The organism is Streptomyces sp. NPDC048254 (genome assembly GCF_043201895.1).
Lineage (GTDB): Bacteria > Actinomycetota > Actinomycetes > Streptomycetales > Streptomycetaceae > Streptomyces.
Window position 1 is genome coordinate 1 of the sequence record NZ_JBICZJ010000005.1, and the last position, 55,147, is coordinate 55,147.

Sequence of the window (55,147 nt, forward strand, 5' to 3'; positions counted from 1 at the left end):
AACTCACCCCGGAGCCGTTCCACTTCCCCCAGCCTCATACCAAGACGATGCCCACTACCAGGCGAGATCACCCGACGTAACGAAGCACTACTAGGGCCTGTCCGGCGGATCATGCCGCAGACGCGGGGCTCACCTGGGTTGATGAGGCGCCGTTGCCTTCCTGCGACTTGATCCGCCGGACAGGCCCTAACCGAGCTTCCGCAGCACCTCGGCGACGGTGGCCCGGTAGGTCCGCAGCGCCTGCAGCCCGGCGGCGTAGCGGTCGCGGTGTCGGGTGATGTCCACGGCCTGCTGCTGCGCCCGTACGGCGTGCCAGAGCTCGGCCGTATGGTGGCGGCGCTTGCAGGTGACGTCCGCGACGGCGGTGGCCCGCTCCCGCTCCGTATGCCGGGTGTTGCCGTCACTGCTCCGGCGTTGCCAGGCGGTGTCCGCGTACGCCGCGACGGGGTCGGGATAGCGCGTGAATCCTTGTTCCGCCACGCAGCGGGACCACACGTCCCAGGCCGCGCGGAGGCGCGGGTCGCGCTTGACCGCCTTGTCGACCTCAGCCGCCCGTGTACTCGCGTAGAGCCAGTCCCGCTTCACGTCGATGCCGCGCAGCAGCCGCCGGCTCGCCTCGGCGTTGCAGGCGGGGAAGTCCGCGAACTCGGCGTTGGTCATCCGACGGCCCTTCGGCCGGAGGTCCGGGGACTTGGCCGGGTCCCAGCCGTAGCCCCAGCGGCGGGCGGTGGCGAGATCCAGGGCACCGTAGTCGGTGCTGACCGCGGTGGCGACGATGGGGTCGGTGGGATAGCGGGGGTCGAGCGGGAAGTCCCGGTGACCGCGCTCCGCCATGCACTGCCGGACCAGCAACGCCGATGCCCGCTGCGATCGTTGGTGGTCCTGCGACGTGTAGTCGTAGCGGTCGTCCGGCAGGGGGCCGAGGTCCGACGCCGTGCTGATGACCTCCGGACGCCCGGGACCGGAGACGCAGATCGCCGCCAGCACCGCCACGACACCCAGTCGCCACCCCCGCCTCGTCATGCGAAGGGATGCTAGCGGGCGACGCGCAGCGGTCGGCCACGGCCCCCAGCACCCGTCCACGCACGCCAGGACTTCAAGTGACAGGACTTCAAGTGACAGAAGGCGCCTGCGGCGGCACGTCTGAGCTGCGGTCTATCAGGGACGTAAGGCTGTCCCTGATCTCACGGATGCCGAGCGCGGCTTCTCCGGGTGCGGTCCGGCTGAACCTCCGGAGCGGGCGTTGCGTATGAGTTCCGAGGGACAGCCCTGGTCTCTGCCACGGGACGGAAGGAGAGCACCGTGCCCACACCGCCCGCGCCCGAAGCGCCGGACGACGGCACCGCGCTGGAGCCCATCCGCGTGCTGCGCATGCGCAACACCGACGCGCTGGCCCAGCTGCTCGACGACATACGCCAGGACAAGGACTACCGCGGCCACCCGACCGTGGCCACACCCGTCCCACACACCCCGACCGACGGCGAGACGGAGGAACTCCCGCCCGTCCCCGGCGGCAAGACGCGGGAACTACCCGCACCCGACGGCGACACCCGCCCGCGGCGTCCCGTAGACCGCCCGCGCCTGGGGCCAGGACAGCGCCGGGCGGCCGCGGCGATCGGGGTCGCCGCGGCGGCCGTCGCCGGCCTCGGCTGCTCCCTCCTGATCCCCAGCCCTACGGCGGCCACCCCGACCGCGCCTCCGGCGAGCGCGTCGGCCGCCCCGACGTCAGCCGCCCCGACATCGGCCGCCCCGAGCGCGGCCGAGGCTGCCGACGCCCTGACCAACCCTGGCTTCGAGTCGGGCGGCCTCTCCCCGTGGAGCTGCGCCGGCCACCCGGGCTCGATCGTCTCCTCACCCGTCCACACGGGCTCCAAAGCCCTCCAGGGGAGGGTGAGTTCGAGCGACACCGCGCAGTGCAACCAGACCGTCGCGGTACGGCCGGACACCACCTACTCACTCAGCGGCTGGGTCCGCGGCTCCAACGTCTACCTGGGCGTGAACGGCGGCGCATCCACCTGGACCACGTCCCCGGCCGGATACAGCCCGCTGACCGTCTCCTTCACCACAGGCGCCTCCCAGACCAGCGCGACGATCTACGTGCACGGCTGGTACGCACAGGGCAGCTACTACGCCGACGACATCACCCTGAACGCGACCGATGGCGGCGGTCACACCTAGAGCCTGTCATCAAGTGATCCTGCGTGTTGGATCACGGACGGGTGATACTGCGCCATGAACTGTCCTGCGCCGACGGGTCGGTCGGGCAACCGACACCGCGTTCGATATCGGGGCCCCGGTCACGTGGTCACGTACGCTGAGTGACGACGGCGCCGGGGCCGACGAACCGGCGGGCCGGATACAGGAAGCCCGGTCAGCCTCCCGGAACCAGGGGGCGACGCGGTCGCCGGTCGACAGGAGGGCAGTACGCTGAGCGGCCGGATCGACCCGCGCATCACCCGGACCACCCAGGCCTTCGAGCAGGCCATCGTGGAACTCGCCTCGGAGCGGCCGGTCTCCCAGATCAGCGTCGCCGAGCTGGCCGACCGCGCCGGGGTCACCCGCGCGACCTTCTACAACCGCTACAGCACTCCGCTGGAACTGCTCATCCAGGTCCTCGACGCCGACCTGGACCGTGGTCACCGCCTGGAGGACGAGCGGGCGGAGGACGGGCACTCGGCTGCCGAGCTGCTGCGCCTGACCACAGCGGAAGTGGGCAACCACGTCGAACGGTTCCGGGCGATCTACCGGCTCTCCCTCGACGATCCGGCGGACAGCGGAGTCTACGAGGCGCTCGTACGCCACTTCAGCGAGTACGCCCTGGCGTTCCTGGCACGCGGTGACCGCTCGGCGCGTCCCGACGCCAACCCCCAGGTGATCGCCCAGTTCATGGCTCACGGCTTCGCCGGTGCCATCAAGGCGTGGCTCCGCGACCCTTCGGTCACCAAGGACGACATGGTCGACGCGGCCGTCGCGTGCGCTCCCGCGTGGTGGGCGCCCGGGTATCTCCCGCGTTCGTCCTGACCCGGGCGCGGGCCCCCTTCCCGTGATCGTGGTGCAGTGTCACCACACGGCGGCCGGATCCACCGCTGCGGCCGGCCGGCTCGTCGCCGCACCCGAGGTGTACGCCGTGATCGGCGCCGGCACGAACACGGCCGTGCCCGCCGCCGTCCCGGTGTGCACCGAGGCCGGGGTGTGCCTGCTGATCACCCGCGCCGACACCGACGCGATCGACGTCACCAACACGACCAGCTCCCTGATCCTGCGCTCCACCCGCACCCCTGGCCCCGGCTCCCTGGTGAAGTACCTCAACCGGGTCGTCAAGCCCGCCCGGACCGTCGTCGTCCACGATCTCACCGACGCCGAGGAGGGCGAGGCCACCCTCCGTGCCATCACCGTGTACCGGACGCTGGAGGTCGGCACCGTCCACGCCACCGAGGTGGCCAAGGGCGACGGCTTCACCGATGTCGCCCATGACCTCGCCGCCCACCCGGACACGGCGGTGATCTTCGCGGGCGGCATCCCCGACCGCGCCGCCGCCTGCGCCAAGGCCCTCACGGCGGCCGGGCACCGGGGAGTACGCGGGGGCGACGAGCACATCCTCGGTACCTCCTTCCTCAAGGCGGGCACGGGCTGGTGGATCAGCACGGGCTACTGCGACGCGGCCACCGATCCGAGAACCCGCGCCTTCGCCGCCGCCTACCGGAGCCGCTACCGCACCGCTCCCCCGCCCTGGGCGGCCGAGGCGTACGACGCCGTCCGCTATGCCGCCCACGGGATCGCCGCGCCCGGCGGCGACCAACGCGTGTCGCTGCGCGCGGAGTTGCTGCGCGAGCCGTGGCAGGGGATCACCCGCCGGTACAGCTACGAGAGCCAGACCCAGTACCTGGAGACCGGCCAGGACGGCGGCTGGTTCCTCTACCGGGTGGACGGTGCCAAGGCCCGGTTCGTGGCCCGGCACGACGACATCGGCAAGAACCTTCAGAGGTCCTCCGGCGCCCCCAGTCCCGTGAGCGCGCCCACCGGGTCCAGGTCGGGGGTGCCTCTGGGCCACCAGTCGTCCTGGCCCGGTTCGGACTCGTAGGCGTACCACAGGCCGTCGCGGCCCAGCCGGAGCTGGACATGGGCGCCGGGGTGGGTCAGGTGGTTGCGCCAGGGCCGGAAGGCCGGGAGGTCGGCGGCCAGGAGCAGGGGTCTGGCCCGGTCGAAACGGCCGGCCGGTGGATCCCAGGGCTCCTCCAGCACGGCCAGTCCCTCCGGGCCGCCCTGCCGCCAGGCGGCGACCGCGCGGGCCAGGTCGCCCGGGGTACGGCCGACGGCGTCCGCGAGGGAGGCGTAGAGGGCGCGGGTGGACGCGGTCAGGCCGGAACCGGGGCGGGCCGCGGCGAGGCGCACCGCGTCCTGCCAGAGGGTCAGTTCACCGACCGGGTCACGGCCGGTGGCGAGCAGGGTGTGGGCTCGGGCGGCGGCGTCCGTGGCGAGCTGGTCCAGCGTGAAAGGGTCGGGTCCCCCGGGCACGCCCGGGTACACCGGAGGCTGCTCGGGATGCGGCGGAACCTGCAACGGGGGCGGCAGCGGCGGGAGTTGACGCGGCACCAGGGCCTCGGTGGCACGGACGCCGGGCAGGGCGGCCGGCTGCCGCTCCCGGGCCGCGCGGGCGGCGTTGCGCCGGGACAGCGCGTCGAGGACCTCGCGCTCCCCCTGGCCGCGCAGCAGAAGCAGCACGAACGGATCGGCGTCCAGCAGCCGCGCGGTCTGGTAGCAGAGGGCGGCCGCGTGCTTGCAGGGATGACCGAAGTCCGGGCAACTGCAACGGGGTTCGAGCTCGCCCGGCCCCGGCAGCAAGGGCACCCCGCTCTCGGCGAGGGCCTGCGGCAGCTCCTTGTCGAGCAACGCGGCGATGTCCCCGGGCCGGTCGGCGGCGGCCTCCAGGAACCGCTCCCACTCGTCCGCGCCGAAGGTACGCAACCGCACCTGCACGCGATACGGCCGTGGCCGGCTCCCCTGCACATACGCCAGGACCAGCCCCGGCGTCACGGTGATCGCGTCCACATGCCCCTGCTCGGCATAACTCCGCCCCCGCGCGAGCCGCTTCACGTCCAGCGCCCCCTCCTCCAACGCCCGAACCCAGGCGTTCCCCCACCAGGTCTCGGCGAAGTCCGCCCCGGCGCCACCGGCCTGGGAGGCGAGGGCGGGGAAGGAAGGAAACGTCCGGCGGAGTTCGGTGTCGCGGTGGGGGGTGCCCATGGTGCGGGGCAGGCGGGACGTGGCGGGAAGGGCCGCCGCCTCCGGTCGGCCGGAAGCCGTGGTGGGCACGGGGGTGTGCGGGTCCGGGTCGCCGGGGGGCTCGGCAGGTGCGAAGCCGGCCGGCCATGGCCGTCCGGAAGCCACGGCAGACGCAGCGGCCGTCGACTCCGGGTGCTCGGAAACTGCGGCAGACGCAGAGGTCGCCGGCCGCGGACGGCCGGAAGCCTCGGCAGACACCGACACCGTCGGCTCCCCGCGGTCGGAAGGCGTGTCAGGTGTGGAGGCGGTCGGCTGTGGACGGCCGGAGGCCGCGGCGGGAGTCGGGTGCGGGTGGCCCGGGGGTGTGGCGGGCGTGGAGGGGGTGGGGTCCGTTTCGTAGTGCTGCGGTGGGGTGCGGTACGCCTCGTCTTCGTCGAGGTGTTCCGTCGGGGTTCCCTGATCCGCCAGGGCGTCGGGCCGCACCGGCTCAGGCTCCTCCTTCGGCATCCTGAACGCGGTCGCCAGGTACTGCTTCAGGTCACGGGCGGTGCGACCGCGACCCGTCTCCGCCGCGGCCGGCGACGCTAGCCGGCGCGCTCCGCGAGCCGGGGACCCTTCCGAGGCCTCCGCCGCGGCCGCCTCGGCCCGCCGTGCCTCCGCGCGGGCCGCGCGCAGCGCCTCGCGCGCGACGTCGGCGGGGCGGCCACCCGGACGAACGGCACCGGCGTCCGCCGGGCCCGCGTCGGCCTCGGCCTCGGGATCCCGTGGCTCCGCCTCCTTCGCCGCCGAAGCCGCCCGCAGCGCCAGCCGCGCCGCGTCACCCGGCCTCGTCACCCGCTCCTCGGCCGCGTCCGCCCCCGGCGAGGCGGATCCTTCGGACCGCGCCTCGGCCGGCACCCCCTCGTCGCCCCCGGTCTCCGCACCGCGCCCCCGCGCCGCCCGCAGCGCTTGGCGGGCCGCATCGCCCGGCCGCTGCTCGTCCCCGCTCATGACGTCCTCCGCAGCGACACCAGGTCGGACAGCTCACGGTCCGTCAGTTCGGTCAGGGCGGACTCGCCGGAGCCCAGGATCGCGTCGGCGAGGGCACGCTTGGCCTCCAGCATCTCGGCGATGCGGTCCTCCACCGTGCCCTCGGTGACCAGGCGGTGGACCTGGACGGGCTGGGTCTGGCCGATGCGGTAGGCGCGGTCGGTGGCCTGTTCCTCCACCGCCGGGTTCCACCAGCGGTCGAAGTGGACGACATGGCCCGCGCGGGTGAGGTTGAGGCCGGTGCCCGCGGCCTTCAGGGAGAGGACGAGGACCGGGGTCGCGCCGGCCTGGAAGCGGTCCACCATGCGCTCGCGCTCCGGTACCGGTGTGCCGCCGTGGAGAAGGTCGACGGGAACCGCGCGGGCCTGGAGGTGCGCGGTGATCATGCGGGCCATGCCGACGTACTGCGTGAAGACGAGCGCCGAGCCGTCCTCGGTGAGCACGGTGTCCAACAGCTCGTCGAGCAGGGCGAGTTTGCCGGAGCGGGCGGCCAGGCCCTCGATACGGGACTCCTCCTTGAGATACAGCCCGGGGTGGTCGCAGATCTGCTTCAGGGCGCCGAGGAGCTTGAGCACCAGCCCGCGGCGCGCGATGCCGTCCGCCGTCTCGATGGCGAGCAGCGACTCGCGCACCACCGCCTCGTACAGCGCGGCCTGCTCGCGGGTGAGCGGGACGGGGTGGTCGGTCTCCGTCTTCGGCGGGAGTTCGGGGACGATGCCGGGGTCGGACTTCTTGCGGCGCAGCAGGAACGGACGGACCAGGCGGGCAAGGCGGGTCACCGCCTCCCGGTCCTCGCCGTTCTCGACGGCGCGCGCGTGCCGGGCGCGGAAGGATTTCAGCGGGCCGAGGAGTCCGGGGGTGGTCCAGTCGAGCAGGGCCCAGAGTTCGGAGAGGTTGTTCTCCACGGGGGTGCCGGTGAGGGCCACGCGTGCGGGGGTCGGGATGGTGCGCAGCGCCTTGGCGGTGGCCGAGTAGGGGTTCTTGACGTGCTGTGCCTCGTCGGCGACGACCATGCCCCAGGGCTGGTCGGCGAGCCTGGCCGCGGTGGCGCGCAGGGTGCCGTACGTGGTGAGGACGAAGCCGCCGTCCAGGCCGTCCAGGGTGCGGTCGGGACCGTGGAAGCGGCGGACCGGGACGCCGGGCGCGAACCGGGCGATCTCCCGCTGCCAGTTGCCCAGCAGCGAGGCGGGGCAGACCACCAGGGTCGGTTCGGTGCGGGCCCGCTTGAGGTGCAGGGCGATGACGGTGATCGTCTTGCCGAGGCCCATGTCGTCGGCGAGGCAGCCGCCGAGGCCGAGGGAGGTCATGAGGTCGAGCCAGGCCAGGCCACGCAGCTGGTAGTCGCGCAGGGTGGCCCGCAGGGCGGCGGGCGGCTCGGCGGGCTGGATGCCGGCCGTGAGGCGGTCGCGCAGGGCCGCGAGGAGGCCGACGGGGACCGCCTCGACGCTCTCGCCGTCCACCTCGGCCTCGCCGGTGAGCGCCACGGAGAGCGCGTCGACCGGGTCGAGCAGGCCCAGTTCGCGCTTGCGGGCCTTGCGGACCAGGGCCGGGTCGACGAGCACCCAGCGGTCCCGCAGCCGTACGACCGGGCGGTGGGCCTCGGCGAGCGCGTCCATCTCGGCGTCGCTGAGCGGGTCCCCGCCGAGCGCCAGCTGCCAGCGGAACTGGAGCAGTTCCTCGCCCTCGAAGAAGCCCGTGCCGTCGGTCGCCGAACCGGGGGCGGAGCGGATCACGGCGGCCGCGGTGAGGTCCTGGGCCAGGTCCCGGGGCCAGTGCACGGCGACCCCGGCCGCCGCCAGCCGGGTCGCGGCCACCCCGAGCAGATCGCCCAGCTCCTCCTCGGAGAGGGCGAGCACGTCCGGCACGTCCTGCTCGGCCAGCCGGTCCAGCGGCGGCCACACCCGCGCGGCCCGGCGTACGGCCAGCGCCGCGTCCACGCGCGCGCGGGGACCGAAGGCGGCATCGGACTGCCCCGCCCACAGCGCCGCCGCGTCGGTCACCAGGGTGGGGTCGGCCAGGCTGTGCACCTGGACGATCGCCGCTCCGGCGCGGTGCGCTCCCTCGCCGTCGTCGAAGAGGTCGTAGGCCGACAGGTCGAGGCGGAGCGAGATCCGCACGCCCGCGTCCATGCCGGCGGCGACCTCGGCGGCCCACTCCTGGGCGTCGGGCAGCCGCCGGCCCTCGTGGGCGGCGAACGGCCTGCCCGAGGTGTGCGGGGCGGCCGGGGTGCGGGGCAGGGTGTCGGCGACCGCGTCCAGGAAGGAGCGGATCAGCGCCTCCGGCTGGGGCAGCCGGAGCGGACCGGGGCCGGGCAGCGGGACGGCGTGGCCCTCGGCGGGCAGGGCGGCGGCCACCGCGCGCAGGTGGGCGATGTCGGCGGCCTCCAGGGGGCCGGCCCGCCAGGCGTCGTACCCGGCCGCGGTCAGGCCGGGCAGCAGGCGGCCCCGGGCGGCGAGCCGCAGCGCGTGCTGGGCGGCGGCGCCCCAGCAGGCGGTGGCGGGGTGGGCGGCCGGGTCGCGGCGGGCCCGGACGAGCAGCGGGAGGGCCTCGCCGAGCGGCAGGGTCAGCGCGGGCACCTGCCGGCGGCGGACACCGGCGCCGTGCCGTCGTACGACCGTCAGGTCCTCGGTCGCGGCGGTGGGCAGCGGGTCGCCGTCCGGGTCCCAGAAGGCGATGCGGCCCTGGCGCGGGAGGTCGGCGGGCAGGTAGACCGCCGCCAGGCGCAGGGGGACGCCGTCAGGTGTCTCGGTCACCGTGCCGCTCATACGTTCTGCCACCTCCCGCCCACATGTCGGATCAGACGTCTTCGACTGTACGGGCGGGGTCTGACAATCGGCCCCGGCGACCGGCCGGGGGCCGTCCCTACGGCACTGTGCGGGAGACGACGTAGATCATCGGGTAGTTCGGGTCGGCCGTGTTCACGACCACGTCCTGGGTGGGCGCCGGGTTCTTCTGCTTGTGCGTCAGGCCCGACCAGGGGCCGGGGCCGGTGAACTTCCAGCCGGTGATCTTCTGGTCGCGGGAGCTGATGCTGATGTCGTTCTTCTTGAGTGCGTCCCGGTTGACGCCCATGCCCTCCAGGAAGCTGTCCAGTCCGGCGCTGTTGGTGCGGAACTGGACGTAGAGACGGCTGGTCTTCCAGTTGTTCGTCTCGTAGTACGCGATCCGGTCGGCCGGGTGCGGGACCGGCACCTGGTAGAGGCGCCGCTGCACCTTCGACGGCCAGCCCTCGGTGAGGCCGGTCGCCGAGTACTTCGACTCCTTGTCCTTGCCGCTGTTGCGGCTCTGGGCGGCGGAGATCACCAGGTAGCCGGCCGGTACGCCGATGAGCAGCCCGATGATCAGCAACGTGAGCGCCCGGCGGCGGGCCTTGTGCCCGGGGGTCTCGGGCGGGCGGCGCGGTTCCTCCGGGGACGCGGCCTGGCGGGGCAGCGAAGCGGTCATGCGGTGTCCCGGGTACGGCGGGCCTCCGCGTACCGCTCGTAACGCTCGTACCGCTCGACCCGGCGCCGATTGGCACGCCGGAACCGGCGGGCGACGAGGCGGGCGAGGTCGGCGGCGCCGACCATGCCGGCCTCGGGGCCCAGCTGGGCGCGGGCGATCCGGGCCTCGGGGCGGTAGCCGCGGCCGGTCAGCTGGCGTTTGAACGCGTCCCGGGCGGGGCCGATCAGCAGGTCGTCGGCGGCGCTCACGCCCCCGCCGATGACGAAGCAGGACGGGTCGAGAGCGGCGGCGAGGTTGGCGATGCCGACGCCGAGCCACTGGCCGATGTCCTGGAGCAGCTCGATGCACATCGCGTCGCCCTCGCGGGCCAGCTCGGTGATCATCGGGCCGGAGATCTCGTCGATGTTGCCCTTGACGTGCTCGATGATCCCGTAGGCCACCGGGGAGTCGGCGGCGGCCAGCTCCTTGGCCTCGCGGACCAGCGCGTTGCCGGAGCTGTACTGCTCCCAGCAGCCGCGGTTGCCGCACGGGCAGCGGTGGCCGCCGGGCACGACCTGCATGTGGCCGAACTCGCCGGCGACGCCGTACTTGCCGCGCTTGACCTGGCCGTCCTCCAGGATCGCGCCGCCGATGCCGGTGCCGAGCGTGATCATGACCAGGTGGTCCTCGCCGCGGCCGGCGCCGAACCGCCACTCGGCCCAGGCGGCGGCGTTGGCGTCGTTGTCGACCAGGACGGGCACGGCGAGCCGGCCGGCGAGGCGGTCGCGCAGCGGTTCGTTCCGCCAGGAGAGGTGGGGGGCGAACAGCACGCGGTTGCGGTCGGCGTCGACCCAGCCGGCCGCGCCGATGCCGACGGCATGCACGTCGTGCCGGTCGGACAGGTCCAGGACCAGCTCGACGATCGTGTCCTCGACGACCTTGGGGCTCTTGGACTTGTCCGGGGTCTCCGTGCGGAGCTTCTCCAGGATGTTGCCGTCGGCGTCCACGACGCCCGCCATGACCTTGGTGCCGCCGATGTCGATGCCGACGGTGGGGACACGGGGGGCGGTCAGGTGGGACCGGCGCTCCCGTGTGCCGACCGTTCGCAGGACGGGGGCTCGGCGGGAGCCTATGGGGGCGGTGAGGTCGCGGTAGGTGCTCATCGGGCTTGATTCTGCCGTACGCGTGCGTGTAGTGCCGTTCGGGGGAGATAAGCACCGTTGCCAGGTGCGGCCGCGTGGGGCTGGGCGCGCCCACGCGGCGGAGCCGCATATCGATACAGCCCCGCGCCCCTTACCGGCGCCGCAGCTCGTGGCGTAGAGCGTCCAGGTCGCTTCCGCCTGCCATCTGGCCGGTCAGTTCTTCGAGTGTCATCTCGTCACGTGAGTAGCTCCCCACCATCGTGCCCCTCCTCAACAGCACGAACCGGTCCCCCACCAAGTACGCGTGATGCGGATTGTGGGTGATCAACACGACACCGAGGCCCTGGTCGCGTGCCGCTGCCACGTATTTCAGGACCACACCGGACTGCTTCACTCCCAGTGCCGCCGTCGGCTCGTCCAGGACCAGGACCTTCGCGCCGAAGTGGACGGCCCTCGCGATCGCCACGCACTGGCGTTCGCCGCCCGACAGGGTGCCGATGGGCTGGTCGACGTCCCGGAGGTCGATGCCCATGCGGAGGAGTTCGGCGCGGGTGGTGCGGCGCATGAAGTCGACGTCCAGCCGCTTGAGCACACGGCCCTTGCGGGGTTCCGAGCCAAGGAAGAAGTTGCGCCACACCGGCATCAGCGGCACGACCGCCAGGTCCTGGTAGACCGTGGCGATGCCCCGGTCCAGGGCCTCGCGCGGAGAGGTGAGCGTCGTCTCCTCGCCGTCGACGACGAGCGTGCCGCCGTCGTGCCGGTGCAGGCCCGCGACGATCTTGATCAGGGTGGACTTGCCGGCCCCGTTGTCGCCGAGGACGCAGGTGATCTCGCCCGCGTGGACCTCCAGGGAGACCCCTTCCAGGGCGCGGACGGTGCCGTACTGCTTGCTGACGTCGGTCAGCCGGACGAGGGTCATGCGGTGGCCTCCGCGCGCTTGCGGACCCAGGTGTTGAGCAGGGTCGCGAGGAGCAGCATCGCTCCGAGGAAGAACTTGAACCAGTCGGGGTTCCACTCGGCGAAGACGATGCCCTTGCTGGTCATGCCGAAGATGAGCGCCCCGACCGCCGAGCCGACCGCGCTGCCGTAGCCGCCGGTGATCAGGCAGCCGCCGATGACGGCCGCGATGATGTAGATCAGCTCGTTGCCGACGCCCTCGCCGGACTGGACGGCGTCGTACGAGAAGAGCAGGTGCTGGCCGGAGATCCAGGCGCCGAGCGCCACGCCCATGTAGAGGCCGATCTTGGTCTTGGCTACGGGGACGCCGACCGCGCGGGCCGCGTCCTGGTTGCCGCCCACGGCGAAGATCCAGTTGCCGGCGCGGGTGCGCAGCAGGATCCAGGAGGCGATCGCGACCAGGACGAGCCACCAGAGGATCGTGATCTTGAAGTCCACGCCGCCGACGGTGAGCGTTGAGGCGAAGACCGCGCGGGCGGACGAAAAGCCCTCCATGTCGGCGATCGTCTTGGTGGAGACCGTGCCGTCGATCAGTTTGGTGAGGCCCAGGTTCATGCCGGTGAGCATCAGGAAGGTGCCCAGGGTGACGATGAAGCTGGGCAGCCTGGTGCGGGTGAGCACGAAGCCGTTGAAGGCGCCGATGGCCAGGCTCACGAGGAGCGAGACCCCTACGCCCACCCAGGTGTTCGCCGTCATCTGGTAGCTGAACATCGAGGAGATCAGCGCGGAGGACGTCACCAGGACGCCCGCGGAGAGGTCGAACTCGCCGCCGATCATCAGCAGCGCCACCGGTACGGCCATGATGCCGATCGTCGAGGAGGCGTAGAGGACCGTGCTGATGCTGGACGCGCGCAGGAAGCCGTCCGCGGCCAAGGCGAAGAAGAGGAGGACGGCGACCGCGCCGACGACCGAGCCCAGCTCCGGACAGGAGAGGAGTTTCCGCAGCGGAGAGGTCTGCAGAATCCTTTCGTCAAGTGTGGGTTCCAAGGTGGCGCTCATCGGGTGCCCCGCTCGGTGTACTTCGCCAGCGCGGGCGCCTGGTCCTTGGTGATGATCTGCGGGCCGGTGAGCACCGGCTGCCCGCCGCCGAGGACGTCGCCGTTGTACTTGTAGAGCCACAGCAGGTCGACCGCCTGGTAGCCCTGGAGGTACGGCTGCTGGTCCACGGCGAAGCCGAGGGTGCCGTCCTTGAGCTCGGCGGCGACCTTGGCGTTGAGGTCGAAGGTGTCGACCTCGGCCGTGCTGCCCGCGTCCGTCCTGGCCTTCACGGCGGTGTCGGCGTACGGCGCCCCGAGCGTGACGACCGCGTCGATCGACCGGTCGGCCTGGAGCTTCGCCTCGATCGAGGACTGCACGTCGGGCATGTTGGTGCCGTTGACGTAGAGGTTCTCGACCTCGCCGTCGAAGTTCTCGGCGACGCCCGCGCAGCGCTGCTCGTGGCCGACGTTGCCCTGCTCGTGCAGGATGCACAGAGCCTTCTTCCTGCCGCGCTTGTTCAGCTCGTCGCCGACCGCCCGGCCGGCGATGGTCTCGTCCTGGCCGATGTGCGCGAGGGCGCCGAAGGCCTTGGACTCCGCGGAGCCGGAGTTCACGGTGATCACCGGGATGCCGGCCTTCTCGGCGCGGGCCACGGCCGCCTTGAGGGCGTCGGGCTTGGCAAGGGTGACGATGATGCCGTCGACCTTCTTGTCGACCGCCGCGTCCACGAGCTGCGCCTGCTGCTGTGCCTCGTCGTCGTGCGAGTACAGGAAGTTGATGTTGTCCTTGCGGGCGGCCTGCTTCGCACCGCTCTGCACGATGTCCCAGAAGGTGTCGCCGTCACCCGAGTGAGTGATCATCGCGAAGGTCCAGCGGGGGGTGTTCACCGCCGCTGTCCCCTGGGCCGCCGCGGCGTTCCGGGCGTCCTCCGCCCGCTTGCCGCCGGTACTGCTGCATCCGGCGAGGGTGACGCTGAGCGCCCCCGCCACCGCGATGCCCACCCAGGTCCGAAACCGTGCCACGAGGCCGTGCCCTTCTTGCCGTGCTCATACGTGCGAGAGGGGCGGGCGAAGCTCACCGTGGGTGACCACCGACGGCGACCTCGCCTGCCCCAAAAGCCTCAGTATCGAACATGGGGTACACCCCTGACGGCGGGGGGCGGCACTCTGTGCTCGCATTGTCCGGACATTGCGACTAACGGAACGTCGGATTCCGGGTGGCGATCAGGACCGTACGAGCAGCTGGAACTCGAAGGAGTAGCGGGTCGGCCGGTAGATGTGGTCGCCGAACTCGACGGCGCGGCCGGTGTCGTCGTACGTGGTGCGCCGCATGGTGAGCAGCGGGGCGCCTTCCGGCTCGGCGAGCCGCTCCGCCTCGGCGGCCGTGGCGCCGCGGGCGCCGATGGACTGGCGGGCGCTGTGCAGGGTGATCCCGGCGGCCCGCATCAGGCGGTAGAGGCCGGTGGCCTCCAACTGCCCGGTGTCCAGGTCGAGCAGGCCGGGCGGCAGGTAGTTGGTCAGGTACGCCATCGGCTCGCCGTGCGCCAGCCGGAGCCGCTCGATGCGGTGTACCTCGGTGTCCTCGGCTACCGCGAGCGCGGCGGCGATCTCGGCGGACGCCGGGACGACGGTGTTGACCAGCACCTTCGTCGCGGGGCGCTGGCCGGCCGACTCCAGGTCGTCGTAGAGGCTGCTGAGCTCCAGGGGGCGTTTGACCTGGCTGTGCACGACCTGGGTGCCGACACCCCGGCGACGGACAAGCAGGCCCTTGTCGACGAGGGACTGGATGGCCTGACGCACGGTCGGGCGGGACAGGCCGAGCCGTGCGGCGAGCTCGATCTCGTTGCCCAGCAGGCTGCCGGGGGTGAGCGAGCCGTGCTCGATGGCCGCTTCCAGCTGCTGCGCGAGCTGGAAGTACAACGGCACCGGCGAGCTCCGGTCCACACTCAGTTCGAGCGGCACGGTCGGGTCCACATCTGGTTTCGGCACGGGCCCGAGCGTATCCCCGTGACGGGTTGACGGGAAGTTGTGTAGTTCGATTGTCCGGACATACGGATTGACAGCGCACGGGGTGCACCCGCACCTTGTTCCCATGCGCATCGGGGTCATCGGGACGGGCCGCATCGGAACCATTCATGCGAACACGCTCAGCCGTCATCGGGAGGTCGGATCACTGATCCTCTCGGATGTCGATCCGGCGCGGGCCCAGGATCTGGCCTACCGGCTCGGGGAGACGGCGGCGCCCGGGGTGGACGAGATCTTCAGGTGGGGCGTGGACGCGGTGGTGATCACCGCGGCGACCTCGGCGCACGCCGACCTGATCGGCCGCGCGGCGCGCTCCGGGCTCCCGGTGTTCTGCGAGAAGCCGATCGCCCTGGACCTGCCGGGCACGCTGCACGCCCTGGCCGAGGTGGAGAAGGCCGGGACGGTGCTGCAGATGGGCTTCCAGCGGCGCTTCGACAAGGGGTACGCGGGCGCCCGGGAGGCCGTGCGCTCGGGGAGGCTCGGGCGGCTGCACACCGTGCGGGCGCTGACCTCCGACCAGTCCCCGCCCCCGCCGGAGTGGCTGCCGCTGTCCGGCGGGCTGTTCCGGGACACACTGATCCACGACTTCGACGTGCTGCGCTGGGTGACCGGCCGCGAGGTCGTCGACGTGTACGCGACCGGCTCGGACGCCGGGCCCGCCATGTTCCGCGAGGCCGGTGACGTGGACACCGGCGCGGCCCTGCTCACCCTGGACGACGGCATGCTGGCCACCGCCACCGCGACCCGGCTGAACGGCGCCGGGTACGACGTGCGGATGGAGCTGGCCGGGGAGCGGGACACCGTGGTGGTCGGCCTGGACGACCGTACGCCGGTGGCCTCCACCGAGCCGACCGGGCCGCCGCCCGCGGACAAGCCGTGGCCCGGCTTCCTGGAGCGGTTCGGACCCGCCTACGAGGCCGAGCTGTGTGCCTTCGTCGACGTGGTGCGCGGCGGGCTCGCCAACCCCTGCGACGGGCGCGAGGCGCTCCAGGCGCTGCGGATCGCGGAGGCCTGCGAGGTGTCCCGGCACGAGCGAAGACTGGTGGCACTCGCGGAGATCCCGGACCGGCTGGGCTGACCGCGGCTGCCGCCGACCGACGGCCGGCGGCGCACCGGCTACCGGCGCATCCCGGCTACCAGCGCACCGGAAGGTTCCGCACCCCCCTCATCAGCGTGCCCGGCAGCCAGTCCCCGTGCGGGCCGTCCAGGGCCAGGTCCGGGGCGCGCTCCAGGAGGGAGCGCAGGGCCGTGCGGCTCTCCAGGCGGGCCAGGGGTGCGCCCAGGCAGTAGTGGATGCCGTGGCCGAAGGCGAGGTGGCCGCGGTTGTCGCGGCGGATGTCGAAGCGGCCGGGCTCGGGATAGCGGGCGCCGTCGCGGTCGGCGGCGGTGAGCCCGATCATCACCGGGTCGCCCCGTTCGATGGCGGTGCCGGCGATCTCCAGGGGCTCGGCGGCGTACCGGTACGTCGCGTTCTCCACCGGGCCCTCCCAGCGCAGGATCTCCTCGACCGCGCCGTCCAGGAGGCTCATGTCGGCGCGCAGGGCGGCGAGTTGGGCAGGGTGGGTGAGCAGGGCGAGGACGCCGTTGCCGATCAGGTTGACGGTGGTCTCGTGGCCGGCGATCAGCAGGACGTAGGCCATGCCGCGCAGTTCCTCGACGGAGAGCCGGTCGCCGTCCTCGGCGGTGGTGCGGATCAGGTCGCTGAGCAGGTCGTCGCTCGGGCCCGCGCACCGCTTGTCCTCGATCAGCTCCTTCAGATAGTCGGCGAGCTCGGCGAACGCGTCGTACTCGTTGCTCGGACGGGCGGAGCCGACCACCTCGTTGGAGAGCTTCCGGAACCGCGCGCGGTCCAGCTCGGGTACGCCGAGCAGTTCGCTGATCACCGTGATCGGCAGCGGGTAGGCGAGGGCGTCGATGAGGTCGGCGCGACCACGCGGGAGCATCTCGTCGAGCAGCCGGTCGGTGATCTCCTGGATTCTCGGCTCCAGACCGGCCACCCGGCGCGCGGTGAACGCGCGCGTGATGAGCCCGCGCAGCCGGGTGTGCTGGGGCGGGTCGGCGAGCAGCAGGTACTTGCCGATCATCTCCTCGTCGAGGAACTTGAAGCCGGCCTTCTCGGTGTCCTTGGCCAGCCTGGGGTCGGCGAGCGCCGCGCGGGCCTCCTCGTACCCGACGACCAGCCAGGTCTCGTGGTACGCGTCGGGCAGCGGCCACCGCACCCGGTGCACCGGGCCGCGCTCGCGCAGCCGGGCGTAGACCGTGTGCGGATCCGTGCGCAGACCGTCGCCGTACTCGCCGAGGTCGGTCACCTGCATGCTGTACTCCCCCTTCAGGAGGTCCCGAGGCCGTCCCTTACCCGGAGAACGCTCGGGGTGCCCGACTGGTGCCCCTACTCCTCCAGCAGCCCCGCGTCGTACGCCAGCAGCGCGATCTGGACGCGGTTGTTCATGCCGAGCTTGGCCAGGATGCGCGAGACATGCGTCTTGACGGTGGCGACGCTCATGTAGAGGCCGGTGGCGATCTCGGCGTTGGCGAGGCCCCGGCCGACCGCGACGGCGACCTCGCGTTCGCGGTCGTTGAGGGCGGCGAGCCGGTCACGCGCGCGTGCCTGCCGGGTGTCCGCCTGGGTGCCCGCCGCGTGCCGCATCAGCTGGCGGGTGACGGCGGGCGACAGGACGGGGTCACCGGCCGCGACCCGGCGCACCGCGTCCACGATCTCGGCGGGCGGGGTGTCCTTGAGGACGAACCCGGCGGCCCCCGCGCGCAGGGCGTGCAACACCTGTTCGTCGGCGTGGAAGGTGGTCAGGACGACGACCTGCGGGGCGTCCGCACGCGCGCGCAGCCGCTCGGTGGCGGTGAGCCCGTCCACGGACGGCATCCGGATGTCCATCAGGACGACGTCCGGGTGGGTGCGGTCGACGAGCGCCTCGACCTCGTCGCCGTCGGCGCCCTCCCCGACGATCTCGATGTCCCCGGCCCCGCCCATCATCAGGGACAGCCCCGCCCGCACCAGGGGGTCGTCGTCGACGAGCAGCAGTCTGATCGCGGTCATGGCTCCTACGTAATCACGCGGCTACGACATCACGTGGTCGTTCGGACGGCGGACGTGGTCGTTCAGGGGGCGGACAGAGTTGTCCGGACTGCGGACGCGGTGGTTCAGGCGGCGGCCCAGGGCAGCCAGGCCCGCACCTCGAAGCCGCCGTCGCCGGTGGCCCGGTGCTCCAGCCGGCCCCCGGCCAGCGTCGCGCGTTCGGTCAGGCCGATGAGGCCCTGGCCCGAGCCGGGGACGTGCGGGGCCTCGGCCTCCGGGGCGGGGTTGTGCACGGTGATGTCCAGGCCGTCGCCGGGGGCTCCGGTGACGCGGACGGTGACCTCGGCGCCGGGGGCGTGTTTACGGGCGTTGGTGAGGCCCTCCTGGGCGATGCGGTAGGCGGTGCGGCCGACGGAGGCGGGAACGGCCGCCGGGTCGCCGACATGGTTGTCCAGCACCACCTTCATGCCGGCTCCCCGTGATTCGGCGACCAGGGACTCCAGCGCGGCCAGGGTGGGCTGCGGCCGGCCGCCCGCCTCGTCGCCGTCGGCGGCGCGCAGGACGCCGATGATCTCGCGCAGGTCCTGGAGGGCCTCGTGGGCGCTCTCCCGGATCACCCCGGCCGCCCGGGCGATCTCCGCCTGGGGCGCGTCGGGACGGAACTCCAGGGCCCCGGCGTGCACGCTGAGCAGGGTCAGCCGGTGGGCGAGGACGTCGTGCATCTCCCGGGCGATGGCCTCCCGGGCCAGCCGCTGGGCCCGCTCGGCGCGCAGCCCCGCCTCGGTCTCGGCCCGCTGGGCGCGGTCGCGCAGGCTGACCAACAGCTGCCGCTTGGAGCGCACGAACATGCCGACGCTGATGACCAGGAGGCCGAACAGCACGACCAGGATGACGACGGCCAGATAGGGCAGGTCGGGGTCGGGACGCAGCCAGTAGAAGAGTGGGACCAGCGCGAGGTTGACGCCGCCGATCCAGGCGACGTACCGGAACGGGCGGTGCACGGCGAGCGTGAACAGGGCGACCATGGCGGCGCCGCCCGCGGTGTCGGAGACGAAGCCGACCGGGACCATGGCGATCGCCAGGCCCATCGGCCAGCGGCGGCGCAGCCAGACCGCGGCGCAGGCCAGACCGCCGATCAGCTGGTCGGCGACCGCGAGGCCGTGGGAGACGTTCGGGTCCTGCCGCATGGTGTTCGCGGCGGCCACGCCCAGTACGACGGCGAGGAGGAAGCAGCTGAAGTCGACGAGCCAGTCGCGCGCGGTGCGCCTGGGCGGGCGGCCGGCCGGGCCGGCGCCGGGATCGAGTTCATGGATCACGGCGGACGGGAAGAGCCACCGTCGCCGCTCGAACGTCCGTATCGAGATGTCACCGCTCACGGTCGACAAATCTATGCAGGACCGGCCGGTACCACCTCCCCCGCGCACGGGGTCGTCGACCAAAGTTGGGCTCGCGTGGACTTTCGGCACGGCACGCGCGCGTGCGGAGCGACTTCCGGCGGGCACGACTCGCCCCGCGGCCGATGGCATGGGGGGAGGCCGCGGGGCGAGAGTCGTGCTGTGAAACAGCTGCTGGAACTGCTCGGATTCATCGCTCTGGTGCAGGGTGCGCTGGGCCTGCTGCACGAGTTCACCCACTGGCACGTGGGTCTCGTGCAACGGCTCGGCTTCCTCGACGGCTACGGCGTCTACGCCGGCGTCGCACTGATCGTGCTGGCGATCGCGCTGTTCGCCCTCGCGGGGAGCCGGAGGTCCGGCTGAACGCCTACCGGACCTCCGACTGGTCGCGCCGTTCCTGGCGGCCGGCCGGTCGACTCGGCCAGGGACTCAGCAGCCGAAGTTGACCAGGTCGAACGTCACGTAGTGGTCCGCCGTGTAGTAGTCCTCCTGGGTCTTCTTGCCGGTCACGATGCGACGTGCTCCGCGCGTAGAAGAACCAGGCGTCTTCACGGTGTACTCGTGGTAGTAGCCGCTGGCCTGGCTGGGCAGCACGCCCTCCTGGTTGCGGAAGACGACGCCGTCCTGCGAGTACGGGAACGGACCGCCCGACGCGATCAGGTCCAGCGTGTCGTACGCCTGCGACGGCAGGTCGCTGTAGCAGATGCTGCCGACCGAGGCGGCCGCGGCGTCCGCCGTACCGGCGGTGACCGTACCGCCGACGAGGAGGGCGGACAGGACGACGCCGGCGGCGCCGATGCGGGTGATTCGTGGGGGGAATCTCATGGCTCCATGATGACGCGCGTAGACAGTGGCATGTCAATGACAAGCCTGAAGAATTTCCCGTCAAGTCCCGTTCGTTTTCAGGGAATTAACCTGGGGCCCGCAGCCTTCACGGGGCGGGCCCCGACCGGGTCAGGCGTTCGCGTCGGCGATGTAGGAACCGTAGTCGGGCCGGCCCGCGAGGTCGTACGACTGGATGGAGACGCCGGCCGCGGTGACCCGGCCGCCGGTGTGCCGGAACTTCGTCGGCACGGTGACCTCCTCGAAGAAGCGGCGGCCGCTGCCCAGCACGACCGGGAACGTCAGCAGGTGGAGGGTGTCGACCAGGCCCAGGTCCAGCAGGGAGCGGACCAGCGCGCCGCTGCCGTGCGCCTGGAGCTCGCCGTCGGTGCGCTCCTTGAGGGCCGTGACCTCCTTGGCGAGGTCGCCGCCGAGGACCGTGGTGCCAGACCACCCGGGGTCGGTGAGGGTCGCGGACGGGACGTACTTCGGGAGCGCGTTGAGCTTCGCCGCGATCGGGTCGGCGGGGTCGGTGACGTGCGGCCAGAACGAGGCGAAGATGTCGTACGTACGGCGGCCGAGCAGGAAGGCGCCGACCCGATCGAAGACCTCGGTGACGAACCCGCCGAAGTCCGCGTCGCCGTAGGGGTGGCTCCAGCCGCCGTGGGTGAAGCCGCCGCTGGGGTCCTCCTCGGGACCGCCTGGTGCCTGGTACACGCCGTCCAGGGTGACGAACATGGTGGAGACGAGCTTGCCCATGAGGGGTGCCTGCTTCCTGGGGTGCGGTCTGTTGTCGTCAGTTCAGACCCCGCGGGCGCCCGCGACTCATCGGTCGTGATCGTCCGTACGGCGCGTCACCCCGCGTGCGTCGAGAACAGTCCGCCGGTCGGGCCCTGCTTGTCGCCGCCCTGGGCCTTCTTCAGGGCGTTGGCGAGGCTCTCGATGGTGAGGGACTGCAGGATCACCCGGCCGTTGCCCTCCAGGGTGGCCAGGGAGAGGCCCTCGCCGCCGAAGACGGCGTTCATGAGGCCCTGACGGTTGAGGCCGCCGACGCGCTGGACGCCGTACTGGATGCCCTCCTCGAAGGCGACGACACAGCCCGTGTCGACCTCGATACGGCCGCCGAAGTCGGCGGGGTTGAGGTCGATGAAGTTGCCCGCGCCGGCGATGATCACGGTGCCGTGGCCGGTGAACTTCTCCAGGATGAAGCCCTCGCCGCCGCTCATGCCGGTGCGGCCGCCCTGGAAGGCGATGCCGAACTCGACGGTGGACTCGGCCGCGACGAAGGCGTCCTTCTCGGCGAACCACGCGCGCGTGCCGTTGAGCTCCAGGGCGCGCATCTCGCCGGGCAGCACGCCCGCGAAGCCGACGGTGCCTTCACCGCCCTGCGCGCTGAAGTACTGGAACGCCAGTGACTCGCCGGCGAGCATGCGCTGGCCCACCTGCATGGCGGTGCCCATGGCCTGGCGCAGCATGCCGCCCATGCCGCCGCCACCGCCCTGCGACTGGCCGCCGCCGTTCGGGCCGCTGAGCCGGGTCTCCATGGTCACGTTCGTGGTCTTGAACAGGAACTTCCCGGCTTCGCAGTAGACGGTCTGGCCGGGGTGCAGGTTGACGACCGCCATCTGCATGGCGTTGCCGACGATTTCTTGCTGAAGGGTCACGGGGAAAGAACGTAGCCGACGCTTCAGCGGTTCCCTCGACCGCCCACCCACACGTCTCGGTCGCCAGAGCGGCGGGCTCGAAAAGCAACCGAGTCGGGTGGGCGGGAAAGGCGGGTCAGGACAGTTCGCGGTGCCTGGCCGTCAGCTCTGCCGATCCCGCCTCTGTCGGCGTTCCGAACAGCCGCAGGCGGGAGATCCCGCCGTCCGGGAAGATGTCCACGCGCGCGTGCGTGCCCACGGCCGGGGAAGCCAGGACGAAGCGGTGGTTCGTGTCCGGCTGGAGGCGGGTGCGCGGGAGGATCTCCCGCCAGTCGCCGGCCGCGCCGTCCGCGCCGTCTTCGCCGTCCCGCACCGACACGGACGCCCAGCCCGCGCTGTTGCCCTTCAGATACGCCGTGTCGATCTCGATCGCCCGGATCTGGGACTGCGCCACCAGCCGGTAGCGGATCCAGTCGTTGCCCTGGTCGCGGCGGCGGCGCGTCTCCCAGCCGTCGTCCATCTTGCGGGAGCGGCCCGGCTGGATGGTGTTGGTGGCCGGTGAGTAGAAGAGGTTGGAGGCGTCCTCGACCTGGCCGCCGTTCTCCAGGGCGAGCACGTCGAAGGTGCCGAGCGCGGCGAGCCACCCGGGGTCCGGGACGACCTCGCCGTACACGCGCAGGCGGGCGATGCCGCCGTCGGGGTGCTGGTTGACGCGGAGGTGGGTGAAGCGCTGTTCGACGGTGACGGCGAAGCCGTTGGCCGCGTGGCCGCCCACCGGCGTGCGCGGGACGAGGGTCGTCCACTTCACGTCGTCGCCGAGGAGTTCCGCGGGCGACGGGGAGCCGGGGACCGACGTGCCCTCGACCGACACCGCCTGCGGGTAGTTGCCGCGGAAGTGGGCCGTGTCGACGACGATCCCGCGGACGACGCCGGGGGCGCCGAGGCGGACCAGCGCCCAGTCGTGGTCCTCGGCCGTGGGCCAGGGGTGCCCGGCCGAGACCCCGCGGCGGCGGCGCGTCTCCCAGCCGTCCATGATCTTGCCCTTGTGCCCGAAGTGCTCGGGGTCGAACTCGGGCCGCCCGGGCACCAGCAGGTTCTCCCGCTGCGCGAAGAACTCGTCGTTGGCGGCGATGACCCCGGCGCCGAGCTGCCGGTCGGCGAGGTCGGCGTACTGGGTGAAGGGGAAGTCGCCGGTGCGGTAGTCGGCGTACGGGTCGCCGCCGGAGTAGGGGTTCGCGTCGCCGGTGAAGGTCGGGATCGCCGTCAAAGAAGGTCTTCCTCTCGGGTGTCGGCCGCTGCGGGTGCGGAAGCGAGCGGTGGTCAGGGGGTGCGGGTCAGCAGGCGTCCCTTCGGGGCCGTGAACGCGCCGTCCGCGACGATGCGTTCGCCGCGCAGCCAGGTGGACTTCACGACGCCGTACAGGGCCTTGCCCGCGTACGCGGTGACCCGGTTGCGGTGCTGGAGGCCCGCCGGGTCGACGGTGAACGTCTCGTCGGGCGCGAGGACGGCGAAGTCGGCGTCCCGGCCGGCCGCGATGGCGCCCTTGCGGTCGTCGAGGCCGACGAGCGCGGCTGTGCGGGCCGACATCCAGCGGACCACGTCCTCAAGACCGTGGCCGCGCTTACGAGCCTCCGTCCACACGGCGGGGAGGCTGAGCTGGAGGCCGGAGATGCCGCCCCACGCGGTCGCGAAGTCGGCGGTCTTCAGATCGGCGGTCGAGGGCGAGTGGTCGGTGACCACGCAGTCGATGGTGCCGTCGGCCAGCGCCTGCCAGAGCAGGTCCTGGTTGGCCGACTCACGGATCGGCGGGCAGCACTTGAACTCGCTGGCGCCGTCCGGGACTTCCTCGGCGGTGAGGGTGAGGTAGTGCGGGCAGGTCTCGACGGTGATCCGGACGCCGTCCCGCTTGGCCTCGGCGATCAGCGGCAGGGCGTCCGACGAGGACAGGTGCAGGACGTGCACGCGCGCGTGGAGGCGTTTCGCCTGCGCGATCAGCTGCGCGATCGCCGTGTCCTCCGCGTCGCGCGGACGCGAGGCCAGGAAGTCGGCGTACTTGGGGCCGCCGTGCTGCGGGGCGGCGGCCAGGTGGTGCGGGTCCTCGGCGTGCACGATCAGCAGGCCGCCGAAGGAGGTGATCTCCGCCAGGGACCGCGCGAGCCGTTCCTGGTCGAGATGCGGGAACTCGTCCACGCCGGACGGCGACAGGAACGCCTTGAAACCGAAGACGCCGGCGTCGTACAGGGGGCGCAGATCCTTGACGTTGTCCGGCAGCGCGCCACCCCAGAAGCCGACGTCCATGTGCGCCTTGTCGGCGGCGACCTCCTGCTTGACGCGGAGGTTGTCGACCGAGGTGGTCGGCGGGAGGGAGTTGAGCGGCATGTCGACGAGGGTGGTGATGCCGCCGGCCGCCGCCGCGCGCGTGGCGGTCCAGAACCCCTCCCACTCGGTGCGGCCCGGGTCGTTCACATGCACATGGGTGTCGACCAGGCCGGGCAGCAGCACGTCGTCGCCGAAGTCCTCCAGACGGGCGCCCGCCGGGACGGGTGCGTCGTACGGCAGTACGGCCGTGATCGTCCCGGCGGACACGGCGACCGAGGCGGCCCGCGTCCCCTCCGGGGTGATGACGCGCGTCGAGCGCAGCACCAGTTCAGCGTCGGACACCCGGACCCCTCTCTCTGCCGCCGTTTTACTTCCGGGAAACGGGATTTACACCCACGTAACGGAATTCAACGTTCTGTTGAAGGAGTCTTCACTCCCGCTCCCGCGCCGTCAAGGGCACACTGCCTCTCAAGGCCGCACGGGCTCACACTCTGGACGTTTCCACAAAGTGGAATTACAATTCCGTCAAGCAGAACGTAGCTACGCACAGCAGGGCGTCAACCGGCTGCCGGGTAGGCTTCTGCTCTTCTGCCCGGCCCGAAAGGCAGCCCCGAAAGGAACGCGCCGTGCCGACGTCCAGCGCCAGCACCACCGACTCCGCCAAGTCCAACGCCGGCGGGGTCCAGTCCCTCGAGCGCGCCTTCGATCTGCTGGAGCGGATGGCGGACGCGGGCGGCGAGGTCGGCCTGAGCGAGCTGGCCGCGAGCAGCGGGCTGCCGTTGCCGACGATCCACCGGCTGATGCGCACGCTGGTCGCCTGCGGCTACGTACGCCAGCAGCCCAACCGGCGGTACGCGCTCGGCCCCCGGCTGATCCGGCTCGGCGAGTCGGCGTCCCGGCTGCTGGGCACCTGGGCACGGCCGTACCTCGCGCGGCTGGTCGAGGAGACCGGCGAGACGGCGAACATGGCGCTGCTCGACGGGGACGAGATCGTGTACGTGGCGCAGGTGCCGTCGAAGCACTCGATGAGGATGTTCACCGAGGTGGGCCGGCGGGTGCTGCCGCACTCCACGGGGGTGGGCAAGGCGCTGCTGGCGGGCGTGCCGGACGCCGAGGTGCGGGCGCTGCTGGCGCGGACCGGGATGCCGGCGGCCACGGAGAGGACGATCACCACTCCGGAGGGGTTCCTCACCGCCCTGGCGGAGGTACGGCAGCTGGGGTACGCCGTGGACGACAACGAGCAGGAGGTCGGGGTGCGGTGCCTGGCGGTGTCCGTGCCGGACTCGCCCACCGCGGCGGCGATCTCGATCTCCGGGCCGGCGGGGCGGGTCACCGAGGCGGCGACGGAGAAGATCGTGCCGGTGCTGCGGCAGGTGGCCGTCGAGTTGTCCGAGGCGCTGGCGAGTTCGGGAGCCTGAGCGACAGGAGCGGGCGCGCCATCGGCGGGAGCGGGTCGCGTTGCGGCCGGCCGCGCCCACGCGGCGGAGCCGCATACCGACGCGGCCCCGCGCCCCTCGCGGGGCGCTCAACGCCCCGGCGCCTCCCCGAACAGATCCACCGCCTGACGTACGTCCGACAGGCCCCGGGACAGCGCGCTCACCGAACCGATGGCTCCCGCGATCAGTAACAGGGAGCGGCGCAGCCGCGGGATCTCCGGCATGCCGCCGACGGCCATCGCCGCCAGGGCCGCCAGCTCGTCCTCGGCTATCGCGCGGTCGGTGAACTCGGCCGGATGCGCGGCCAGTTCGCGGCGCAGTCGGGAGACCGCCGTCCGTAGTTCCGTCACCCTCGGATCCTCGTCACTGCCGGTCACTGGTCTCTGTCCCAAGCTCCGCAACACAGCTCTCCCCCCTCGCCCGTCGCCCATGACGGTGGTAGGGCGCCCGGCGACGCGGGTCAGTAAACGCCCTCCCGTGCGCGACGCGCTACAGCGCGGACCGAAATTCAGCCCTGCGGAACCGGCCGCCCGCCCCGGCGTCGGGTATGCAGGACGCATGACGGACACGCATGACCAGATCGCCGGGCTGCTGCTGGCCGCCGGCGGTGGCAGACGGCTCGGCGGGCGGCCCAAGGCGCTGCTCGCGCATCGCGGGCGGTCCTTGGTGGAGTACGCGGTCGGGGTGTTGCGGGCGGGCGGCTGCGGGCCGGTGCACGTGGTCCTGGGCGCCGGTGCGGACGACGTGCGGGAGCGGGCCGAGCTGGGCGGCTGCGTGGTCGTGGAGAACCCGGACTGGGCCGAGGGCATGGGGTCCTCGCTGCGGGTGGGGCTGGCGTCGCTCGCCGGGACGGGGGTGCGGGCCGCGCTGCTGTCGCTGGTGGATCAGCCGGGGATCGGGGGCGAGGCGGTGGCGCGGGTGCTCGGCGGGTACCGGGACGAGGACTCGCTGGTGGCGGCCGCCTACGACGGAGTGCGCGGCCATCCGGTGCTGTTCGGTGCCCGGCACTGGCCGGGGATCGCCGCGAGCGCGACCGGGGACCGGGGTGCCCGCGCCTATCTCAAGGCCCATGAGGCGAGCATCGCGCTGGTCGAGTGCGGGGATGTGGCCGAGCCGTTCGACATCGACACCGAAGCGGATCTGGGCCACCTTGAGTGAACGGGATGGCACTGAGCGCCACCTTGCCTCGACCCAGAGAATCTCGACATCAACAAACCATTGAACTTCCACAATGAGGAAACTAGTATCCACTGTTCAGAAGGGCCCGACCCCTGATCGGGTGTGCTTCGCTCTACCCGGAACGACTGGCACCCGGTGCCACCGCTGAAGGAAGTGACCGCTCATGTCCGCACCAGCGCCGTCTCCGCCGGCCATCGTCGACGCCGAGCCCCTGCCCCGGCAGGAGGAGGTCCTCACCGACGCGGCACTCGCTTTCGTCGCCGAGCTGCACCGGCGGTTCTCGCCGCGCCGCGCCGAACTCCTCGCCCGCCGCGCCGAGCGCCGCGCCGAGATCGCCCGCACCTCCACCCTCGACTTCCTCCCGGAGACCGCCGCGATCCGTGCGGACGACTCCTGGCGGGTGGCTCCCTCCCCCGAGGCGCTCAACGACCGGCGGGTCGAGATCACCGGTCCCACCGACCGCAAGATGACCATCAACGCCCTCAACTCGGGCGCCCGGGTCTGGCTCGCGGACTTCGAGGACGCCTCCGCGCCGACCTGGGAGAACGTCGTCCTGGGCCAGCTGAACCTGATCGACGCCTACACGCGGAACATCGACTTCACGGACTCCGGCTCGGGGAAGTCGTACGCCCTGCGCCCGAACGAGGAGCTGGCGACGGTCGTGATGCGGCCGCGCGGCTGGCATCTGAACGAGCGGCACATCGAGGTCGACGGCGAGCAGGTGCCGGGCGCCTTCGTCGACTTCGGGCTCTACTTCTTCCACAACGCGCAGCGGCTGCTCGACCTCGGCAAGGGGCCCTACTTCTACCTGCCGAAGACCGAGTCGCACCTCGAAGCCCGGCTCTGGAACGACGTGTTCGTCTTCGCACAGGACTACGTCGGCATCCCGCAGGGCACCGTCCGCGCCACCGTGCTGATCGAGACGATCACGGCCGCGTACGAGATGGAGGAGATCCTCTACGAACTCCGCGACCACGCCTCGGGGCTGAACGCCGGCCGCTGGGACTACCTGTTCTCCATCGTCAAGAACTTCCGTGACGGCGGCCCCAGGTTCGTCCTGCCGGACCGCAACGCCGTCACGATGACCGCCCCGTTCATGCGGGCGTACACCGAACTCCTCGTCCGCACCTGCCACAAGCGCGGTGCGCACGCGATCGGCGGCATGGCGGCCTTCATCCCGTCCCGGCGGGACCCCGAGGTCAACAAGGTGGCCTTCGAGAAGGTCCGCGCCGACAAGGACCGGGAGGCGAACGACGGTTTCGACGGCTCCTGGGTCGCCCACCCCGACCTGGTCCCGATCGCCATGGAGTCCTTCGACCGGGTCCTCGGCGACAGGCCGAACCAGAAGGACCGGCAGCGCGAGGACGTCCACGTCGAGGCCGCCGACCTGATCGCGGTCGACTCGCTGGACGCCAGGCCGACCTATCCCGGTCTGGTCAACGCCGTCCAGGTCGGCATCCGTTACATCGAGGCGTGGCTGCGCGGCCTCGGCGCGGTGGCCATCTTCAACCTCATGGAGGACGCGGCCACCGCGGAGATCTCCCGCTCGCAGATCTGGCAGTGGATCAACGCGGGCGTCGAGTTCGAGAACGGCGAGAAGGCCACGCCGGAGCTGGCCCGCAAGATCGCCGCCGAGGAACTCGACAGCATCCGCCAGGAGACCGGCGAGCAGGCGTTCGCGGCCGGCCACTGGCAGCAGGCCCACGACCTGCTGCTCACCGTCGCCCTCGACGACGACTACGCGGACTTCCTGACGCTGCCCGCGTACCAGCAGCTGCGCGGCTGATCTTCAGAGGCTCACTTGTCCGAGTGGCCCAGGGACTTCCCCGGGGCCACTCGGTCGCGTACGGCCTGCTTCACGGCCGTGGGCTCGGGGAAGCCCTGTTCCCTGCGGTCCCAGACCACCTCGCCGTTCACCCGGACGACGAAGATGCCGCCCTTGCCGGGCTTCAGGGCCAGTTCGGTCAGCTCGGCCTCGAAGGTGGTCAGCAGCTCCTGCGCCAGCCAGGCAGCGCGGGGCAGCCAGCGGCACTGGGTGCAGTATTCGATCTCGACGCGCTGGCTGTCACTCATCCGAGGTGTACCGACCAATCCTGTTGAGCCGCGGGCTTGCCGTGCAGGTCGGGAACCTGCTTCAGCCAGGCCGGGCGTCCTTGCTGTGCTCTGGCCGCGCGGGCGGCCTCCTCGGCCGCGAGCTGGTCGCGGTCCGGGAAATCGGTGGGGAGCCACTGCGCGGAGGCCCGGACCCGGGCCAGCAGATAGCCGACGTAGGCCTGGCGCATCTCCTCGGGCGTGCCGAAGTCGGTGAGCCAGGCGTCCGGGACCTCGGCGAGGGTGTCCCGGAGCAGCTCCTCGGTGACCCGGGGCGCGAGTTCGGCGTCGGCGGCCCGGGTGTCGGGGCCGTACCGGCCGAGGGCGTGGTGGCGGAAGTCGTAGGCCTTCTCGGGTGCCGAGGTGTCCCAGCGGTGGTGGAAGACGAGGGCGGCGCCGTGGTCGATGAGCCACAGGTGCGGGGGTGCGGTGCCGAACGTGGGCCAGACCATGAGGTTGGAGCTGTGCACGGTGCGGTCGACGTTGACGGTGAGCGCGTCCAGCCAGATGATCCGGCCGGCCTCCAGCGGGTCCACCGGGAAGACCTCGGCGATCTCCGGGGTGAAGTCCTTCGCGCCGGGCAGGAAGTCCATCCCGAGGTTCACCCCGGCGCTGGCCGCGTGCAGCTCGCGCACCTCCTGGTGCGGCTCGTCCTCGGCGATCGCCGGGTCGAAGTGCACGAGCACCAGCTCGGGGAAGCGCAGTCCGAGCGCCCGCGCCAGCTCCCCCACGATCACCTCGGCGACCAGCGCCTTGCGGCCCTGCGCGGAGCCGGTGAACTTGACGACATAGGTGCCCAGGTCGTCGGCCTCGACGATGCCGGGTACGGAGCCACCCGAGTGCAGGGGGGCGATGTACCGGGTGGCGGTAACCTCTCTCAGCATCTTCCAAGGCCCCATCGCTCGTTTGCCTTACATTCCACGGACGGCTCCACCGTGCTGCGATCCGGGCACGAAACGAGCATAGTAACCGGGCGTGACAGCCGGGCCGGAGTGCCCGAGCCGTCGCGACGGCATCACCCCGGACTCGGCTGCTGTCGCCGGCGGTTGAGTACGCCGACGAGAGTGACCAGGTCCGCGGCGCCGGCCGGGTCGTCCGCGTAGCGGGTGGTCTGGAGAGGACCGACCTCGGGCAGGACGATGTCCTCGCGGGCCAGGATGTGGACCAGGGTCAGCAGGGCCGCGCGGGCGTTGCCGTCGGTGAAGGGGTGGAAGAACGCGACGTCGAGGTACGCGCGGGCCGCGCGGACCGCCGGCGGGAGCTCCGCGTCGGTCGCCTCGCGCAGGCAGGCGGCGAAGTCGGCCCAGGTGTGCGAGGTCAGGGCGTAGCGTTCGCGGCCGGCCTTCGCGTAGGCGTCGTTCGCGCGGAACGGCGTCTCCGATGCGCCGAGGACTTCGCGCTGCCAGGCGGACAGCAGCGTGAAGTCCAGTGGGGCGCGGCGGGCGGCATCGGCGCGGGCCAGGGCATGGGCGGTGAGCAGACGCTGCGCACGGACGGGGTCCCGTCGGCGGACCGGCCCTTCGCACCACGCCCGGAATCCGTCACGCGCATGCGGAACCCGCTGCAGGGCGGGTGCTCGGTGCCAGGCGGTCTCACGGCGGACGCGCAGCCAGGCCGCAAGGCTGTCAGGGACGGTCATGGAGGTTCTCCAGCCCCTCCCGTTCGCGGTGGTCCTGGTAGGGGGCATGACCGGTGAGGCCGACGGCGAGGTCTTCACCGACCGATTCGATCAGCAGGTGGCCAGGGGCGACCCAGCTCTTGAACCGGCCGCCGATCGCGCTAAGCGCCCTCCGCACCTGAGTCCAGCGTGAGGGTCACCAAGCGGACGCAGGCCCGCTCCAGATACCAGCTGCGGTTCTCGGGAGAGACTTCCGGCGGCGGGGCCAGCTCCGCGAACCGCTGGGCCGTCCTCTCCAGCCACTGGCGCCACTCCAGCAGCGCGGCCACGACGCGGGTCGCGGTCTCCTCAGGGGTCGTCACCGAGCTCGGCCCGGTCACCCAGCTCCCGATGGGCCCGCCGTAGCGGTAGCACCAGTTCCACCCCTGAGCCCAGTTCCCGTAGCGGTCCCGGACGATCGCGTCCAGCTGGTTTTCGCACCAGCGTTCGACCTGCCACCAGCCCTCCATGCCGGAGAGCACGGGTGGCACCCAGGCGCGGACCAGCGCGCGGAGGCGGGCCTCCTCGTCCTCGTCCCAGTCGAAGGGGTGGCGGGCCGGGTCGATGTCCTCCCAGTTCCGCATGTCTGTGGCGGGCGGCACGAGGTTCTCGGGGAAGGGCAGGGTGTCTCGGTTGTACGTCAGCGCCGTCCCGCTTTCTCTGTCCACTGTGGGGGCTCATCAGTCTCGGCCCGGGAACCTCGGGATGGCGAACGGTTATCCGAACCCTACGCATCGCGCTGGACGACGACCAGGGCCATGTCGTCGTGCAGCCGGCCGCCCGTGTACGCCCGGACGTCCGCGGCGAGCCGCTCGACGAGCGGACCGGGCGCCTTGTCCGCCCAGGCCGTGGCACGCTCGGCTAGCGGATAGAAGTCGCCGTCGGCGTTCCGGGCCTCGCTGACGCCGTCGGTGTACAGGACCAGCCTGTCGCCGTGCCGGAACGGGAAGGTCGCCGGTACGTAGCCGGCGCCCGTGCCGTCCGTGCTGTCCGCGGGCCAGAGGCCGAGGCCGAGCGGGGGCGACGGCTCGGGAACCGCCAGCGCCAGCGCCGTCCTGGTGCGGCCGCGCAGCAGGAGGGGCGGCGGGTGCCCGCAGCTGATCAGATGCACCACGGGCTCGTCGTCCGGGATGTCCATGACGGCGGCGGTCACGAAGCGCTCGGCGGCGTCCTCCTTGGGCTCCGAGAACTCCGCGAGTCCCCACCGGACGGCGTCCTCGATGTAGGCGACCAGCTCCGGCAGCGGGATCCGGCGGTGTGCGGCGGCACGGAAGGCGCCCAGCACGATCGCCGTGTCGCTGATGGAGGGGAGTCCCTTGCCCCGGACGTCACCGATGAGCAGCCGCGTGGAGCCGGGGATCCGGGCGGCGGCGTACAGGTCGCCGCCGATGGTCGCGTCCGCTTCGGCGCTGCGGTACTGCGAGGCGAGGGTGACGGGTCCGGCCCGCTGCGGCAGCGGCCGCAGGACGACGCGCTGTGCCGCGTCGGAAACCGAGCGTACCCGGGCGAGTTCGCGTTCGCGCCGGTCCCGTAGACCAGTGAAGAGGACGAGGAAGGCACAGACCGCGAGCAGGGCGGAGAGTTCGACGAGGACGCTCTCGGTGGTCAGCGACCGCCGTTCCAGACCGGCGCAGACCAGTGCGAGGACCGCCAGAGCCCCGATCAGCGCGGTGGCGCGCGGCCCCGCGCCGACCGCGGTGACCGCCACGGCGACGACGAGGAGGTGGGCGAGATGGATGTCGGGCGGCAGGAACCCGTCGGCCACCGGGATCGCGACGATCATCAGAAGAGGTCCGACCAGCCACAGAGGTCGCGTCGAACGGCGCCATGCTCGCAGGGTCTCGACCACGGATGCGGTGATCATCACAGCGCTCACGTCTGCTCCGGTGCTTGTCGTCCTCCCCCGGCAACACATGCGGACATGTCTCCCATTCCCGGGCACGTCCTCCGCCTCGACGGCGACGCCGCTACCCGATCCGCTCGGCCGCCTTTCCGGTTCCCATGGCACAGGTGCCCACCGGGTGATACGCCGTGGCACTCCATGTGCGGACGTTCCATCCGGGGATACGCCCACACGTCGATCAGTGCGGTACGCCGCCACGCCGGGCTGAAGGACAGGTACTTCACGGAGAGCTTCTCCTCGCTCGACGATCTCATGGCGGCGATCATCAGAGACATCTACGAGGAGCAGGTCACCCGGTGCGCCGAGGCGATCGGCACGGACCAGCCGCTGCGCGACCGGGCCCGGGCCCGGGACATGATCGACGTCATCGTCGGGCTTCCTCTGGAGGACCCGAGAAAAGGGCGCGTCAAACTCGCGGAATCCCTGGGTGCCGGTCCCCTCACAGCACACGGACGACGGCTGGGCCTCCAGCGCATGAGCGGCCTCGTGGACTCACTCGTGAGGGAAGAGCTGCACGATCCCCGGATCGACACCGCCCCCTGTCCGTGGGCGTCGTGGACGCGGTCAGCGAGATGCTGCTGAGCTGGTTCGGCGGAGTTCTGGACATCTCGCGGGAGGAGCTGGTGGATCAGGGCCTTCTCCTCTTCGAGGCCATCACCGAACACACCTCGGCAACGTCCCGAGAATGACAGCACGGCCTGCGGGGCGGCCCCTCCGGCCGCGCCCTGCCCTGTCGCTCGGTTCACTCGGCGGGAAATCGGTCGCCGAACATCGGCCATCCGCCCGCGGATTCCGATCGGGTCGCCTCGTCCTCCCAGACATCCCAGTGCTCGGCGAGCTTGCCGTCCTCGACACGGACCACGTCGGCGACCACCGAGGCGGCGGGAGCGCCACTGCCGGCATAGCGGCCGTACAGCATGACGTAGTCGCCTTCGGCGAACACGAACTGGTTCTCGTAGCGGAGGGTGTCGGGGAGAGCCCGAACGAGACCGAAAAGACCCTCACGACCCGGCGGAATATGCGCGCTGTGCTGGACATAATCCTCGGACCAAAACTCTTCGGCCGCCTCGTAATCGCGCTTTCCGAACAGGGTGTCGAAAGCATTCAATGCCAGCTCTTTGTTCTGTGCGGGCGATGTCATGCGAGCCTCCGGTGGGAGCGGGCGGCCCCGGGTGAGTTCGTCGGTGCGGTCCAGCTGGCGAGCAGTCGGAGTGCCTCCGCGGAGGGGGAACCGGGTTCGGTGGTGTAGAGGCAGATGCTCTGGTCGGGGTCGGCGGGAAGGGCCAGCATTTCGTAGGAGACCGTGAGTTCGCCGACCACGGGATGGGCTAGGCGCTGGGTGCCGTAGGAGCACTGGTCCACGCGGTGACTGGCCCACCAGGTGTGGAACTCGGGGACCTTGATGGACAGTTCCCCCACCAGCTCGTTCAGCTGGGGGTCGTCGGGGTGGCGTCCGGCCGCCAGGCGCAGGCCGGCGACGAAGGTCTCGGCGACCTTGTCCCAGTCCCGGTACAGGTCACGGGCGGCCGGCTGGAGCAGGACGAAGCGGGCGAGGTTGCGGTCGCGGTACGGCAGCGCGTCGAAGTCGGTGAACAGCGCGTCGGCGAGGTGGTTGGCGGCCAGGACGTCGATGCGGTGGTTGATGACCAGGGCCGGTGAGACGTCGTTGAGCACGTCCAGCATGCGGTGGACCGCCGGCCGGGTGCGCGGTGCGCGGGCCGGACCGCGCCGGCCCGGGCCGGGCGTCCTGGGACGGGCGAGTTCGAAAAGGTAGTCGCGCTCGGTGTCGTCCAGGCGCAGGGCGCGTGCCACGGCTTCCAGCACCGTCTCCGACACATGGGGGTGCCGGCCCTGTTCGAGGCGGGCGTAGTAGTCCGTGCTCACCCCGGCCAGATGTGCGACCTCTTCGCGGCGCAGTCCCGGCACCCGGCGCGCTCCGCCGGTGAAGGCCGCCCCGGCGTCTTCGGGACGCAGACGGGCACGCCGCGAACGCAGAAAGTCACCCAGTTCGCCGTTGTGCTTCATATGGCCAGTATGGCTCCCGCGGTGCGGTGCGGGCGCGGTGAAGGTGGACCAGTCGGACCTAGGTTCAGGAAGGCGCACATGAAGGGCCCGCACACGCATATCCAACGCAATACTGGTGGCCAGGGAATGTGCCTCTCCCGCGCTGGGACCGAGTCCGTTCTTATTCCCCCTCCCGAATGGATCGTATAAAGGAGATCACCATGACCGAGTTCGCGCCTGTACCCGCCTTCGCCCTGGGTCCGGACATTCCCGAGTCCGGGTTTGTCGTCCAGGAACTGGGCGGTGGTGCCTACTTCGTGACCCAGGGGATGATCAACACGATGTTCGTGGTGACGAAGAAGGGTGTCGTCGTGGTCGACGCCTCGCCGTTCCTCGGGGAGAAGCTGCTGGCCGCGGTGGAGGAGGTCACCTCGAAACCGGTCACCCACCTCATCTACAGCCACGCGCATGCCGACCACATCGGGGCCGCTCACCTGCTGAACCGGGACGGCCTGCAGATCATCTCCCATGAGATCACCGGTGACTTCATCAAGGAGGCGAAGGACGACCGGCGGCCGCTGCCCACCGAGACCTTCAGCGGCCGGCGCAAGGAGATGGACATCGACGGGGTGCGGTTCGTCCTCGACTACTCAGGGGACTGGCACCAGGCCGGCAACCTGTTCATCCACCTGCCCGAGCAGCGGCTCATGGGGGCGATGGACAGCTTCAGCCCGAAGAACGCGCCGTTCTTCCGCCTGTACTTCTCCGCGCACGTGCCCGCGTACTTCGACGCCATGGACCAGATGCTGGAGTACGACTTCGAGACCGTCGTGACCGGCCATATGGCTCTGCCCGGCACGCCCGAGGACGTCGCCACGAACCGGGAGTACATCCACGACCTGCGTACGGCCGCCGGCGAGGCGCTGCGGACGGTCGACCTGAGGGAAGCCGCGGCCGCCGCCAAGGTGCCGGCCGACAACAAGCAGGCGGAACTCAAGGTCTGGATGGACGCGGTCGTCGCCCGCGCGGCCGAGCTGATGCCGTCCTGGGAGAAGCGCCTTGGGGGGACCGACATCTTCCTCGCCGACAACCTCAACGCCACCGCGTGGAGCGTCTTCATCGACTGAGGGAGGCCTCGACGAGGTCGGCGGCCTGGGGCTTGCGGGCCGGCCGCACCGGTTCACCGTACGGAGAAGGAGGGCTGTCGCATGGAGTCACCGCCGAGGGCGGAGTTGCTGGCACGGAGTATCGAGCTGGTCGTGGGCGCTGTCCGTGGCGCATCCGTCGACAAGTACGGCGGTCCTACGCCGTGTTCGGGGTGGACGGTGAGGGACCTGGTCGATCACGTCGCCATGATGCTCCTGCTGACGAGGGACGCGGGCACCCGCACGGCATCGGATCCGAGCCTGCTGACCACTCATCCGGTGCCGTTCCTCGCCGGGCGGCCGGAGTCCGAGTGGTCCCTGCTCCTGGCCGGCCAGGCCGAACCGGCGGCCAGGGCCTGGTCCGAGCCGGCGGCGTGGGAGGGAGAGGCGAGCCTCGGCGGTCCGCCCATGCCCGCCACGGCGCTCGGCGAGATCCTCATCGCCGAATTCACCGTCCACGCCTGGGACACGGCAGTGGCCACCGGACAACCGCTCGCCGTACCCGCGCCCTTGGCCCGCGCCACGTTCGAGACGTACGCGCGCGAGGCACCCCGCATGCGCGGCCTCGGCCTCCTGGGCGGCGAGGTGCCCCAGGACGAGGACGCGCCCCTGCTCGACCGCGCCCTGGCCCTCAGCGGCAGAGACCCCCGTCCGTACAGCACGGGAAGACGACTCCGCCCGGACGAACGCCGGGACGGAGCCGTCGGGCCGCGCTAGGGGTGCTCAGTGGCCTGCGTCCCCGCCCCGGCTCTCGACGCGGAAGCCGAACGGGATCGTTCCCGGGTCGAGGGCGGTGATCCCGCCGTCCACCGTGAGGGTCGCGCCGTTGACGAAGGAGGCCGCGGGCGACAGCAGCCAGCCGATCGCCTCGGCGACCTCGGCCGGGTCGCCCGGGCGGGCGCTCGGCACCAGCCGCGTGGCCTGCGCGTACGCCTCCTCGACCCCGCCGGCCATGCCCTCCTCCGCCGCGAACCGGGCCATCCGCCCGTCGGCCATCTCGGTGCGCACCCAGGTGGGGCACACGGTGTTGGCCCGCACCCCCTGGCTGCCGTAGTCGACGGCCACCGAGCGGCACAGCTGGAGGAGCGCGGCCTTCGAGGTGGCGTACGCGGCGTTGCCCCACCCGTTGCGCAGTGCCGCGACCGAGGCGACCGCGACCACCGCGCCGCGGGCCTCGATCAGGTGCGGGAGGGCCGCGCGGAGGGTCAGGAAGGGGCCGGTCAGGTTGGTGCGCAGCACCTCGTCCCAGGTCTCGTCCGAGAGGTCCCCGACCGCGCCGCTGCGGCCGATGCCGGCGTTGAGGACCAGTCCGTCGAGCCTGCCGTAGCGGGCGACCGCGGTGTCGATCAGGTCCTGGACCGCCGCCGGGTCCGAGAGGTCGCCGGGGTGCGCCAGGGCGCCGGTCTCGTCGGCCAGTCGCCGCAGCGGCTCGGGGCGCCGCCCGCCGATGACGACCTGGTGCCCGGCGGCCCGCAGCAACCGGGCGGTGGCGGCACCGATGCCGGTACCGCCACCCGTGATGACGACAACATGCGCGTCGGCCATGGCCGTTGGGGCTCCTCACCAGCCGGGGATCGGGCGCCATGATCCTAAGCGGATCCGCCGGGCCGCCCCGTCGTCCGCCACGGCCTCAGGCCGATTCAGGCCAAGGGGTTCGGCAACGGCAGATAGCGCGCGTCGGCGCCGTCCGCCCCGGTCCAGCGCAGCAGCAGGTTCGTCTTGCCCGGCAGGGTCGGCGCCGCCAGCAGTTCGGCCACCTCCAAAAGCGGATGCCGGGCCAGCTCCCGGCGGGCCGCGGGCCACGGATCGAACCCGGGGTGGCGCTCGGCGAGCGCGGCGGCGACCTCGATCAGATGGTTGACGACCAGGCAGTACACCAGCCGCTCCCACCCGGCGGCCCGCTCCACGTCGGCCAGCAGCTTGACGCCCTCGGCGTCCCGGTACAGCGCCTGCACCGGCGTGCCGTCCGCGTCGACGGCGACCAGGGTGTTCTGCAGATGCGCTTCGAGGACGACGCCGTGGTCGGCGAAGGCCGTGAGCGCCGGGGGTACGACCGCGCGCAGGTACGCCCGCCACCAGGCTCCCGGATCCGCCGTCGCGGCCAGGGGGCTGCCGTCGAAGCCCTCCACCAGGCCGGCCGCGAGCAGCGGGGTCGCCCCGGGCGGCAGCGCCCCGCGCAGCCCGTCCCGGACGACGACCGCGAGTTCCTCGAAGGCGAAGCGGGCGGTGCGGTAGCCGCGGTCGCCGAGCCAGGCCGCGGGACCGTCCATCGCCGCGAAGGCGGCGGTCGCTGCCGAGTCCGTGCGGCGCAGTTTCCGCAGGTCGTGCGCCCACAGCCGGCGGATGTCGTTGGTGATCCGGACGTCCAGGCTGAACTTCAGGAAGAGATCGCGCACCGGCTCGTACACCGTGCGGATCGCGGCCGTCGGCCAGACCGCGAAGTCGGTCTCCCGCAGTCGTACCAGCCGTCCGTCGGCGAAGGCCGGGGCCAGGTCACGGGCGGCCAGGTCGAGCTGCCAGGGGTGGGCCGGCAGCAGCCGGTAGCCCGGCGGTACGACGGCCGGCGCGGCCAGCGCGTCCAGCCCCGACGTGTCGCCCTCCTCGGCCACCTGGTCCGCGCGCACCCCGAGCAGCACCAGCGGGAACCGGGCGTACGCCTCGGGCGCGTACGGCAGCCAGGCGGTGACCGGGCCGCCGCCGCGCGCCTTCGGGGCAGGGTGGTAGGGATGGCCGGTGATGAGGGACTGCTCCGAGCGCAGATACGGGTCGTCGGGCGCCGTCGCCCGGGCGCGTGCCGTGAGCAGCGCGGCGACCACGTCCCGGCTGTCGATCATCTCGGCCGGCAGATCGCCGTTGGACAGCCCGGTGTGCGCGCGCAGCTCCTCGGCGACGAGTTTCACCAGCTCGGTGTGGCCGACGCGGTGCCAGCGGCCGGCCGCGTACACCTCGGGCGCGGCGGGCCGGCGCGCGCCGCGCACCCGCAGCAGCCGCCCGCCGCCGGGCAGCCGGTAGACCCGCGGTTTCCCCTGCCCGGCGTCCGGGAGCGGCTCGGCCACCTCCCGCAGCAGGCAGTTGAGCAGGGGCGCGGCAGCGTACGCGTCGGCGCGCTCGCCGACGCTGTCGCTGGGGGGCATGAGATCCACGCGTTCCATTCGTTCGCTACGTCCACACAGTCCGATCACGATCAGTATGTCTGCCGTCATCAGCCATCATGACCGTCGACCCCGTCCTCGAGGAGCCCTCCCGTGCACCGTCCCTCCCCCATCGAGACACAGCTCGCCACGGAGCTGGCCGAGGCGCGGCCGGACCTGGTGTCCGGGTACACGGCCGAGCTGCCCGGTGCGCGGGCGGCCGTGCTGACCCGGCTGTGGCGGGCGCTGGCCCACGAGCCGCTGCCGTGGGTGGCGCGCCGGGTGCGTGGAGCGCACAGCGTGGCCCTGTGGCTGGCCGACGGGCGCGCGCTGCACGGCCCGCGCGCGGATCCGTACGCCACCGACGCGTATGTGACCGCCGTACGTCTGGACGGGGTGTCGTACGACGATCCGGCGCGGTTGATGACCGATCTGGGGTGGCCTCACTCGACGGGGTTCGCGGCCGAACTCGGGCACAGTGCCGCCTCGTTGGCGCTCTCGCGGGCGGACCGGGAGTTTCCTCAAAAAGAGTGGCCCGGACTGGACTGGGAGTGGGAGCAGCGGGTGGTCGACGGGCATCCCTTCCACCCCAACTGCCGTTCCCGGCCCGGTTTCTCGGCGGCCGAGCAGCTCGCGTACGGGCCGGAACACCGGCCGGAGGTGCGGCTGGAGACGGTCCCGGTGGCGGCCGGGGACTGTCTGCTGACGGGCGAGTGGCCGGACGAACTCCGGGACGCCGGGCGGCTGTTGATCCCGGTGCATCCGTGGCAGACCGCCCATGTCCTCAAGGGCGGCCCGGGCGAGCCCTGGCGGACCGCGCACCCCCTGATGTCCCTGCGCACCCTCGCCCTGCCCGGCGGACCGCATGTGAAGACCGCGCTCAGCGCCCGGCTGACCTCGTCCGTCCGGGACATCTCGACGTACTCGATCGACGCGGCCATGACCCTGTCGTCGTTCGCCACGGATCTGGCGTCCCGCACGGACGGGCTCCTGCACGTGACCCGCACCCTGGGCGCGGCGACCGCCGACTCCCCCGATCTGGCGGCCGTGCTGCGCGAGTCGCCCGAGGTGTACGCGGCGCCGGGCGAGCGGGTTCTGCCGGTGGCCGCGCTGGCCACCACCGGCCTGCCCGCATCGCCGTCCTGGCTGGCCGGGTTCGCCCGGCTCGCCCTGACGGTGGGGCTGCGGCTGCTGGACCTGGGCGTGGCCCTGGAGGCGCACGGCCAGAACCTCCTCGTGGTGCTGTCCGGGACCGGCGCGCCGCTGCGGCTGGTCTACCGCGACCTGGCCGACATCCGCCTCAGCCCGGTCCGTCTGACCCGGCACGGCATCACCCCGCCCGAGCTGACGGGGCGCCTGGTCACGGACGACGAAACGACTCTGCGCCGCAAGCTGTTCGGCTCCCTGGTCGCGGGCGCCCTGGCGGGTACGGCGGGTTCGGGACCGGTCCTGGCGACGGCTCTGGAGACGGCCGTACGGGACCTTCCCGCCACCCCGGACCTGGCGGCCCTCCTCGAAGGCCCGCTGCCGGCGAAGGCGTTGACGCTGATGCGGCTGTCGCCCGAGGTGCCCGGGGACCAGTGGGCGGCACTGCCGAATCCGCTCGCCGACAGGTGGTGAACGCTCACCTGCCCGCCCGCCATCCTCCGTTGTCCTGCCGGCCGCTCGCGTTTTGGCGTCCGGACCTCGTTTTGGAGCCCGGCGCCTCTGATCAATAGGATCCGCCGATGATCAGAACACAACGGACGGCGGCAGGAGTCTGCGCTCTGCTCGCCGCCCTGGCGGCCGGGATCGCGTTCCCCGGCGGAGCGGTCGCCGACGAGACGGACGAGACGGGCCAGGCCGCTCCCAAGGTGGAGCTCGTGCTGGACGTCAGCGGTTCCATGCGGGCTGCGGACATCGACGGCGGCACGCGGATGGCCGCGGCCAAGCAGGCGTTCAACGAGGTGCTGGACGCGACGCCCGAGGGGGTCCAGCTCGGCATCCGCACGCTGGGCGCCAACTACGCCGGAAACGACAAGAAGACCGGCTGCAAGGACACCGCGCAGCTCTACCCGGTCAGCACCCTGGACCGCACCGAGGCGAAGACCGCCGTCGCCACGCTCACGCCGACCGGGTGGACCCCGATCGGCCCCGCGCTGCTCAAGGCGGCCGACGATCTCGAAGGCGGTACCGGGACCCGCCGTATCGTCCTGATCAGCGACGGCGAGGACACCTGCCAGCCGCTGGACCCGTGCGAGGTGGCCCGCGAGATCGCCGCCAAGGGCGTCGGACTGACCATCGACACGCTCGGCCTGGTGCCGGACGCCAAGACCCGGGACCAGCTGAGCTGCATCGCGGACGCGACCGGCGGCACCTACACCTCCGTCCAGCACAAGGAGGAACTGACCGACCGGGTCGGGCAGTTGGTTCACCGGGCCGCCGATCCGGTGGTGACGCCGGTGGCCACGGACGGCACCGGCCAGTGCTCCTCGGCGCCCGCGCTGAAGTCGGGGCTGTACACCGACCGCGAGGAGTTCGGGCAGCAGCGCTGGTACAAGGTCGACGTCAAGCCCGGCCAGGAGCTGCGGGCTTCGGTCAGCGTCGCCGCCGACCGGGCCGTCAACCCGGACTACGGGGTGCTGCTGCGCGCGGTGACCGTGCCCGGACGCGAGATCGTGCGCGGCGAGGCGTCGGGCACGGGTCGTACGGACGTCATCTCGACCGGCCTGCGGTACCCGAAGGCCGAGAGCGACGACGAGGACACCACCCCGGAGACCGTCTGTCTCCAGGTGACCAACTCCTTCTCGGCCACGTCCGGCGTGAAGACCAGCCCGGGCCTGCCCGTCGAGCTGACGGTGGACGTGGTGGACGGGCCGTCGCAGGCGTCCGACGTCGCCTCCTTCGGTCTCGGCCGCGGCTGGTGGCTGCTCGGGGCGCTGGTGCTGACCGGCTTCCTCGCGGGTCTGCTGTGGGGCTGGGTGTCGCGCTGGCGGGTAGCGGTCTGGAGGACCAACTGATGTCGATCACACGTGTGTTGAGCGCCGCTCTGCTGGCGGTGGGCCTGGCCGCGGGTCCGGCGGTCGCCGACGACGCCTCGCCCTCCCCCAGCGCCTCGGAGGACAGCGGCGCGCCCACCCAGGCGGGCACGTCCTTCCGTACGGCGACGGAACTCGAACAGGGACAGCAGGCCACCGCCAGCGGATCGACCGGCGACTACCTGTACTGGTCGTTCCCCGCCGACGCCGGCCAGCGCCCCGACGTCAAGGCGACGGTGAAACTGCCCGACTCGCACGCGGCACAGACCTGGGGGATCGACGTGTACGACGGCCTGCGGCGCCGCCAGGCCTGCCAGTACGGCGCGGCGACCCGCACGGCCGCGCAGGGCACCGCGTCGGTGCAGCTGGCCTGTGTGATGCGCACCGTCAGGGGCTGGTCGGAGCCGTGGGCCAACGACCCGCTGCCCGGCACGTACTACGTCCGGCTGACGGTGGTGGACCTCGGCAACGCGGACCTCGGCCAGCCGGTGAGCGCCGAGGTCCGGGTGGACTCGAAGGACATCGGCGGTTCTGCCGCGGTGGACGGTTCGCTGGCGAAGCCGCTGGTCCCCGGGATCGCGGTCAGCTCCGAGAAGAGCGACGACGACAGCAAGGCGGCGGTGCTCTCCAGCTTCGGCTCGGACGACGGCTGGTCCTCCGGCTGGTGGACCGACCGTTGGGTGTGGACCGGGATCGGCGGGGTGCTGGCCGCGCTGGCCGGCATCGGCGGATACGCCCTGACGCGCGGGTCGGGCCGGCCGTACCGGGTGCCGCCGGGCGCCTGACCTGACGTGTCCCGGTGACCGGGCCCGCCGTTCGCGGCGGGCCCGGTCACCGTTTCAGGCGTCCCGCAGCCCCTTGGCCAGCGCGCCGTCTCCGGTCACCGTCACCCGCCCGGCGCGTACCGCGTCCGCCAGGCCCAACTCCCCCCGGGCCAGGGCCGTACACGTCCCGACGTCGAGTACTAGCCGCGCGTCGGGTTCGCGCGGGGCGGGACCGTGGCCGTAAACCGGGCCGTCCTCCGCACCGGCGTACAGATGGAAGTCCCCCTCCCCCAGCCGGACTTCGACCAGTCCCTCGCCGTCCAGGGCCCGCAGCAGCGGCAGCGCGAACCAGTGGGCGCGGACCGCGTCGGTAGGGCGGCGCTCGCCCAGCTCGGGCTCCCCCCAGCTCCCCAGCGCCTGGATCACCGGGAGCAACTCCCGCCCACGCTCGGTGAGTTCATAGACGTACGCCGCAGCCGGCGGGGGCAGCCGCCGCCGGGTCGTGAGCCCGTCCCGCTCCATGTCCTTCAGCCGGGAGGCGAGGACGTCCGTGCTGACCCCCGGCAGATCCGCGTGCAGGTCGGTGTAGCGGCGGGGACCGGCGAGCAGCTCCCGGACGATCAGCAGGGTCCAGCGGTCGCCCACCACGTCTAGGGCGCGGGCCGCGGAACAGTACTGGTCGTAGCTTCGGCGAGGTGACATGCGACGCAGTCTAGACAAGATGTTGGACTTTCCAAGCTGCTACTTGGTAAAACCAAGCATCACGAGTTTCCGGAGGGGCGCATGGAGTTCCGGCAGTCCAACAAGCTCAGCGAGGTCTGTTACGAGATCCGCGGGCCGGTGATCGAGCACGCCAACGCGCTGGAGGAGGCGGGCCACAGCGTGCTACGCCTGAACACCGGCAACCCCGCGGTGTTCGGCTTCGAGGCGCCGGAGGAGATCCTCCAGGACATGATCCGGATGCTCCCCCAGGCACACGGCTACACGGACTCGCGCGGCATCCTCTCCGCCCGCCGGGCCGTGGCCCAGCGCTACCAGGCGCTCGGCCTGGAGGTCGGCGTCGACGACGTCTTCCTCGGCAACGGCGTCTCCGAGCTGGTCTCCATGGCCGTACAGGCGCTGGTGGAGGACGGCGACGAGATCCTGATCCCCGCCCCGGACTTCCCCCTCTGGACGGCGGTGACCACGCTCGCGGGCGGCAAGGCGGTGCACTACCTCTGCGACGAGCAGGCGGAGTGGTACCCGGACCTCGCCGACATGGAGTCGAAGATCACGGACCGCACCAAGGCCGTGGTCCTCATCAACCCCAACAACCCGACCGGCGCCGTCTACCCGAAGGCGATCGTCGAGGGCATCCTCGACCTGGCCCGCCGGCACGGCCTGATGGTCTTCGCGGACGAGATCTACGACCAGATCCTGTACGACGACGCCGTCCACCACTCGGCCGCGGCCCTCGCCCCCGACCTGGTCGTCCTCACCTTCTGCGGCCTGTCCAAGACCTACCGGGTGGCCGGCTTCCGTTCCGGCTGGCTGGTGGTCACCGGCCCCCGGCAGCATGCCAAGGACTACCTGGAGGGCCTCACCATGCTGGCCTCCATGCGGTTGTGCGCCAACGCGCCCGCCCAGTACGCCATCCAGGCCGCGCTCGGCGGCCGCCAGTCCATCCGTGAACTCGTCGCCCCCGGCGGCCGGTTGCACGAGCAGCGCACGGTGGCCTGGGAGAAGCTCAACGAGATCCCGGGCGTCTCGTGCGTCAAGCCCAAGGGCGCCCTGTACGCCTTCCCGCGGATCGATCCCAAGGTGCACCCGATCCACGACGACGAGAAGTTCGTCCTGGACCTGCTCCTCCAGGAGAAGATCCAGGTCGTCCAGGGCACCGGCTTCAACTGGCCCACCCCCGACCACTTCCGCATCCTCACCCTCCCGCACGCGGACGACCTGGAGACCGCGATCGGCCGGATCGGGCGGTTCCTGAGCGGGTACCGCCAGTAGGGCTCGCCGGAGCCGTGCGCGGGCCGGGCAACCCGGGTAACCCCTCCTCATGACCCAGCGTCCCCTGCTCCTCCTCGACGTCGACGGACCCCTCAACCCGTTCCGGGCCCGGCTGCTGCGGCATCGCGGGTACGTGACCCACAGGCTGCACCCGGCGAACTGGTCCGCCCGCCAGACACCCGGCTCCCGCAGGCTCCGCCGCGGACTGCGGGTGCGGCTGCACCCGCAGCACGGGGCACGGCTGCTCGCGCTGCCGTACGAGCTGGCCTGGGCCACCACCTGGATGCATGAGGCCAACGAGATGATCGGCCCGGCCGTCGGGCTGCCCGAACTGCCCGTCATCGAGTGGCCCGAGCTGTTCGCCAAGGACCCGGACGGGCTGTACTGGAAGACGCGGACCGTGGTGGCGTGGGCGGCGGGGCGGCCGTTCGTCTGGGTGGACGACATGGTCACCGACCTGGACGTCCGCCATGTCGCCGACCACCACGACGCCCCCGCGTTACTCCTTCCGGTCGACCCCCGCCACGGCCTACGGGCGCGTGAGTTCGCCGAACTGGAACGCTGGGCTCTTAGCCTCTGACGTATGGCTGATGTCTTTCTCGTCCGGCACGGTGAGACCGAGTGGTCGCGGTCCGGACGGCATACCGGGTGGACCGACGTGCCCCTCACCGAGCACGGGCGGGAGGAGGCGCGGCGGCTGGTGCCGTTGATCCGCTCGCACCGCATCGGCGCCGCCTTCGTCAGCCCGCTCCAGCGGGCCCGGGAGACCGCCGAGCTGATCGGCGTGCCCGATGCCCGGATCGACGCCGACCTGCGGGAATGGGACTACGGCGGCTACGAGGGCGTGACCACCGTGGAGATCCAGCGCACCCGGCCGCGCTGGTTCCTCTTCACCGACGGGGTCGCGCCCGGTCCGCCGGAGCACCCCGGGGAGACCCCGGAGCAGGTCGGAGAGCGGGCCGACCGGATGCTGTCCAAGGTCGAAGCGGCCCTCGCCAACACGGAGGGGGTCGTGCTGCTCGTCGCCCACGGCCACTTCCTGCGCGTCCTGACCGCCCGCCGCCTGGGCCTGCCCCCCTCCGACGGCGCCCTCTTCCAACTGGCGACCGGAACGCTGTGCCGCCTGAGCACGGAACACGAGCGCCCGGTGATCGCGGGCTGGAACATCCGCCCGAGCGAGCCGAGCGACGGCTGAGAGAGGAGCGCTGGGGGGGGCGGCGGCTGAGAGAGCAGCCCTGGGAGGGGCGGGCGGCGAGAAAGCAGCGCTGGGAGGACGGGCGGCCGAGAGAGCAACCCTGGGAGAGCGGGCGGCTGAGGGAAGGCGGCCGGTGGCGGGCAGCGGCCGACCGACGCCATCGGTCGGCGACCGGAGATGCGCGACCGGCGGGCCAGGACAGGCGCGGCCGGCGGCTGGCGGCTGGCGGCTGGCGGCTGGCGGCTGGCGGCTGGCGGCTGGCGGCTGGCGGCTGGGGATCTTCGTGCGGTCGGGTGTCAGTGGGCGGACGTAGCCTTCGGTGGGTGGGTCCGTGTGGGTTCGTTCGGATCGGTTTCTGGGAGGGGGTGCGCTGTGAGTCGACCGCCCACCGCCGCTCAGCGGCGCATCATCGACGGGGCTGATCCGGTCAGCGGGCGGCTGCGGGGTACGGAGGCGCAGTTGGCGGCGCTGGTGAAGCGGGGGCTCGCCTTTCGGCATCCGCGGCCGCCGCACGACCACTTCTTGACGCCTGCGGGGCATCGGGAACGGGAGGCGGCGGCTCCGCAGCTCCCGGCAGCGGCACCGGCGGGGGCACCGGCCGAGCCGGACGGGGTGTTCGCCGCGCGGGTCGGCGGTGAGGAGGCCGTCGTCGACGGGCCCGCCCGCGCGCGTGAGGTGCACAGCGCCTGGCAGGGGCTCCTGGAGCTGCGCCGGATGACCAACCCCGACGGCGCCACGGACCGGCCGTGCGGCTGGGAGCGTACCCATCTCGTGCGGGCCGCCGCGCTCGCCCTGGAGGCGGCCGGGCACCCGCCCGAGGGACCCACGACCGCCGGCTACCGGGTGCGGGCCACTCCGCAGCCCGAGGCGGTCGCCGTGTACGCGCCGGAGGGCGAGCCCCTGCGGGCGTGCGCGGGCACCCTGGAGCGGGCGGGGTGGCAGACCGGCGAGTACACGGAACCACGGACTCGAACGCGCTATCTACTGGCATCGCCGCGCCGGGTGTGACGGGCGTGCCAGGATGCCGACAGAGGATCAGTGCGTCGTACACGAGAAGGGGAAGTCGTGAGCCAACCGTATTCCGTCCACGTCACGGTCCGTGGCTACGAGACCGATGTGCAGGGCCATCTGAACCAGGCGGTGTACCTCAACTACGCCGAGCACGCCCGCTGGTCGCTGCTCCAGGCCGCCGGGCTCACCCAGACCGAACTGATCGGGCGGGGCGTGGGCCCGGTGGCCCTGGAGACGACCATCCGGTACAAACGGGAGCTGCTCGCCGGTGACGAGGTCGATGTGACCTGCGTGTTCGAGTGGGGCGAGGGCAAGACGTTCCGGATACTCCAGTCGATAACCAAGGCGGACGGCACCCTGGCCGCCGAGGTGGACGCGGTCGGCGGACTGCTGGACCTCAAGGCCAGGCGGCTGATCGACCGTCCGAGCGAGGTCTTCAAGGAACTCGCCTCGGCTCCCGGCCTGTTCGGCTTCTGAGGGTCCGGCGCGGACCGCCACCGCCCGGTCCAACGCCGTCCACACCATCTACAGCGTCACGCGTCTACGCGTCGAGCAGTTCGGGCTGGTGCTCGGCGTCGTAGGCCGCCCGCGCCTGCGCGATGTAGCCGCGGTTGCGCTCGGCCCAGTCGGTCAGCCGTTGCAGCGTCTCGTGCAGTTCCAGGGCCACCGGGGTGAGTCCGTACTCCACCTTCGGGGGCACGGTCGGATACACGGTGCGGGTCACCAGCCCGTCGCGCTCCAGGTTGCGCAGGGTGAGGGTCAGCATCCGGCGGCTGATGCCCTCGATGCCACGCTCCAGTTCGGTGAAGCGGATGGGGCCGTGCGAGGCCGCGACCAGGATCTGGACGCTCCATTTGCCGGCGACCCTGTCAAGAACCTCGCGGACCGGGCAACTGCCCGCGTTCACGACCTGGACGGTTACACCGGTGTTCCTCTGGGACATCGAGCTGCCTCCTTACGTCTCCCCCCATGGTCACTCACCATGAACTCCGTTACAAGTCATGCACCTTGTGCACGAGCTGTTCCTGTTCATCTGTCCGGTGAGTTCTACGGCGATTGCGGAGGCCCAGAGGCCATGTCGACCACGACCGGAAAACCGACACCGACACCGGCGGCCCCGGTGGCGCTCACACGAACATACCCCCGTTGGGCGTCCCTCGCCGTCCTGTGCGCGGGGATCCTGATGACCGTCCTCGACGGCAACATCGTCACGGTGGCGATGCCGGCCATCCAGCGCGACCTGGGTTTCAGCGGTCCCGGGCTGGCCTGGGTCGTCAACGCGTATCTGATCCCGTTCGGCGGGCTGCTCCTGCTGACGGGGCGTCTCGGCGACCTGGTGGGCCGCAAGCGGATGTTCACGACGGGCCTTGCGCTGTTCACGGTCGCGTCCTTGCTGTGCGCGGTGGCGACCGGGCAGGGGGTGCTGATCACGGCGCGGGCGATGCAGGGCGTGGGCGGGGCGATGACCTCCGCGGTGGTGCTCGGCATGCTGGTCGCCCTCTATCCGGAGCCGCGTGAACAAGGCCGGGCCATCGCGGTGTTCAGCGCGGTCGGCGCGGCGGGCGGCGCGCTCGGCACCTTCCTGGGCGGGGCGCTCACCCAGGCGCTGAGCTGGCACTGGATCTTCCTGATCAACCTGCCGACAGGGCTGGCCGCCTGGTTCGTGGCCACCCGGATCCTCGCCCCGGACCGGGGCGCCGGCCTGCGCCAGGGTGCCGACTTCCCGGGCGCCGCGCTGGTCACCGGCGCCCTGATGCTCACGGTCTACGTCATCGTCGGCGCCGGGGACCGCGGTCCGCTCGCCACCCTCCTCCTGACGACCCTGGCGGTCGCCCTTTTCACGGCGTTCACCCTGCGGCAGGCACGCGCCCGGCGCCCGTTGCTGCGCCTGGGGCTGCTGCGCTCCCGGCTGCTCGCCGGCGCCAACGCCGTACAGGTGCTGATGGTCGCGACGATGTTCGGCTTCCAGTTCCTCGGTGCGCTGTACCTCCAACGCGTCCTCGGCTACGGCGAGTTGGCGACCGGCACTGCCTTTCTGCCGGCTCCGGTCACGATCGGGCTGCTGATGCTGGGACTGTCCGCGCGGACGATCGCCCGCTACGGCGCGTACCGCGTCCTGCTCAGCGGTCTGGTGCTGATCGTCGCCGGGATGGCCCTGCTGGGCCGGGTGCCGGTCGACGCCTCCTACGCCGTCGACGTGCTGCCGCCGCTCCTGCTGCTCGCCGCGGGGTTCGCCGCGGCGATGCCGGCGCTGACCGGGCTCGCGATGTCCGGGGCGCGCGAGGAGGACGCGGGCCTGGCGTCCGGGCTGTTCAACACCACGCAGGTGGTGGGCGGTTCGCTGGGGCTCGCGGTACTGAGCACCCTGGCGGCGAGCCGCACCGGCGGACTCCTCGACCAGGGTACGGAGTTGATCCCCGCCACGGCGGAGGGCTACCGGCTGGCGTTCCGGGCGGCCACCGGAATCGCGGTGGCCGCCCTGGTGCTGGCGGCGGCGGTGCTGCGCCCGCGGAACCCATGAACCGGTACCGCGGCCGCCGCGGTCCCTGGTGCGCAGCGCTCCTCAACCCGCCGCGAAGAGGCCCTTGTTGTCCTCGGCCCAGGTGCGGAAGGTCCGGGCCGGCCGGCCCAGCACCTCGGTGACGTCCTCGGTGATCAGCGCGTTGCCTCCGGCGCGGACGAACGCCAGGCCGGTCAGGACGCCTTCCGCCCGGGTCCCGTCCATGCCCCAGGCCGTGCGGAGGAAGTCGCGGGTCTCGTCCGGGGACAGGTCCCGGGTCGGGACCGGACGGCCGAGAACCTCGGCGAGCACGGTGGCCTGGCCCGGCACGGTGATCGCCTCGGGACCGGTCAGGACGTACGTCCGCCCGGCGTGCCCGGCGTCCAGCAGGGCCCGCACCGCCACCTCGGCGATGTCGCGCGGGTCGATCACGCCCGAGGCGCCGTCTCCGGTCATGTTGGGCACCGGCTGGTCCGCCCGGAGCGCTTCCCTCCAGGTCAGCGTGTTGGAGGCGAACGACGACGGCTGGAGCACCGTCCAGGCGAGCCCGCTGTCCCGCACCGCCCGCTCGCCGTCGACATGCCACTGCGAGGAGGGGCCGGAGGCCGGATCGCCGGTGGCGATGGCGGAGAGTCTCACCAGCCGCTGCACGCCCGCCGTCCGCGCCGCGGCGACCAGCGCCGCGTCCTCTCCCGCGTCGGGGCCGGGCGGCCTGAGCAGGAACGCGGCCGTCGTGCCGGCCAGCGCGGCGTCCAGGGAGGAGGGGTCGCCGTAGTCCCCGCGCACCACCTCCACCCCGGCGGGCACCCGTGCCTTCGCCGGGTCCCGGGAGAGCGCGCGCACCTTCGTACCGCGCTCGGCCAACTGCCGTACGACGTCACTGCCGATGGTGCCCGTGGCACCCGTCACCAGAATCATGCGGACCACGATGGGCGGGTCCGGGCGGCCGGCTCTTGGAAATACCGGCACGGCCCGGCCGCCCGGACGGTGGCGCGGCTCGCTTACCGTGGAAGCGTGCCGATGACCATCGCCCAGTCGCTTCCGGCCCCGCCCGAGGGGCTGCGCCCGTGGATCGCCGAGGTGCGGACCATGTCCTTCGCCGAGCCGCCCGAGGGGGCGTTCGTCCATCTGCCGGACGCGGCGATCAAGGTGGCGCTGCGGGTGACGGGGGACGGCCGGCGTGACGTCCTGGCCATCGGGCCGCGGGTGCGGGCGACCTACCACGCGGGCAAGTCCCATATCTCGTGCGTGGAGTTGCGCCTCGCTCCGGGAACCGCCCGGCCCCTGCTGGGTGTTCCGGCCGCGGGTCTGGTCGGCCGGGTGGTGCCGCTGGACGACCTGCCGGGCGGGGCGGCCCGCCGGTTCGCGCGTGAGGTGCGGTGGCTGGACCCGCGGGAGGCGCTGCCGCGTATCACCGAGGTGCTGCCCGGGATGCTGTCGGAGCAGTCGGATCCGGCCCGGACGGCGCTGCTGCGGGCGGGCGTCAAGGCGCTGTCGGTGCGGCTGGACCGGGCGCCCGCCCAGGTGCGGGACGTGGCCCGGGAACTGGCGGTCAGCGAACGCCAGTTGCGGAACCTGTTCACCGACGGCATCGGCGTCTCCCCGAAGCACTACGCCCGTATCGACCGCGTCCGCACGCTCGCCGCCCGGGCGGGCAGCGCGGCCTGGTCCGAACTGGCCGCCGCCACCGGCTACTTCGACCAGTCGCACATGACGTCCGACTTCCGCGCCCTGATGGGCGTTCCGCCCCGCTCGTACCTGACCGGCCGGCTCCCCGCGCTCAGCCCCTGCCAGTCGGTCCGGGGCGCCGGCTGAATTCGGCTGCGCGGCGGCCGCCGGCACGCAGGACCGGGAGACCGCCCGCAGGGACGTTACGAGATCGACCGAGGCGATGTGAGGGGCACGGCCCCGGGGCCTCAGGAACTTCGGTGGCTTCGGAGGCCGTGCCCTTCGCTTCGGCGCGCCGCCGGCCCAGGTGGTTGAAGACGAGGTTGAGCAGTACGGCCGCCACGCAGCCCGTCGAGATGCCCGAGTCCAGGACGATCCGGGCGGTCTCCGGGAAGGCGTGGTAGAAGTCCGGCGCGGTGATCGGCACGATGCCGACGGCGAGGGAGACGGCGACGACCAGCACGTTCTCGTCCTTGTCCAGGCCGGCCCTGACCAGGGTCTGGATGCCGCTGGCGGCCACCGAGCCGAAGAGGACCACGCCCGCGCCGCCCAGCACCGGCCGGGGTACGACGGCGATCAGCGAGGCCGCCATCGGGCACAGTCCCATCAGCACCAGGAAGCCGCCGCCGACCGCGACCACGAACCGGCTGCGGATCCGGGTCATCGCGACCAGGCCGATGTTCTGGGCGAAGGCACTGCACATGAACCCGTTGAAGAGCGGGCTGATCGCCGAGCCGAGGGTGTCGGCGCGCAGCCCGGCCGCGATCGTCCGCTCGTCGGCGGGGCGTTCGACGATCTCGCCCAGCGCCAGCATGTCCGCGGTCGACTCGGTCATCGAGACCACCATCACCACGCACATGGAGAGGATCGCGGCGAGGTGGAACTGCGGGGCGCCGAAGTGGAAGGGGGTCGGGAAGCCGACGACGTCCGCGTCGGCGACCGGGCCGAAGTCCGTGAGACCGAAGGGCAGGGCGAGGACCGTGCCGGCGACCAGGCCGATCAGCACGGCGACCTGTTTGACGAAGCCCCGGGTGAAGCGGCGCAGGAGCAGGACCATGAGGAGGGTCGCGGCGGCCAGGCCCAGGTACTTGGCCGCACCGTAGTCGTGCGCCGCCGGGTCGGGGCCCTGTGCCCAGCCGAAGGCCACCGGGAGCAGCGAGACGCCGATGAGGGTGATGACCGTGCCGGTGACGACGGGCGGGAAGAACCGGACCGCCTTGCTGAAGGAGGAGGCGGCGAGGAAGCCGAGCAGGCCGGCGACGATCACCGCGCCGAAGATGACCGGCAGGGCGTCGGACCTGTCGTGGGTGGAGGCGGCGATCGCGGTCATCGGGGCGACCCCGGCGAAGGTGACGCCGTTGACGAAGGGCAGCCGGGCGCCGATCTTCCAGACGCCGAGGGTCTGCAGGAAGGTGGCGAGGCCCGCGGTGAAGAGGCAGGCGCCGGTGAGGAAGGTCAGTTCGGTGCCGGACAGGCCGATGGCCGCGCCGACGATCAGGGGCGGGGCGACGACTCCGGCGTACATCGCGGCCACGTGCTGGAGGCCCGTGGTGGCCATTTTCAGGGGCGGGAGTTTCTCGTCGACGGGGTGCGAGGACACAGCGGCTCTCCTCCGGTCGGGTACGCGTCGGCTCTGACGCGGGTTTCAGGGAGGTGGTGCGTGTCGGCCATGCGGGACCGAAGGGGGAAGGGTGACCGTTCCTGGGCGCGCGCGAGGAAGCACGCGCCCAGGAGACGGCCGCCGTGGACCCCGCTGGGGTCCACGGCTGCCGGCCGGGAGCCGTCCCTCCTGGCCGGAGCTGAAATGCCCTACGGAAGCGAGGAGTTACCGTGCGGCGATGTGCGCCAGGCGCTGGGCCTCGGCTCGCGTGGAGCGGGCGATCGCGTCCTCGTCAACGTGCAGCAGGCGGTTGTCCTCGACGATCTGACGGCCGTTCACGTAGGAGGCCGTGACCGGGGCTGCCGCGCCGAAGACCAGGGCGGTGACCGGGTCGGCGATGGAGGCGTGGGCGAGGGTGTCCAGCTTCCAGAGCACCAGGTCGGCGAGCTTGCCGGGTTCCAGGGAGCCGATCTGGCCTGCGCGGCCGAGGACCTGGGCGCCGCCGTAGGTGCCGAGGCGCAGTGCCTGGCGGGCGTTGAGGGCGGCCTCCCGGTGTGCGCCGAGGCGGTTGATCAGCAGTGCGTTGCGCAGCTCGGTGTGGAGTTCGCCGGACTCGTTGGACGCGGTGCCGTCGACGCCGAGGCCGACCGGGACGCCGGCGGCGAGCATGTCGGGGACGCGCGCGATGCCGGCCGCGAGGCGGGCGTTGGAGGACGGGCAGTGAGCGACGCCGGTCTGCGTGCGGGCGAACGCGGCGATGTCGGAGTCGTTCATGTGGACGCAGTGCGCCATCCACACGTCCTCGCCTAGCCAGCCGGTGGACTCGAAGTAGTCGGTCGGGCCCATCCCGAACAGCTCCTTGCAGAACTGCTCCTCCTCGACGGTCTCCGAGCCGTGGGTGTGCAGGCGCACTCCGAGGCGGCGGGCCAACTCGGCTCCCTGCCGGAGGAGTTCGGTGGAGACGGAGAACGGCGAGCAGGGGGCGACGGCCACCTGCGTCATCGCGTCGAAGGAGGGGTCGTGGTGCTCCTTGACGGTCGCCTCGGTGGCGGCGAGGGCGCCTTCGAGGGTCTCGACGGCGAAGTCCGGGGGCAGGCCGCCGTCCTTCTCGCTGCGGTCCATGGAGCCGCGGGCGAGGGTGAAGCGGACGCCGGTCTCGCGGGCGGCGCGGATGATCGCGCCGGAGAGGTCGCCGGAGTCCTTCGGGTAGACGTAGTGGTGGTCCATCGCGGTGGTGACACCGCCGCGGGCCATCATCGCGAGCGAGCCCTGGGCGGCCGCGTACACCATCGGCTCGTCGATGCGTGCCCAGGTCGGGTACAGCGCGACCAGCCAGTTGAAGAGGTTGTGGTCGGTGGCCAGGCCCCGGGTGATCCACTGGTAGTAGTGGTGGTGGCTGTTGACCAGGCCGGGCGTCACCAGATGACCGGTGGCGTCGATACGGCGTACGACGTTCTCCAGGCCCTCGGGTGCCCGGCCCGCGCCGAGCGACTCGATACGGTTGCCGGCGATGACGACGTACCCGCTGGCGTACTCGGTGTCGTGGGCGTCGACGGTCGCGATCGAACAGTTCTCGATGACGGTGCGCCGGTCTGCTGCCATGATTCGTCCTTTTCGCTCAGTGGACTTGTGGTGAGGGCACGGCAGGACCCCGGGGATTTGAGTGCCGCGGCCGGAGCGCAGGGCGTCACCGGCCGCGGGTGCCGAGAATGTGGGGCGGATCAGAGGTTGGTGAGGTCCACCGGGATCCTCGCGGCGCAGCCGTCCCGGAGGATGGTCGCCTCGATCAGGCCGTAGGGCCGGTCGGCGGCGTAGTAGACCTCATTGTCGTTCTTGAGCCCGAACGGCTCCAGGTCGACCAGGAAGTGGTGCTTGTTCGGCAGCGAGAAGCGGACCTCGTCTATCTCGCCGCGGTTGTCGATGATGCGCGAGCCCATCTGGTACAGCGTCTGCTGGAGCGAGAGGGAGTACGTCTCGGCGAAGGCCTGGAGCATGTGCTTCTTCGTCTGCTCGTAGGACTTCTCCCAACTCGGCATCTTCTGCTCGTCGTCGGTCCAGTTGAACCGCCAGCGGGCGGAGACCTGGGTGGCCAGGATGCGGTCGTACGCCTCGGGGAGGGTCGTGTACTTGTCCTTGACGTAGCCCCAGAACTCGGAGTTGGTCGAGTTCATCACGACGAGGTCCTTGAGGCCGGATATGACCTCCCACTGCGAACCGTCGTACGTGATCTGCGTGAGCCGGGTCTCCTGGCCCTTGCGCACGAAGGAGTGCTTGACCTCGTCGGCGCCGATGAACTTCGAGTTGGCGTCGGAGGCCTCGATGCGCTCCCAGGCGTACTCCTCTATCCGGATCCGGGCCGTCCTGATCGGCTCCTGGCTGGTCACGAAGTGCCGGGCCAGGTGGATGCCGAACTGTTCGGCCGACTCGATGCCGTGCTCCTTGGCGAACGCGAACACCGTGTTCTTGGTGGTGTCCGTCGGCAGGACGTTGGCGTTGGAGCCGGAGTAGTGGACCTCGTCCATGTCGCCGGAGAGCGACACCGACACGTTCAGGTCCTTGATGTGGTGGGTGGCACCGTCCCGCGTGATCTTCACGACCCGGTTCTCGGCCTTGCCGTACTGGTTCTGCCCAAGAATGGTAGGCATGTAGCTAGCTCCCTCGGTAAACGGAGTAGCCGAACGGGTTGAGCAGCAGCGGTACGTGGTAGTGCTCGCCCGGTACGACGGCGAACGTGATCGCCACCTCCGGGAAGAACACGGCCGGCCCGCTGTCCCGATTCGCGGGGGCGTCCTGCTGCGCATCGGCTTGCTTCTTCGTGAACTTCTCGAAATACGGCTCCACGGCGAAGTCGAGCCGTACGTGGGTGGTC

At 71.9% G+C, this 55,147-nt stretch carries 56 protein-coding genes and 1 pseudogene (1 of these 57 cut by a window edge); 22 read left to right on the plus strand and 35 right to left on the minus strand.

Annotated features, from left to right (window positions below; translation table 11 throughout):
* Positions 1-186: 186 nt before the first annotated feature.
* Complete coding sequence (locus ACGFZQ_RS15365) at positions 187-1,023, minus strand: hypothetical protein (RefSeq protein ID WP_393840792.1); 837 nt, start codon at positions 1,021-1,023, stop codon at positions 187-189.
* A gap of 678 nt (positions 1,024-1,701) precedes the next feature.
* Between ACGFZQ_RS15365 and ACGFZQ_RS15370 the strand changes: the two are divergent.
* From ACGFZQ_RS15370 to ACGFZQ_RS15380, 3 genes and pseudogenes are all read left to right on the plus strand, one after another.
* A pseudogene (locus ACGFZQ_RS15370) lies at positions 1,702-2,169 on the plus strand (carbohydrate binding domain-containing protein); the annotation flags it as partial.
* 318 nt (positions 2,170-2,487) lie between these two features.
* Entirely contained in the window at positions 2,488-3,021 is a 534-nt protein-coding gene (locus ACGFZQ_RS15375) for a TetR/AcrR family transcriptional regulator (protein ID WP_351729884.1), read from the plus strand.
* Positions 3,022-3,052: 31 nt separating this feature from the next.
* Positions 3,053-4,081: an ABC transporter substrate-binding protein gene (locus ACGFZQ_RS15380; RefSeq protein ID WP_393840793.1), complete on the plus strand. Its 1,029-nt coding sequence runs from the start codon at positions 3,053-3,055 to the stop codon at positions 4,079-4,081.
* Here the strand turns inward: ACGFZQ_RS15380 and ACGFZQ_RS15385 are convergent.
* From ACGFZQ_RS15385 to ACGFZQ_RS15420, 8 genes are all read right to left on the minus strand, one after another.
* Entirely contained in the window at positions 3,979-6,213 is a 2,235-nt protein-coding gene (locus ACGFZQ_RS15385) for an SWIM zinc finger family protein (protein ID WP_393840794.1), read from the minus strand. The two genes, ACGFZQ_RS15380 and ACGFZQ_RS15385, sit on opposite strands and share 103 nt — an antisense overlap.
* On the minus strand, positions 6,210-9,017 hold the full coding sequence (locus ACGFZQ_RS15390; protein WP_393840795.1) for an SNF2-related protein: 2,808 nt from the start codon (positions 9,015-9,017) through the stop codon (positions 6,210-6,212). The genes ACGFZQ_RS15385 and ACGFZQ_RS15390 overlap by 4 nt, the downstream gene beginning before the upstream one ends.
* 97 nt (positions 9,018-9,114) lie before the next feature.
* Positions 9,115-9,696: a sugar kinase gene (locus tag ACGFZQ_RS15395; protein WP_393840796.1), complete on the minus strand. Its 582-nt coding sequence runs from the start codon at positions 9,694-9,696 to the stop codon at positions 9,115-9,117.
* Positions 9,693-10,838 (minus strand): ROK family glucokinase, encoded by a 1,146-nt coding sequence (locus ACGFZQ_RS15400; RefSeq protein WP_359225227.1) that lies wholly within the window; start codon positions 10,836-10,838, stop codon positions 9,693-9,695. The genes ACGFZQ_RS15395 and ACGFZQ_RS15400 overlap by 4 nt, the downstream gene beginning before the upstream one ends.
* 130 nt (positions 10,839-10,968) lie before the next feature.
* A complete protein-coding gene (locus ACGFZQ_RS15405) occupies positions 10,969-11,736 on the minus strand; it encodes an ATP-binding cassette domain-containing protein (protein WP_393840797.1) in 768 nt (255 codons plus the stop codon).
* Positions 11,733-12,773 (minus strand): ABC transporter permease, encoded by a 1,041-nt coding sequence (locus ACGFZQ_RS15410; RefSeq protein ID WP_393840798.1) that lies wholly within the window; start codon positions 12,771-12,773, stop codon positions 11,733-11,735. The genes ACGFZQ_RS15405 and ACGFZQ_RS15410 overlap by 4 nt, the downstream gene beginning before the upstream one ends.
* Positions 12,770-13,774, minus strand: a complete 1,005-nt coding sequence (locus ACGFZQ_RS15415) for a sugar ABC transporter substrate-binding protein (protein WP_393840799.1) — start codon at positions 13,772-13,774, stop codon at positions 12,770-12,772. Before ACGFZQ_RS15415 ends, ACGFZQ_RS15410 begins: the two co-directional genes overlap by 4 nt.
* A gap of 201 nt (positions 13,775-13,975) precedes the next feature.
* Positions 13,976-14,713 (minus strand): GntR family transcriptional regulator, encoded by a 738-nt coding sequence (locus ACGFZQ_RS15420; RefSeq protein WP_351730927.1) that lies wholly within the window; start codon positions 14,711-14,713, stop codon positions 13,976-13,978.
* A 130-nt stretch (positions 14,714-14,843) separates the two neighbouring features.
* On the opposite strand from ACGFZQ_RS15420, the gene ACGFZQ_RS15425 reads away from it, so the two are divergent.
* Positions 14,844-15,854: a Gfo/Idh/MocA family oxidoreductase gene (locus tag ACGFZQ_RS15425; RefSeq protein WP_351729857.1), complete on the plus strand. Its 1,011-nt coding sequence runs from the start codon at positions 14,844-14,846 to the stop codon at positions 15,852-15,854.
* Between the two features lie 55 nt (positions 15,855-15,909).
* On the opposite strand, the gene ACGFZQ_RS15430 is transcribed toward ACGFZQ_RS15425, so the two are convergent.
* The 3 genes from ACGFZQ_RS15430 to ACGFZQ_RS15440 form a co-directional block, all read right to left on the minus strand.
* Positions 15,910-17,091, minus strand: coding sequence for a cytochrome P450 (locus tag ACGFZQ_RS15430; RefSeq protein WP_351729854.1), 1,182 nt, complete (start codon positions 17,089-17,091; stop codon positions 15,910-15,912).
* A gap of 74 nt (positions 17,092-17,165) precedes the next feature.
* Positions 17,166-17,828 (minus strand): response regulator, encoded by a 663-nt coding sequence (locus ACGFZQ_RS15435; RefSeq protein ID WP_382542268.1) that lies wholly within the window; start codon positions 17,826-17,828, stop codon positions 17,166-17,168.
* Between the two features lie 104 nt (positions 17,829-17,932).
* Positions 17,933-19,192, minus strand: a complete 1,260-nt coding sequence (locus tag ACGFZQ_RS15440) for a histidine kinase (RefSeq protein WP_393840800.1) — start codon at positions 19,190-19,192, stop codon at positions 17,933-17,935.
* Positions 19,193-19,363: 171 nt separating this feature from the next.
* Here ACGFZQ_RS15440 and ACGFZQ_RS15445 point away from each other — a divergent pair, with 171 nt between their 5' ends.
* On the plus strand, positions 19,364-19,564 hold the full coding sequence (locus ACGFZQ_RS15445) for a hypothetical protein (RefSeq protein ID WP_393840801.1): 201 nt from the start codon (positions 19,364-19,366) through the stop codon (positions 19,562-19,564).
* 66 nt (positions 19,565-19,630) lie between these two features.
* Here ACGFZQ_RS15445 and ACGFZQ_RS15450 read toward each other — a convergent pair whose 3' ends face one another.
* The 5 genes from ACGFZQ_RS15450 to allB form a co-directional block, all read right to left on the minus strand.
* Positions 19,631-20,026, minus strand: a complete 396-nt coding sequence (locus ACGFZQ_RS15450; RefSeq protein WP_351698014.1) for a ribonuclease — start codon at positions 20,024-20,026, stop codon at positions 19,631-19,633.
* Between the two features lie 129 nt (positions 20,027-20,155).
* Complete coding sequence (locus tag ACGFZQ_RS15455) at positions 20,156-20,782, minus strand: dihydrofolate reductase family protein (RefSeq protein ID WP_393840802.1); 627 nt, start codon at positions 20,780-20,782, stop codon at positions 20,156-20,158.
* A 95-nt stretch (positions 20,783-20,877) separates the two neighbouring features.
* On the minus strand, positions 20,878-21,687 hold the full coding sequence (locus ACGFZQ_RS15460; protein ID WP_351729839.1) for an AIM24 family protein: 810 nt from the start codon (positions 21,685-21,687) through the stop codon (positions 20,878-20,880).
* Between the two features lie 115 nt (positions 21,688-21,802).
* A complete protein-coding gene (gene alc, locus ACGFZQ_RS15465; protein WP_393840803.1) occupies positions 21,803-22,933 on the minus strand; it encodes an allantoicase in 1,131 nt (376 codons plus the stop codon).
* Positions 22,934-22,986: 53 nt separating this feature from the next.
* Positions 22,987-24,327: an allantoinase AllB gene (allB, locus tag ACGFZQ_RS15470; protein ID WP_393840804.1), complete on the minus strand. Its 1,341-nt coding sequence runs from the start codon at positions 24,325-24,327 to the stop codon at positions 22,987-22,989.
* 284 nt (positions 24,328-24,611) lie between these two features.
* Between allB and ACGFZQ_RS15475 the strand changes: the two genes are divergently transcribed.
* Positions 24,612-25,403: an IclR family transcriptional regulator gene (locus ACGFZQ_RS15475; RefSeq protein ID WP_351729830.1), complete on the plus strand. Its 792-nt coding sequence runs from the start codon at positions 24,612-24,614 to the stop codon at positions 25,401-25,403.
* A 107-nt stretch (positions 25,404-25,510) separates the two neighbouring features.
* Here the strand turns inward: ACGFZQ_RS15475 and ACGFZQ_RS15480 are convergent, their stop codons facing one another.
* Positions 25,511-25,825, minus strand: a complete 315-nt coding sequence (locus ACGFZQ_RS15480; RefSeq protein WP_351729827.1) for a DUF5955 family protein — start codon at positions 25,823-25,825, stop codon at positions 25,511-25,513.
* Between the two features lie 154 nt (positions 25,826-25,979).
* Here ACGFZQ_RS15480 and ACGFZQ_RS15485 point away from each other — a divergent pair, with 154 nt between their 5' ends.
* Together ACGFZQ_RS15485 and aceB are read left to right on the plus strand one after the other, a co-directional pair.
* Complete coding sequence (locus ACGFZQ_RS15485) at positions 25,980-26,579, plus strand: NTP transferase domain-containing protein (protein ID WP_393840805.1); 600 nt, start codon at positions 25,980-25,982, stop codon at positions 26,577-26,579.
* Positions 26,580-26,763: 184 nt separating this feature from the next.
* The gene (aceB, locus tag ACGFZQ_RS15490) at positions 26,764-28,386 is read left to right on the plus strand and encodes a malate synthase A (RefSeq protein WP_393840806.1); all 1,623 of its coding nucleotides are present in this window, start codon (positions 26,764-26,766) and stop codon (positions 28,384-28,386) included.
* 11 nt (positions 28,387-28,397) lie between these two features.
* Here aceB and ACGFZQ_RS15495 read toward each other — a convergent pair whose 3' ends face one another.
* The 6 genes from ACGFZQ_RS15495 to ACGFZQ_RS15520 all read right to left on the minus strand — a co-directional run bounded on the left by ACGFZQ_RS15495 (position 28,398) and on the right by ACGFZQ_RS15520 (position 32,224).
* The gene (locus ACGFZQ_RS15495; RefSeq protein WP_351729818.1) at positions 28,398-28,673 is read right to left on the minus strand and encodes a SelT/SelW/SelH family protein; all 276 of its coding nucleotides are present in this window, start codon (positions 28,671-28,673) and stop codon (positions 28,398-28,400) included.
* Positions 28,670-29,575 (minus strand): HipA family kinase, encoded by a 906-nt coding sequence (locus ACGFZQ_RS15500; RefSeq protein WP_351729815.1) that lies wholly within the window; start codon positions 29,573-29,575, stop codon positions 28,670-28,672. Before ACGFZQ_RS15500 ends, ACGFZQ_RS15495 begins: the two co-directional genes overlap by 4 nt.
* 131 nt (positions 29,576-29,706) lie before the next feature.
* The gene (locus ACGFZQ_RS15505; protein WP_393840807.1) at positions 29,707-30,330 is read right to left on the minus strand and encodes a Fic family protein; all 624 of its coding nucleotides are present in this window, start codon (positions 30,328-30,330) and stop codon (positions 29,707-29,709) included.
* Positions 30,317-30,487, minus strand: coding sequence for a hypothetical protein (locus ACGFZQ_RS15510; protein WP_393840808.1), 171 nt, complete (start codon positions 30,485-30,487; stop codon positions 30,317-30,319). Before ACGFZQ_RS15510 ends, ACGFZQ_RS15505 begins: the two co-directional genes overlap by 14 nt.
* Entirely contained in the window at positions 30,471-31,016 is a 546-nt protein-coding gene (locus ACGFZQ_RS15515; RefSeq protein WP_393840809.1) for a hypothetical protein, read from the minus strand. Before ACGFZQ_RS15515 ends, ACGFZQ_RS15510 begins: the two co-directional genes overlap by 17 nt.
* A gap of 59 nt (positions 31,017-31,075) precedes the next feature.
* Entirely contained in the window at positions 31,076-32,224 is a 1,149-nt protein-coding gene (locus ACGFZQ_RS15520; protein ID WP_393840810.1) for a PP2C family protein-serine/threonine phosphatase, read from the minus strand.
* A 165-nt stretch (positions 32,225-32,389) separates the two neighbouring features.
* Here ACGFZQ_RS15520 and ACGFZQ_RS15525 point away from each other — a divergent pair, with 165 nt between their 5' ends.
* Both ACGFZQ_RS15525 and ACGFZQ_RS15530 read left to right on the plus strand, forming a co-directional pair.
* Positions 32,390-32,833: a TetR/AcrR family transcriptional regulator gene (locus ACGFZQ_RS15525; RefSeq protein WP_393840811.1), complete on the plus strand. Its 444-nt coding sequence runs from the start codon at positions 32,390-32,392 to the stop codon at positions 32,831-32,833.
* Entirely contained in the window at positions 32,806-32,940 is a 135-nt protein-coding gene (locus ACGFZQ_RS15530) for a hypothetical protein (protein WP_393840812.1), read from the plus strand. The genes ACGFZQ_RS15525 and ACGFZQ_RS15530 overlap by 28 nt, the downstream gene beginning before the upstream one ends.
* A 53-nt stretch (positions 32,941-32,993) precedes the next feature.
* Here the strand turns inward: ACGFZQ_RS15530 and ACGFZQ_RS15535 are convergent, their stop codons facing one another.
* Entirely contained in the window at positions 32,994-33,392 is a 399-nt protein-coding gene (locus tag ACGFZQ_RS15535) for a nuclear transport factor 2 family protein (protein WP_393840813.1), read from the minus strand.
* A complete protein-coding gene (locus ACGFZQ_RS15540; RefSeq protein WP_393840814.1) occupies positions 33,389-34,276 on the minus strand; it encodes a helix-turn-helix transcriptional regulator in 888 nt (295 codons plus the stop codon). The genes ACGFZQ_RS15535 and ACGFZQ_RS15540 overlap by 4 nt, the downstream gene beginning before the upstream one ends.
* Positions 34,277-34,476: 200 nt before the next feature.
* Here ACGFZQ_RS15540 and ACGFZQ_RS15545 point away from each other — a divergent pair, with 200 nt between their 5' ends.
* Positions 34,477-35,382 (plus strand): MBL fold metallo-hydrolase, encoded by a 906-nt coding sequence (locus ACGFZQ_RS15545; protein WP_351729788.1) that lies wholly within the window; start codon positions 34,477-34,479, stop codon positions 35,380-35,382.
* Between the two features lie 81 nt (positions 35,383-35,463).
* Positions 35,464-36,117 (plus strand): TIGR03086 family metal-binding protein, encoded by a 654-nt coding sequence (locus ACGFZQ_RS15550; protein WP_393840815.1) that lies wholly within the window; start codon positions 35,464-35,466, stop codon positions 36,115-36,117.
* A gap of 6 nt (positions 36,118-36,123) precedes the next feature.
* Here ACGFZQ_RS15550 and ACGFZQ_RS15555 read toward each other — a convergent pair whose 3' ends face one another.
* A complete protein-coding gene (locus ACGFZQ_RS15555; RefSeq protein ID WP_351729782.1) occupies positions 36,124-36,945 on the minus strand; it encodes an SDR family oxidoreductase in 822 nt (273 codons plus the stop codon).
* A gap of 95 nt (positions 36,946-37,040) precedes the next feature.
* Entirely contained in the window at positions 37,041-38,552 is a 1,512-nt protein-coding gene (locus tag ACGFZQ_RS15560; protein ID WP_393840816.1) for an IucA/IucC family protein, read from the minus strand.
* A 93-nt stretch (positions 38,553-38,645) separates the two neighbouring features.
* On the opposite strand from ACGFZQ_RS15560, the gene ACGFZQ_RS15565 reads away from it, so the two are divergent.
* The 3 genes from ACGFZQ_RS15565 to ACGFZQ_RS15575 all read left to right on the plus strand — a co-directional run bounded on the left by ACGFZQ_RS15565 (position 38,646) and on the right by ACGFZQ_RS15575 (position 42,333).
* Positions 38,646-40,151 carry an IucA/IucC family protein gene (locus tag ACGFZQ_RS15565; protein WP_393840817.1) on the plus strand — a complete coding sequence of 502 codons (1,506 nt, stop codon included), beginning with the start codon at positions 38,646-38,648 and terminating at the stop codon, positions 40,149-40,151.
* A 107-nt stretch (positions 40,152-40,258) separates the two neighbouring features.
* A complete protein-coding gene (locus tag ACGFZQ_RS15570; protein WP_393840818.1) occupies positions 40,259-41,530 on the plus strand; it encodes a VWA domain-containing protein in 1,272 nt (423 codons plus the stop codon).
* A complete protein-coding gene (locus tag ACGFZQ_RS15575; RefSeq protein ID WP_393840819.1) occupies positions 41,530-42,333 on the plus strand; it encodes a hypothetical protein in 804 nt (267 codons plus the stop codon). The genes ACGFZQ_RS15570 and ACGFZQ_RS15575 overlap by 1 nt, the downstream gene beginning before the upstream one ends.
* Before the next feature lie 54 nt (positions 42,334-42,387).
* On the opposite strand, the gene ACGFZQ_RS15580 is transcribed toward ACGFZQ_RS15575, so the two are convergent.
* On the minus strand, positions 42,388-43,014 hold the full coding sequence (locus ACGFZQ_RS15580) for a winged helix-turn-helix transcriptional regulator (RefSeq protein WP_393840820.1): 627 nt from the start codon (positions 43,012-43,014) through the stop codon (positions 42,388-42,390).
* 81 nt (positions 43,015-43,095) lie between these two features.
* Here ACGFZQ_RS15580 and ACGFZQ_RS15585 point away from each other — a divergent pair, with 81 nt between their 5' ends.
* The 5 genes from ACGFZQ_RS15585 (at position 43,096) to ACGFZQ_RS15605 (ending at position 46,987) form a co-directional block, all read left to right on the plus strand.
* Positions 43,096-44,304 (plus strand): pyridoxal phosphate-dependent aminotransferase, encoded by a 1,209-nt coding sequence (locus ACGFZQ_RS15585; RefSeq protein ID WP_393840821.1) that lies wholly within the window; start codon positions 43,096-43,098, stop codon positions 44,302-44,304.
* Positions 44,305-44,353: 49 nt separating this feature from the next.
* Positions 44,354-44,884: a hypothetical protein gene (locus ACGFZQ_RS15590; RefSeq protein ID WP_351729762.1), complete on the plus strand. Its 531-nt coding sequence runs from the start codon at positions 44,354-44,356 to the stop codon at positions 44,882-44,884.
* Between the two features lie 3 nt (positions 44,885-44,887).
* Positions 44,888-45,499 (plus strand): histidine phosphatase family protein, encoded by a 612-nt coding sequence (locus ACGFZQ_RS15595; RefSeq protein WP_393840822.1) that lies wholly within the window; start codon positions 44,888-44,890, stop codon positions 45,497-45,499.
* A 372-nt stretch (positions 45,500-45,871) separates the two neighbouring features.
* Entirely contained in the window at positions 45,872-46,507 is a 636-nt protein-coding gene (locus ACGFZQ_RS15600; RefSeq protein ID WP_393840823.1) for a hypothetical protein, read from the plus strand.
* 57 nt (positions 46,508-46,564) lie between these two features.
* Positions 46,565-46,987, plus strand: coding sequence for an acyl-CoA thioesterase (locus tag ACGFZQ_RS15605; protein WP_393840824.1), 423 nt, complete (start codon positions 46,565-46,567; stop codon positions 46,985-46,987).
* Between the two features lie 64 nt (positions 46,988-47,051).
* Here ACGFZQ_RS15605 and ACGFZQ_RS15610 read toward each other — a convergent pair whose 3' ends face one another.
* On the minus strand, positions 47,052-47,453 hold the full coding sequence (locus ACGFZQ_RS15610) for a helix-turn-helix domain-containing protein (protein WP_351729750.1): 402 nt from the start codon (positions 47,451-47,453) through the stop codon (positions 47,052-47,054).
* 132 nt (positions 47,454-47,585) lie between these two features.
* On the opposite strand from ACGFZQ_RS15610, the gene ACGFZQ_RS15615 reads away from it, so the two are divergent.
* On the plus strand, positions 47,586-49,031 hold the full coding sequence (locus ACGFZQ_RS15615) for an MFS transporter (RefSeq protein WP_393840825.1): 1,446 nt from the start codon (positions 47,586-47,588) through the stop codon (positions 49,029-49,031).
* Between the two features lie 42 nt (positions 49,032-49,073).
* On the opposite strand, the gene ACGFZQ_RS15620 is transcribed toward ACGFZQ_RS15615, so the two are convergent.
* Positions 49,074-49,937, minus strand: coding sequence for an NAD(P)H-binding protein (locus ACGFZQ_RS15620; RefSeq protein WP_393840826.1), 864 nt, complete (start codon positions 49,935-49,937; stop codon positions 49,074-49,076).
* Positions 49,938-50,030: 93 nt separating this feature from the next.
* On the opposite strand from ACGFZQ_RS15620, the gene ACGFZQ_RS15625 reads away from it, so the two are divergent.
* Positions 50,031-50,825: a helix-turn-helix domain-containing protein gene (locus ACGFZQ_RS15625; protein ID WP_393841189.1), complete on the plus strand. Its 795-nt coding sequence runs from the start codon at positions 50,031-50,033 to the stop codon at positions 50,823-50,825.
* Here ACGFZQ_RS15625 and ACGFZQ_RS15630 read toward each other — a convergent pair.
* From ACGFZQ_RS15630 to uraH, 4 genes are all read right to left on the minus strand, one after another.
* Positions 50,791-52,236 (minus strand): nucleobase:cation symporter-2 family protein, encoded by a 1,446-nt coding sequence (locus ACGFZQ_RS15630; RefSeq protein ID WP_393841190.1) that lies wholly within the window; start codon positions 52,234-52,236, stop codon positions 50,791-50,793. The two genes, ACGFZQ_RS15625 and ACGFZQ_RS15630, sit on opposite strands and share 35 nt — an antisense overlap.
* 267 nt (positions 52,237-52,503) lie before the next feature.
* The gene (locus ACGFZQ_RS15635) at positions 52,504-53,880 is read right to left on the minus strand and encodes an 8-oxoguanine deaminase (RefSeq protein ID WP_393840827.1); all 1,377 of its coding nucleotides are present in this window, start codon (positions 53,878-53,880) and stop codon (positions 52,504-52,506) included.
* A gap of 119 nt (positions 53,881-53,999) precedes the next feature.
* Positions 54,000-54,923 carry a factor-independent urate hydroxylase gene (gene pucL / locus ACGFZQ_RS15640; protein ID WP_393840828.1) on the minus strand — a complete coding sequence of 308 codons (924 nt, stop codon included), beginning with the start codon at positions 54,921-54,923 and terminating at the stop codon, positions 54,000-54,002.
* 4 nt (positions 54,924-54,927) lie between these two features.
* Positions 54,928-55,147, minus strand: partial view of a hydroxyisourate hydrolase gene (gene uraH / locus ACGFZQ_RS15645; RefSeq protein WP_393840829.1) — the 3' portion only. Its footprint extends 203 nt past the window's final position; 220 of the gene's 423 nt are visible here — the last part of the coding sequence; the start codon falls outside the window, past its right edge; it ends in the stop codon at positions 54,928-54,930.

Coding starts and splice junctions, on each gene's coding strand:
- ACGFZQ_RS15500 (WP_351729815.1), bottom strand. CDS start 29,575: ATGCTGAGAGAGGTTACCGCCACCCGGTACATCGCCCCCCTGCACTCG.
- ACGFZQ_RS15405 (WP_393840797.1), bottom strand. CDS start 11,736: ATGACCCTCGTCCGGCTGACCGACGTCAGCAAGCAGTACGGCACCGTC.
- ACGFZQ_RS15430 (WP_351729854.1), bottom strand. CDS start 17,091: ATGCAGGTGACCGACCTCGGCGAGTACGGCGACGGTCTGCGCACGGAT.
- ACGFZQ_RS15545 (WP_351729788.1), top strand. CDS start 34,477: ATGACCGAGTTCGCGCCTGTACCCGCCTTCGCCCTGGGTCCGGACATT.
- ACGFZQ_RS15580 (WP_393840820.1), bottom strand. CDS start 43,014: ATGTCACCTCGCCGAAGCTACGACCAGTACTGTTCCGCGGCCCGCGCC.
- ACGFZQ_RS15505 (WP_393840807.1), bottom strand. CDS start 30,330: ATGACCGTCCCTGACAGCCTTGCGGCCTGGCTGCGCGTCCGCCGTGAG.
- ACGFZQ_RS15625 (WP_393841189.1), top strand. CDS start 50,031: ATGACCATCGCCCAGTCGCTTCCGGCCCCGCCCGAGGGGCTGCGCCCG.
- ACGFZQ_RS15435 (WP_382542268.1), bottom strand. CDS start 17,828: ATGACCGCGATCAGACTGCTGCTCGTCGACGACGACCCCCTGGTGCGG.
- ACGFZQ_RS15385 (WP_393840794.1), bottom strand. CDS start 6,213: ATGAGCGGGGACGAGCAGCGGCCGGGCGATGCGGCCCGCCAAGCGCTG.
- ACGFZQ_RS15495 (WP_351729818.1), bottom strand. CDS start 28,673: ATGAGTGACAGCCAGCGCGTCGAGATCGAATACTGCACCCAGTGCCGC.
- ACGFZQ_RS15560 (WP_393840816.1), bottom strand. CDS start 38,552: ATGGAACGCGTGGATCTCATGCCCCCCAGCGACAGCGTCGGCGAGCGC.
- ACGFZQ_RS15455 (WP_393840802.1), bottom strand. CDS start 20,782: ATGGGCAAGCTCGTCTCCACCATGTTCGTCACCCTGGACGGCGTGTAC.
- ACGFZQ_RS15570 (WP_393840818.1), top strand. CDS start 40,259: ATGATCAGAACACAACGGACGGCGGCAGGAGTCTGCGCTCTGCTCGCC.
- ACGFZQ_RS15635 (WP_393840827.1), bottom strand. CDS start 53,880: ATGGCAGCAGACCGGCGCACCGTCATCGAGAACTGTTCGATCGCGACC.
- ACGFZQ_RS15630 (WP_393841190.1), bottom strand. CDS start 52,236: ATGGCCACCACGGGCCTCCAGCACGTGGCCGCGATGTACGCCGGAGTC.
- ACGFZQ_RS15485 (WP_393840805.1), top strand. CDS start 25,980: ATGACGGACACGCATGACCAGATCGCCGGGCTGCTGCTGGCCGCCGGC.
- pucL (WP_393840828.1), bottom strand. CDS start 54,923: ATGCCTACCATTCTTGGGCAGAACCAGTACGGCAAGGCCGAGAACCGG.
- ACGFZQ_RS15610 (WP_351729750.1), bottom strand. CDS start 47,453: ATGTCCCAGAGGAACACCGGTGTAACCGTCCAGGTCGTGAACGCGGGC.
- ACGFZQ_RS15410 (WP_393840798.1), bottom strand. CDS start 12,773: ATGAGCGCCACCTTGGAACCCACACTTGACGAAAGGATTCTGCAGACC.
- ACGFZQ_RS15575 (WP_393840819.1), top strand. CDS start 41,530: ATGTCGATCACACGTGTGTTGAGCGCCGCTCTGCTGGCGGTGGGCCTG.
- ACGFZQ_RS15400 (WP_359225227.1), bottom strand. CDS start 10,838: ATGAGCACCTACCGCGACCTCACCGCCCCCATAGGCTCCCGCCGAGCC.
- ACGFZQ_RS15535 (WP_393840813.1), bottom strand. CDS start 33,392: ATGACATCGCCCGCACAGAACAAAGAGCTGGCATTGAATGCTTTCGAC.
- ACGFZQ_RS15590 (WP_351729762.1), top strand. CDS start 44,354: ATGACCCAGCGTCCCCTGCTCCTCCTCGACGTCGACGGACCCCTCAAC.
- ACGFZQ_RS15555 (WP_351729782.1), bottom strand. CDS start 36,945: ATGGCCGACGCGCATGTTGTCGTCATCACGGGTGGCGGTACCGGCATC.
- ACGFZQ_RS15585 (WP_393840821.1), top strand. CDS start 43,096: ATGGAGTTCCGGCAGTCCAACAAGCTCAGCGAGGTCTGTTACGAGATC.
- ACGFZQ_RS15615 (WP_393840825.1), top strand. CDS start 47,586: ATGTCGACCACGACCGGAAAACCGACACCGACACCGGCGGCCCCGGTG.
- ACGFZQ_RS15550 (WP_393840815.1), top strand. CDS start 35,464: ATGGAGTCACCGCCGAGGGCGGAGTTGCTGGCACGGAGTATCGAGCTG.
- ACGFZQ_RS15425 (WP_351729857.1), top strand. CDS start 14,844: ATGCGCATCGGGGTCATCGGGACGGGCCGCATCGGAACCATTCATGCG.
- ACGFZQ_RS15595 (WP_393840822.1), top strand. CDS start 44,888: ATGGCTGATGTCTTTCTCGTCCGGCACGGTGAGACCGAGTGGTCGCGG.
- ACGFZQ_RS15450 (WP_351698014.1), bottom strand. CDS start 20,026: ATGAGATTCCCCCCACGAATCACCCGCATCGGCGCCGCCGGCGTCGTC.
- ACGFZQ_RS15365 (WP_393840792.1), bottom strand. CDS start 1,023: ATGACGAGGCGGGGGTGGCGACTGGGTGTCGTGGCGGTGCTGGCGGCG.
- ACGFZQ_RS15390 (WP_393840795.1), bottom strand. CDS start 9,017: ATGAGCGGCACGGTGACCGAGACACCTGACGGCGTCCCCCTGCGCCTG.
- ACGFZQ_RS15540 (WP_393840814.1), bottom strand. CDS start 34,276: ATGAAGCACAACGGCGAACTGGGTGACTTTCTGCGTTCGCGGCGTGCC.
- aceB (WP_393840806.1), top strand. CDS start 26,764: ATGTCCGCACCAGCGCCGTCTCCGCCGGCCATCGTCGACGCCGAGCCC.
- ACGFZQ_RS15395 (WP_393840796.1), bottom strand. CDS start 9,696: ATGACCGCTTCGCTGCCCCGCCAGGCCGCGTCCCCGGAGGAACCGCGC.
- ACGFZQ_RS15525 (WP_393840811.1), top strand. CDS start 32,390: ATGTGCGGACGTTCCATCCGGGGATACGCCCACACGTCGATCAGTGCG.